This is a genomic window from Pseudomonas sp. UBA6276, assembly GCF_002438365.1.
GTDB classification, from domain to species: Bacteria; Pseudomonadota; Gammaproteobacteria; order Pseudomonadales; family Pseudomonadaceae; genus Aquipseudomonas; species Aquipseudomonas coleopterorum.
In genome coordinates, this window is sequence record NZ_DJUS01000129.1 from 54,098 (window position 1) to 109,216 (window position 55,119).

General features: G+C 62.9%; 55 protein-coding genes, 1 tRNA gene and 1 pseudogene (1 of these 57 running past the window's edge). 25 read left to right on the forward strand and 32 right to left on the reverse strand.

The window, feature by feature from the left end:
* Positions 1-171: 171 nt before the first annotated feature.
* Together B2V21_RS14940 and ppnN are read right to left on the reverse strand one after the other, a co-directional pair.
* Complete coding sequence (locus tag B2V21_RS14940; protein WP_286917260.1) at positions 172-930, reverse strand: enoyl-CoA hydratase/isomerase family protein; 759 nt, start codon at positions 928-930, stop codon at positions 172-174.
* Between the two features lie 255 nt (positions 931-1,185).
* The gene (ppnN, locus tag B2V21_RS14945; protein WP_286917261.1) at positions 1,186-2,559 is read right to left on the reverse strand and encodes a nucleotide 5'-monophosphate nucleosidase PpnN; all 1,374 of its coding nucleotides are present in this window, start codon (positions 2,557-2,559) and stop codon (positions 1,186-1,188) included.
* Positions 2,560-2,972: 413 nt separating this feature from the next.
* Here ppnN and pcsA point away from each other — a divergent pair, with 413 nt between their 5' ends.
* Entirely contained in the window at positions 2,973-3,692 is a 720-nt protein-coding gene (pcsA, locus tag B2V21_RS14950; RefSeq protein ID WP_286917262.1) for a phosphatidylcholine synthase, read from the forward strand.
* A 9-nt stretch (positions 3,693-3,701) separates the two neighbouring features.
* On the opposite strand, the gene B2V21_RS14955 is transcribed toward pcsA, so the two are convergent.
* The 3 genes from B2V21_RS14955 to B2V21_RS14965 form a co-directional block, all read right to left on the reverse strand.
* Positions 3,702-4,832 carry a lactonase family protein gene (locus B2V21_RS14955; protein ID WP_286917263.1) on the reverse strand — a complete coding sequence of 377 codons (1,131 nt, stop codon included), beginning with the start codon at positions 4,830-4,832 and terminating at the stop codon, positions 3,702-3,704.
* Between the two features lie 176 nt (positions 4,833-5,008).
* On the reverse strand, positions 5,009-5,314 hold the full coding sequence (locus tag B2V21_RS14960; RefSeq protein WP_049859509.1) for a DUF6482 family protein: 306 nt from the start codon (positions 5,312-5,314) through the stop codon (positions 5,009-5,011).
* Positions 5,315-5,429: 115 nt separating this feature from the next.
* The gene (locus B2V21_RS14965; protein ID WP_286917264.1) at positions 5,430-6,503 is read right to left on the reverse strand and encodes an FUSC family protein; all 1,074 of its coding nucleotides are present in this window, start codon (positions 6,501-6,503) and stop codon (positions 5,430-5,432) included.
* A 118-nt stretch (positions 6,504-6,621) separates the two neighbouring features.
* Here B2V21_RS14965 and B2V21_RS14970 point away from each other — a divergent pair, with 118 nt between their 5' ends.
* From B2V21_RS14970 to B2V21_RS14985, 4 genes and pseudogenes are all read left to right on the forward strand, one after another.
* Entirely contained in the window at positions 6,622-8,433 is a 1,812-nt protein-coding gene (locus B2V21_RS14970) for an ABC transporter ATP-binding protein (RefSeq protein WP_286917265.1), read from the forward strand.
* A gap of 99 nt (positions 8,434-8,532) precedes the next feature.
* A pseudogene (gene glsB / locus B2V21_RS14975) lies at positions 8,533-9,406 on the forward strand (glutaminase B).
* A gap of 162 nt (positions 9,407-9,568) precedes the next feature.
* Positions 9,569-10,174, forward strand: a complete 606-nt coding sequence (locus B2V21_RS14980; RefSeq protein WP_049859513.1) for an SCO family protein — start codon at positions 9,569-9,571, stop codon at positions 10,172-10,174.
* The gene (locus B2V21_RS14985) at positions 10,174-10,650 is read left to right on the forward strand and encodes a copper chaperone PCu(A)C (protein WP_286917266.1); all 477 of its coding nucleotides are present in this window, start codon (positions 10,174-10,176) and stop codon (positions 10,648-10,650) included. The genes B2V21_RS14980 and B2V21_RS14985 overlap by 1 nt, the downstream gene beginning before the upstream one ends.
* Before the next feature lie 47 nt (positions 10,651-10,697).
* On the opposite strand, the gene B2V21_RS14990 is transcribed toward B2V21_RS14985, so the two are convergent.
* The 3 genes from B2V21_RS14990 to B2V21_RS15000 all read right to left on the reverse strand — a co-directional run bounded on the left by B2V21_RS14990 (position 10,698) and on the right by B2V21_RS15000 (position 13,414).
* On the reverse strand, positions 10,698-11,228 hold the full coding sequence (locus B2V21_RS14990; RefSeq protein WP_122742326.1) for a Dps family protein: 531 nt from the start codon (positions 11,226-11,228) through the stop codon (positions 10,698-10,700).
* 94 nt (positions 11,229-11,322) lie between these two features.
* Positions 11,323-12,747, reverse strand: coding sequence for a heavy metal sensor histidine kinase (locus tag B2V21_RS14995; RefSeq protein ID WP_286917267.1), 1,425 nt, complete (start codon positions 12,745-12,747; stop codon positions 11,323-11,325).
* Positions 12,740-13,414, reverse strand: a complete 675-nt coding sequence (locus B2V21_RS15000) for a heavy metal response regulator transcription factor (protein WP_056842773.1) — start codon at positions 13,412-13,414, stop codon at positions 12,740-12,742. The genes B2V21_RS14995 and B2V21_RS15000 overlap by 8 nt, the downstream gene beginning before the upstream one ends.
* A gap of 134 nt (positions 13,415-13,548) precedes the next feature.
* On the opposite strand from B2V21_RS15000, the gene B2V21_RS15005 reads away from it, so the two are divergent.
* The 3 genes from B2V21_RS15005 to B2V21_RS15015 all read left to right on the forward strand — a co-directional run bounded on the left by B2V21_RS15005 (position 13,549) and on the right by B2V21_RS15015 (position 15,575).
* The gene (locus B2V21_RS15005; RefSeq protein WP_376787057.1) at positions 13,549-14,016 is read left to right on the forward strand and encodes a GlcG/HbpS family heme-binding protein; all 468 of its coding nucleotides are present in this window, start codon (positions 13,549-13,551) and stop codon (positions 14,014-14,016) included.
* Between the two features lie 14 nt (positions 14,017-14,030).
* A complete protein-coding gene (gene uraH / locus B2V21_RS15010) occupies positions 14,031-14,432 on the forward strand; it encodes a hydroxyisourate hydrolase (RefSeq protein ID WP_049859518.1) in 402 nt (133 codons plus the stop codon).
* A 174-nt stretch (positions 14,433-14,606) separates the two neighbouring features.
* Entirely contained in the window at positions 14,607-15,575 is a 969-nt protein-coding gene (locus B2V21_RS15015; protein ID WP_286917268.1) for an XdhC family protein, read from the forward strand.
* Here the strand turns inward: B2V21_RS15015 and B2V21_RS15020 are convergent.
* Positions 15,570-17,837 (reverse strand): heavy metal translocating P-type ATPase, encoded by a 2,268-nt coding sequence (locus B2V21_RS15020; RefSeq protein ID WP_286917269.1) that lies wholly within the window; start codon positions 17,835-17,837, stop codon positions 15,570-15,572. The two genes, B2V21_RS15015 and B2V21_RS15020, sit on opposite strands and share 6 nt — an antisense overlap.
* A gap of 225 nt (positions 17,838-18,062) precedes the next feature.
* Between B2V21_RS15020 and B2V21_RS15025 the strand changes: the two genes are divergently transcribed.
* On the forward strand, positions 18,063-19,196 hold the full coding sequence (locus tag B2V21_RS15025; protein WP_286917270.1) for a glycerate kinase: 1,134 nt from the start codon (positions 18,063-18,065) through the stop codon (positions 19,194-19,196).
* Between the two features lie 21 nt (positions 19,197-19,217).
* Here B2V21_RS15025 and B2V21_RS15030 read toward each other — a convergent pair whose 3' ends face one another.
* Positions 19,218-20,417, reverse strand: coding sequence for a hypothetical protein (locus B2V21_RS15030; protein ID WP_286917271.1), 1,200 nt, complete (start codon positions 20,415-20,417; stop codon positions 19,218-19,220).
* Positions 20,418-20,636: 219 nt separating this feature from the next.
* Between B2V21_RS15030 and B2V21_RS15035 the strand changes: the two genes are divergently transcribed.
* Together B2V21_RS15035 and B2V21_RS15040 are read left to right on the forward strand one after the other, a co-directional pair.
* Positions 20,637-21,044, forward strand: a complete 408-nt coding sequence (locus tag B2V21_RS15035) for an SRPBCC family protein (protein ID WP_286917272.1) — start codon at positions 20,637-20,639, stop codon at positions 21,042-21,044.
* A 53-nt stretch (positions 21,045-21,097) separates the two neighbouring features.
* Positions 21,098-22,051, forward strand: a complete 954-nt coding sequence (locus B2V21_RS15040; protein WP_376787058.1) for a site-specific integrase — start codon at positions 21,098-21,100, stop codon at positions 22,049-22,051.
* 11 nt (positions 22,052-22,062) lie between these two features.
* Here B2V21_RS15040 and B2V21_RS15045 read toward each other — a convergent pair whose 3' ends face one another.
* Together B2V21_RS15045 and B2V21_RS15050 are read right to left on the reverse strand one after the other, a co-directional pair.
* Complete coding sequence (locus tag B2V21_RS15045) at positions 22,063-23,427, reverse strand: nucleobase:cation symporter-2 family protein (RefSeq protein WP_090358376.1); 1,365 nt, start codon at positions 23,425-23,427, stop codon at positions 22,063-22,065.
* Positions 23,428-23,586: 159 nt separating this feature from the next.
* The gene (locus B2V21_RS15050; RefSeq protein ID WP_043189407.1) at positions 23,587-24,258 is read right to left on the reverse strand and encodes a Bax inhibitor-1/YccA family protein; all 672 of its coding nucleotides are present in this window, start codon (positions 24,256-24,258) and stop codon (positions 23,587-23,589) included.
* Positions 24,259-24,400: 142 nt separating this feature from the next.
* Between B2V21_RS15050 and B2V21_RS15055 the strand changes: the two genes are divergently transcribed.
* Positions 24,401-24,491, forward strand: a tRNA-Ser gene (locus B2V21_RS15055).
* A 91-nt stretch (positions 24,492-24,582) separates the two neighbouring features.
* Positions 24,583-24,750, forward strand: coding sequence for a hypothetical protein (locus tag B2V21_RS15060; protein WP_161804286.1), 168 nt, complete (start codon positions 24,583-24,585; stop codon positions 24,748-24,750).
* Positions 24,751-24,763: 13 nt separating this feature from the next.
* On the opposite strand, the gene B2V21_RS15065 is transcribed toward B2V21_RS15060, so the two are convergent.
* A complete protein-coding gene (locus tag B2V21_RS15065) occupies positions 24,764-25,414 on the reverse strand; it encodes a DUF2238 domain-containing protein (protein ID WP_286917273.1) in 651 nt (216 codons plus the stop codon).
* A 243-nt stretch (positions 25,415-25,657) separates the two neighbouring features.
* Here B2V21_RS15065 and B2V21_RS15070 point away from each other — a divergent pair, with 243 nt between their 5' ends.
* Positions 25,658-26,335, forward strand: a complete 678-nt coding sequence (locus tag B2V21_RS15070) for a glycosyltransferase (RefSeq protein ID WP_049859527.1) — start codon at positions 25,658-25,660, stop codon at positions 26,333-26,335.
* Between the two features lie 160 nt (positions 26,336-26,495).
* Positions 26,496-26,744, forward strand: a complete 249-nt coding sequence (locus B2V21_RS15075; protein ID WP_286917274.1) for a CsbD family protein — start codon at positions 26,496-26,498, stop codon at positions 26,742-26,744.
* Positions 26,745-26,844: 100 nt separating this feature from the next.
* Here the strand turns inward: B2V21_RS15075 and B2V21_RS15080 are convergent, their stop codons facing one another.
* Both B2V21_RS15080 and B2V21_RS15085 read right to left on the reverse strand, forming a co-directional pair.
* Complete coding sequence (locus B2V21_RS15080; protein WP_286917275.1) at positions 26,845-27,384, reverse strand: hypothetical protein; 540 nt, start codon at positions 27,382-27,384, stop codon at positions 26,845-26,847.
* Between the two features lie 121 nt (positions 27,385-27,505).
* A complete protein-coding gene (locus B2V21_RS15085; protein WP_286917276.1) occupies positions 27,506-28,792 on the reverse strand; it encodes a DUF2254 domain-containing protein in 1,287 nt (428 codons plus the stop codon).
* Between the two features lie 184 nt (positions 28,793-28,976).
* On the opposite strand from B2V21_RS15085, the gene B2V21_RS15090 reads away from it, so the two are divergent.
* The 3 genes from B2V21_RS15090 to B2V21_RS15100 all read left to right on the forward strand — a co-directional run bounded on the left by B2V21_RS15090 (position 28,977) and on the right by B2V21_RS15100 (position 29,731).
* Entirely contained in the window at positions 28,977-29,102 is a 126-nt protein-coding gene (locus B2V21_RS15090) for a hypothetical protein (RefSeq protein ID WP_286917277.1), read from the forward strand.
* Positions 29,103-29,152: 50 nt separating this feature from the next.
* A complete protein-coding gene (locus B2V21_RS15095; protein ID WP_167375933.1) occupies positions 29,153-29,320 on the forward strand; it encodes a DUF6021 family protein in 168 nt (55 codons plus the stop codon).
* Between the two features lie 141 nt (positions 29,321-29,461).
* The gene (locus B2V21_RS15100; protein ID WP_049859530.1) at positions 29,462-29,731 is read left to right on the forward strand and encodes a DUF1652 domain-containing protein; all 270 of its coding nucleotides are present in this window, start codon (positions 29,462-29,464) and stop codon (positions 29,729-29,731) included.
* Here B2V21_RS15100 and B2V21_RS15105 read toward each other — a convergent pair whose 3' ends face one another.
* Both B2V21_RS15105 and B2V21_RS15110 read right to left on the reverse strand, forming a co-directional pair.
* The gene (locus tag B2V21_RS15105) at positions 29,732-31,027 is read right to left on the reverse strand and encodes an MFS transporter (protein WP_286917278.1); all 1,296 of its coding nucleotides are present in this window, start codon (positions 31,025-31,027) and stop codon (positions 29,732-29,734) included. It lies immediately after the preceding gene.
* A gap of 322 nt (positions 31,028-31,349) precedes the next feature.
* Entirely contained in the window at positions 31,350-32,501 is a 1,152-nt protein-coding gene (locus B2V21_RS15110) for an aldose epimerase family protein (protein WP_286917279.1), read from the reverse strand.
* Positions 32,502-32,793: 292 nt separating this feature from the next.
* On the opposite strand from B2V21_RS15110, the gene B2V21_RS15115 reads away from it, so the two are divergent.
* The 3 genes from B2V21_RS15115 to araH all read left to right on the forward strand — a co-directional run bounded on the left by B2V21_RS15115 (position 32,794) and on the right by araH (position 36,358).
* Positions 32,794-33,795 carry a substrate-binding domain-containing protein gene (locus tag B2V21_RS15115; protein WP_049859533.1) on the forward strand — a complete coding sequence of 334 codons (1,002 nt, stop codon included), beginning with the start codon at positions 32,794-32,796 and terminating at the stop codon, positions 33,793-33,795.
* Between the two features lie 76 nt (positions 33,796-33,871).
* Entirely contained in the window at positions 33,872-35,371 is a 1,500-nt protein-coding gene (araG, locus tag B2V21_RS15120) for an L-arabinose ABC transporter ATP-binding protein AraG (RefSeq protein ID WP_286917280.1), read from the forward strand.
* Positions 35,372-35,392: 21 nt separating this feature from the next.
* Complete coding sequence (araH, locus tag B2V21_RS15125; RefSeq protein WP_043189427.1) at positions 35,393-36,358, forward strand: L-arabinose ABC transporter permease AraH; 966 nt, start codon at positions 35,393-35,395, stop codon at positions 36,356-36,358.
* An 80-nt stretch (positions 36,359-36,438) separates the two neighbouring features.
* Here araH and B2V21_RS15130 read toward each other — a convergent pair whose 3' ends face one another.
* Positions 36,439-37,791: a GntP family permease gene (locus tag B2V21_RS15130; protein WP_056842757.1), complete on the reverse strand. Its 1,353-nt coding sequence runs from the start codon at positions 37,789-37,791 to the stop codon at positions 36,439-36,441.
* Positions 37,792-37,896: 105 nt separating this feature from the next.
* Positions 37,897-38,427: a gluconokinase gene (locus tag B2V21_RS15135; protein WP_049859536.1), complete on the reverse strand. Its 531-nt coding sequence runs from the start codon at positions 38,425-38,427 to the stop codon at positions 37,897-37,899.
* A gap of 181 nt (positions 38,428-38,608) precedes the next feature.
* On the opposite strand from B2V21_RS15135, the gene B2V21_RS15140 reads away from it, so the two are divergent.
* Positions 38,609-39,625 (forward strand): LacI family DNA-binding transcriptional regulator, encoded by a 1,017-nt coding sequence (locus B2V21_RS15140; protein WP_049859537.1) that lies wholly within the window; start codon positions 38,609-38,611, stop codon positions 39,623-39,625.
* A 196-nt stretch (positions 39,626-39,821) separates the two neighbouring features.
* Here B2V21_RS15140 and B2V21_RS15145 read toward each other — a convergent pair whose 3' ends face one another.
* Positions 39,822-40,706: an AraC family transcriptional regulator gene (locus tag B2V21_RS15145; RefSeq protein ID WP_286917299.1), complete on the reverse strand. Its 885-nt coding sequence runs from the start codon at positions 40,704-40,706 to the stop codon at positions 39,822-39,824.
* A 170-nt stretch (positions 40,707-40,876) separates the two neighbouring features.
* Here B2V21_RS15145 and B2V21_RS15150 point away from each other — a divergent pair, with 170 nt between their 5' ends.
* The 3 genes from B2V21_RS15150 (at position 40,877) to B2V21_RS15160 (ending at position 44,245) form a co-directional block, all read left to right on the forward strand.
* Complete coding sequence (locus B2V21_RS15150; protein WP_286917281.1) at positions 40,877-41,929, forward strand: NAD(P)-dependent alcohol dehydrogenase; 1,053 nt, start codon at positions 40,877-40,879, stop codon at positions 41,927-41,929.
* Between the two features lie 188 nt (positions 41,930-42,117).
* On the forward strand, positions 42,118-43,188 hold the full coding sequence (locus B2V21_RS15155; RefSeq protein WP_236690464.1) for a glycosyltransferase family 4 protein: 1,071 nt from the start codon (positions 42,118-42,120) through the stop codon (positions 43,186-43,188).
* Entirely contained in the window at positions 43,181-44,245 is a 1,065-nt protein-coding gene (locus tag B2V21_RS15160) for a hypothetical protein (protein ID WP_286917282.1), read from the forward strand. Before B2V21_RS15155 ends, B2V21_RS15160 begins: the two co-directional genes overlap by 8 nt.
* Here B2V21_RS15160 and B2V21_RS15165 read toward each other — a convergent pair.
* The 12 genes from B2V21_RS15165 to B2V21_RS15220 all read right to left on the reverse strand — a co-directional run.
* Positions 44,232-44,507 carry a DUF1652 domain-containing protein gene (locus B2V21_RS15165; RefSeq protein ID WP_286917283.1) on the reverse strand — a complete coding sequence of 92 codons (276 nt, stop codon included), beginning with the start codon at positions 44,505-44,507 and terminating at the stop codon, positions 44,232-44,234. The genes B2V21_RS15160 and B2V21_RS15165 overlap by 14 nt on opposite strands.
* A 141-nt stretch (positions 44,508-44,648) precedes the next feature.
* Positions 44,649-45,953 carry an MFS transporter gene (locus B2V21_RS15170; protein ID WP_049859542.1) on the reverse strand — a complete coding sequence of 435 codons (1,305 nt, stop codon included), beginning with the start codon at positions 45,951-45,953 and terminating at the stop codon, positions 44,649-44,651.
* An 81-nt stretch (positions 45,954-46,034) separates the two neighbouring features.
* Entirely contained in the window at positions 46,035-46,976 is a 942-nt protein-coding gene (locus B2V21_RS15175; RefSeq protein ID WP_056842751.1) for a sugar kinase, read from the reverse strand.
* Positions 46,969-47,751 carry a sugar phosphate isomerase/epimerase family protein gene (locus tag B2V21_RS15180; protein WP_286917284.1) on the reverse strand — a complete coding sequence of 261 codons (783 nt, stop codon included), beginning with the start codon at positions 47,749-47,751 and terminating at the stop codon, positions 46,969-46,971. Before B2V21_RS15180 ends, B2V21_RS15175 begins: the two co-directional genes overlap by 8 nt.
* Positions 47,752-47,816: 65 nt before the next feature.
* Entirely contained in the window at positions 47,817-48,779 is a 963-nt protein-coding gene (locus tag B2V21_RS15185; protein ID WP_286917300.1) for a LacI family DNA-binding transcriptional regulator, read from the reverse strand.
* A 358-nt stretch (positions 48,780-49,137) separates the two neighbouring features.
* A complete protein-coding gene (locus B2V21_RS15190; RefSeq protein WP_049859546.1) occupies positions 49,138-49,491 on the reverse strand; it encodes a RidA family protein in 354 nt (117 codons plus the stop codon).
* Positions 49,492-49,502: 11 nt separating this feature from the next.
* Positions 49,503-50,672 carry an NAD(P)/FAD-dependent oxidoreductase gene (locus B2V21_RS15195; RefSeq protein ID WP_286917285.1) on the reverse strand — a complete coding sequence of 390 codons (1,170 nt, stop codon included), beginning with the start codon at positions 50,670-50,672 and terminating at the stop codon, positions 49,503-49,505.
* Positions 50,665-52,041, reverse strand: coding sequence for an NAD(P)/FAD-dependent oxidoreductase (locus tag B2V21_RS15200; RefSeq protein WP_286917286.1), 1,377 nt, complete (start codon positions 52,039-52,041; stop codon positions 50,665-50,667). Before B2V21_RS15200 ends, B2V21_RS15195 begins: the two co-directional genes overlap by 8 nt.
* Positions 52,038-52,406 (reverse strand): (2Fe-2S)-binding protein, encoded by a 369-nt coding sequence (locus B2V21_RS15205; RefSeq protein WP_286917287.1) that lies wholly within the window; start codon positions 52,404-52,406, stop codon positions 52,038-52,040. Before B2V21_RS15205 ends, B2V21_RS15200 begins: the two co-directional genes overlap by 4 nt.
* Entirely contained in the window at positions 52,396-53,535 is a 1,140-nt protein-coding gene (locus B2V21_RS15210; RefSeq protein WP_286917288.1) for an NAD(P)/FAD-dependent oxidoreductase, read from the reverse strand. The genes B2V21_RS15205 and B2V21_RS15210 overlap by 11 nt, the downstream gene beginning before the upstream one ends.
* Complete coding sequence (locus B2V21_RS15215; RefSeq protein ID WP_056842744.1) at positions 53,532-54,329, reverse strand: ABC transporter permease; 798 nt, start codon at positions 54,327-54,329, stop codon at positions 53,532-53,534. Before B2V21_RS15215 ends, B2V21_RS15210 begins: the two co-directional genes overlap by 4 nt.
* Before the next feature lie 6 nt (positions 54,330-54,335).
* On the reverse strand, positions 54,336-55,119 hold the 3' portion of the coding sequence (locus tag B2V21_RS15220) for an ABC transporter permease (protein ID WP_286917289.1). The gene runs 89 nt beyond the window's last position; only the last 784 of its 873 coding nucleotides appear in the window; the start codon falls outside the window, past its right edge; the stop codon is at positions 54,336-54,338.

The window sequence follows — 55,119 nt, forward strand, 5'->3', positions numbered from 1 at the left end:
CAGAGCCCGCTCCCACAGTGTGGGGGCGAACCCTGTGGGAGCGGGTCTCTGCCCGCGAGCGGGCCTCCACGGTGTATCAGTGCCTCCGCATCGCCGCCTTCGCGGGCAGAGCCCGCTCCCACAATTGGCGCGCTCCCACTGTTAATCTGCTTTCAGAAGGTAGGCCAGGTTTTACTTGGCCCGCGCCTTGAAGAAGGCTTCCATCATGCGTGCCGGCTCGCCGGAGTCGTACGCTTCCTTTTGCAGGCGTCGGCCGGCTTCGATGCAGTCCTTGAAGCCCGGCTCACTCATTTCGCGGAATCGCTGCTTGTCCAGGCGCATGGCGATAGGTGGCTTGGCGGCCAGTTCTTCGGCGATTTCGAGCGCCTTGCTCATCACCTGATCGGCCGGCACCAGATGGTGAATCAAGCCGATCTGCTTGCACTCGTCGGCATTCATCAAGCGGCCGGTCAGTGTCAGCTCGATGGTGCGCGACATGCCCAGCATGCTGTTCATGATCCAGGGACCTGTGGTGCTGGGAATGCCCGAGTTGATCTCTGGCTGGCCCATGCGCACGCCGGGGTGGCCGATGCGGATGTCGCCCAGTAGCGCGACCTGGAACGCCGAACCTGCGGCCGTGCCGTTGAGCGCGATGATCAAAGGCTTGGAGAGTCCGCGCAACGTGGCGTAGTAGCGCTCCCATTCACCCACCCATTCCACGGCCCGATCGCCGTCGAAATCATGGGCTTCGGAAAGGTCCTGGCCCGCGGAAAACGCCCGGTCGCCAGCGCCGGTCATGATCACGGCTTTGATGGCAGGGTCGGTGTTGTAGCCGTTCAGGGCTTCGCTGATTTCGTTACGCATCGGCGTGGTCCATGCATTGAGCACCGCCGGACGATTGAGGGTGATGACAGCGACGGGGCCTTTGATTTCTAGCACGATGTCTGACATATTTATCTCAATGCGATAGTTGATGTGGAATAACGATAGAATTATCCCGCCGGATGCGCAACAGGTTTGTGTGGATTATTGGCAAAGCGCGCACGACCGAAGAGACCACCGCACTCAGATCGACGCGCACACGGTGGCAGCGGTCAGTGCCGAGAAGAGGGCGGTGCGGTGTGTCAGGTGTTATGCGGTGCGAGTTTCGCGGCCGATGACCGCTCCCACGCAGGGGTATGGGAGCGGATCATGGAGAGGGAAGGATCAGGTCACAACGCGGTAGCAGGGCACATAGGCTGCGCCACCCGGCAGTTTCATGCGGTGCTGCTCGACGAACGCCTGCAGCAACTTGTCCAGCGGCTCCATCACTGCGGCATCGCCACGGATCTGGTACGGCCCGTGTTCTTCGATCAGGCGAATGCCCTTGTCCTTGACGTTGCCCGCCACGATGCCGGAAAACGCCCGGCGCAGGTTGGCCGCCAGCTGATGCGGGGGCAGGGCGCGGCTCAGTTCCAGATTGGCCATGTTAGCGTGGGTCGGGTCGAATGGACGCTGGAAGCTTTCCTCGATCTTTAGCAGCCAGTTGAAGTGGAACGCGTCGTTACGCTCGCGGCGGAACGATTTGACCTTCTTCAACGACTCGGTCATCTCCCGTGCCACGTCGGCCGGGTTGTCGATGATGATCTGGTAGTGATCCCGCGCCGCCTCGCCCAACGTCGCCACGACGAAATGATCCAGTTGCTGCAGATACGCCTCGGCGCTCCTGGGCCCGGTGAGGATTACCGGGAACGGCAGCCCCTGGTTGTCCGGGTGCATCAGGATACCCAGCAGGTACAGGAATTCCTCGGCCGTGCCCGCGCCGCCGGGGAAGATGATGATCCCGTGACCCACGCGCACGAACGCTTCCAGACGCTTCTCGATGTCCGGGAGAATGACCAGCTCGTTGACGATCGGGTTCGGCGCTTCCGCCGCGATGATGCCCGGCTCGGTCAGCCCCAGGTAGCGTCCGCCGCTCATGCGCTGCTTGGCATGGGCGATGGTGGCGCCTTTCATCGGGCCTTTCATCACGCCAGGGCCGCAGCCGGTGCAGATGTCCAATTTCCGCAGGCCCAGTTCGTGGCCGACTTTCTTGGTGTACTTGTATTCGTCCGAATTGATCGAGTGGCCGCCCCAGCACACCACCATCTTGGGCTCGAGACCGGCTCGCAGGGTGCGGGCGTTGCGCAATAGATGAAAGACGTAGTCGGTGATGCCCTGGGAGTCGCTCAGGTCGATGCGCTGGCTGTGCAGCTCGCTTTCGGTATAGACGATGTCGCGCAATGCGCTGAACAGCATTTCGCGAGTGCTGGCGATCATTTCACCGTCGACGAAGGCGTCGGCCGGAGCGTTCAGCAGTTCCAGGCGAACACCGCGGTCCTGCTGGTGGATGCGCACCTCGAAATCCTGATAGGCATCGAGGATGGTCTTGGCGTTGTCGACATGGGCGCCGGTGTTGAGGATGGCCAGGGCACACTGGCGAAAGAGGGTGTAGGTGCTGCCGGAACCGGCGGCGCTGAGTTGCTGGACTTCACGCTGGGAGAGGGTTTCAAGGCTGCCCTTGGGGCTGACCGAGGCATTGATCACATTTCTTGGGGCCATTCTATATTCCCTTAACGCACTGTAGCGCGGCCACACGGGCCGCCCCATCTGGATAATGAGCGACTTCACCGGCCCCAGGCTGTCTGTCTTTCGAGCCTGGGCGCCGGGTCTGCTTGTCCTGTTGATGAAAAACCGTTTCCTCCTGGGCATGGGGCTGATCGACACTGGTCTCATCTTACTCCGCGCCGCTGCGCGTCGGTCAACGTCCGTCGCCAGAAAAACTCCAATGCAGTGAATCGCTTGGCAGCGCACCGCGTTACCTGTGACACTTACGGGGACCGAGTCGTGAACCTTACCCCCACACGCCCGGTCGATAGCTGCGGCCCACCCTTTTACAGAGGCCGCTTTCGGGTCAATGCTGTGGATACCTGCCAGCGATTGTCTTGGCCCGTCTACTTCCTGGAGAACACCCCGTGATATTGATCAGACCCTCGGCCACGCTCAAAGCATGGGGCGCCCACGGCTTCACCGCCACCGGCGTGGTGCTGGCCTTTCTTGCCACACTGGCGCTTTTCGATGGCCAGCCGAAGATCTGCCTGCTATGGCTGGGCCTGGCGCTGGTGGTGGACGGCGTCGACGGCTCGCTGGCGCGCAAGCTCAACACCCAGTCGGTACTGCCGCACTTCGACGGCTCCACGTTGGATCTGGTGATCGACTACCTGACCTACGTGTTCATTCCGGCGCTGTTCATCTACCGCTACATCCCCTTGCCCGAATTCACCATGCTGATCACCGTCAGCATCATCCTGGTGTCGTCGCTGTTCTGTTTCTGCAACGTCAACATGAAGAGCAAAGACAACTACTTCGTTGGATTCCCGGCGGCGTGGAACGTGGTCGCGCTGTGCATGTACATCATTTCGCCGTCGCCGTGGGTGGCGCTGCTCAGCGTGATCGGTCTGGCCCTGCTGACCGTCACCAAGATGAAGTTCCTGCACCCGTTCCGGGTTCGTCGCTGCATGGCGATCAACATCGCCGTGACCTCGATATGGCTGCTGTGCACCTTCGTGCTGATCCTCAATCATCCGGCCAGCAACCCGGTGGCGATGGGGCTGTGGAGCTTGATGTCGGCTTATTTCCTGGGCATCTGCGTCTGGCGCACAGTGGTCGAATGGCTCGGCCGCCTGCGCGCCTGATGCCTGGATTCAAGCGCCGGGCAAGTTGAGCATCTCGATCCACAGGGCGCCTTTGCCTGAAGGCGCCTCCCCGGTACGGGTCAGCGCGCCTTGCGCACCCACTGCGTAACTTCCCACCTTGTCGGCTTTCTCGCCGGTCACCAGCAACCAACGTCCACTGGGTGAGAAGGCGATGTTGCGCGGTTGTTTTTCCTGCAACGGATAATTGCCCTGGAAGCTCAAGGTACCGCTGTTCGGATCAGCCTTGAATGCCGAGACGGAGCTGGTTGTGCGCTCGGTGATGTAGATCAACTGACCATCCGGCGACACGCGAATGTCCGCCGCCCAGATCCGCGGGGTAGGGTCGTCCTTGAGGTCGTTGTTGGCCGCATTGCGGATTTCGCCCTGTACCAGATTCAGAGATTTGGGCACGCCTTCGGCATGGGCCACTTTGGTCAGAGCGCCCGTCTGTGAGTCGATGGAAAAACTGTCGACCGTACCGCTCAGCTCACCCACTACGTAGAGGAACTTGCCTCCTGGCGCGAATGCGATGTGCCGCGGGCCGCTACCGGCTGTCACCGACACATGGGCAGGGCCGATGGGCTCCAGTGCGCCGCTCTTCTGGTCGAAGGAGAACTGCATCACCTTCTCATCCCCAAGCGAGGTGGCGTAGACGAAATGGTTGCTGGGGTCGCTGCGCACCGAGTGGGCATAAGGGCCGGTAGGGTAGACCTTGCTCTCCTTGGCCGGGCGATGCTCCGCATCGATGGCTTGTACGGTGAGCACGTTGCCCCCGTAAGAGGCGCCCATCAGGTAACGGCCGCTGCGATCGGTGCTCAGGTACGCCAGGCTGGCAGCGAGCGGTGCCTCGGCGGCGGCGGTTAGTTGGCCAGTGCCGGGGTCGATACGGTAAGCGATCACTCGAAAGGGCTCGACCCGCAGCGCGGCATACAGAGTCGTGTTATCGGGGCTGAGGGCCATGGGGTTGACCTTGTCGCCAGCAGGGGTCTGGTGCAGCAGAGTCAGGGAGCCGGTGGTTTCGTCCAGGCGGTATTGAGAGATCATGCCGTCGTCGGGGCTTGAGATATAGGCAAAGGTGTTGGCCTGAGCCATACCGCCCGCGCAACCAATGGCAGCCGCAAGAAGCAAATGTTTACGCATGAATGATCCTCGGTTTTGTTGTTGTGATCAGTCATCCTATGAGTGCACTGCACCGAAGTAAAGAATTCCACCTTCCCCTGTAGCAGCGGCGCAAGCCGCGTCGGCCGCCTCCGCAACAGGTCACTGTGAACGCGGTGTGGCCTACGCGGCTTGCGCCGCTGCTACAGGGGTGATGATTACAGGCTGGAACGCAGGGGAATTTCTTCGCGCATGATGTGGTTGCCTTCCTCGGGGTTGCCAATCATCTCGTCATGGGCGTTGCCCTGCACAAGGAACAACTTGATGTCGGCGACACCGGCCAGCACCTTGCGTGCTTCCTCGACCGAGGCGACGTGAATGGTCGCGCCATTGTCACTGGCCACCGGCTGCGACACACCCTCCAGGATAGCGTGCAGCACGTAGGAGCCACCCTCCATGGAGACCAGGTTCACTTCGTGGATTTCGCCATTGTTGACGTGGCTACTCAATTTATCGATGTTCATGCGCGACCTCGAAATGGCGGGATGGACCGGAGTGGCCATCGCTCTTGCCCCATGCAAGGTTTGAGGCCGGCCACGCTGAGGGAGTTCCATCGCGCGGCACCTCGCGCGCGCCGCGTCAGATCTTCCAGCGGCTCGCGGTCTTGGCCAATCGTTGCTGCAGCCCGTCGAGGTTATTGACCAATTGCAGCGTCAGCAGGCGATACCCTATCAGCTCACCGGGTACCACGTTGGGCGCGTCCGCATCAGCGCTGGCGTAGTTGCGCTCCAGCCGTTCGGTGGCACCATCGCGCAAGGCGCGGGCCATGCCCACCAGTTGCCGACGAATGTGCCGGTGCTCACCGCTCAGGCACTGCTGCAATTGCGCCATGGCGTTGCGGTCGGTCCCGCTGGGGCGCAGGTTGGCGAGGATTTCAAGAGTGCTCAGGCACATGCGGAGATGACCCTGGATCGCGTCCAGCTCGGTCATGGAGATCTTCACTTCCTTGGACACCGACGGCAGCAGCGAGCGCAGCTGGACCATGTTCGCGTTGAGCTTGGCCATCAGCTTGAGGTGTTCATCGGCTGACACCGGCTGGCCACTGACGATCCGACTATGAATGGTCGCGCAGCCGCGCAACCCGGTGGCCAGGTTGTAGCGCCAGGAATACACGGCGTAAAGCGGCAGGGCGAACGAAAACGCCAGGGCCAGGGCGATGCCGATGAGGATGTCGACGGTGCGCCACAGGCCGTCGGTGATCGGATTGTCGCCATGACCGGCGACGATGAACAACGTGATGGCCGACAACAGCGCCGTGTAGCCACCCTTGCCGATCGCATGGTAGGCGAAGAAGCCGCAGGCCACCGACATCAGCAGGTAAGTGACGATGGGCAGTTCAAAGTAGTTCTGCTGGGCTACCACGGCCAGCCCGAGCGCGGCGCCGATGAGGGTGCCGTAGGCACGTTCCACCGATTTCTTGCCGATATTGCCATGGTGCTGGAGCCCGCCGATGACGATCAGCAGGGTGACCGATGCCCACTCGCCGTGGGGCAGGTTGAAGCCACTGGTCAGCAGAATGGACACCAGCAAGGCGGCGACAATGCGTGCGGCGTGGATCAGGCGCGCGTGCCGGTAACGACGGTAGGGATCGAGCAACGGCCGCAGCACGCGGCGCAACCAGAAGGGTAGAGCAATGGATTTGAATGCATTCATCCGTTAAATGACCATGGGTACCTGGAATAAGTCCGCCACACAGCTGTCGACTCTGGGCTGGAAGGTAAATTGTGTCATGGCTGCGGCCATATATCTTGTTCAAGGAACGCTTTTGTCGATGCTCGACTTCTCTCGTCTGAAGAATTTTCTGGGCCAGGCCCGACGTGCCTTGCAACTGGTTTGGGCAACTTCACCCGGCCTGCTGCTGGGACTGGTACTGGCCACGCTGGCCGCAGGGATCCTGCCAGCATTGGCAGCCTGGCTGGGCCAGCGCATCGTCGATGCAGTGGTGGCTGCCATGCAGCTGCATCAGCAGACCGGCGCTGCGCCACTGTGGCCGGTGCTGCGCTATGTCTTGCTGGAAGCCGGTGTGCTGGCACTGCTGGCCGCAGCGCAGCGCGGCCTCTCGGTGCAACAGGCGCTGCTGCGTGTCCAGCTGGGACAGAAGGTCAATACACTGATTCTGGAGAAAGCCCAGACGCTTTCGTTGATGCAGTTCGAGGACTCGGAGTTCTACGACAAGCTGGTGCGCGTGCGCCGGGAAGCGTCCACGCGACCGCTGGCGCTGGTGAGCAAGTCGCTGGGGTTGGTGCAGAACCTGATTTCCCTGGTCAGCTTCGGTGTGTTGCTGGTGCATTTCTCGCCTTGGGCATTGGTGATCCTGGTGATTGGCGCATTGCCGGTGTTCTTTGCCGAAGCGCATTTTTCCGGCGATGCCTTCCGCCTGTTCAGCCGCCGCGCACCGGAAACCCGTCGACAGAATTACATCGAAACACTGCTTTCCCACGAGGGCTACATCAAGGAGGTGAAGCTGTTCGGTTTCGCGCCGCTCTTGCTGCAGCGCTATCGCGACACCTTTACCAAGCTGTATGCCGAGGATCGCCGCCTGACCTTGCGTCGGGACGGCTGGGGTTTCGTGCTGGGTCTATTGGGCACGACGGCGTTCTACCTGGCGTATGGCTGGATCGTCATCGACACAGTGAACGGACACATCACCCTGGGGCAGATGACCATGTACCTGGTGTTGTTCAAGCAGGGGCAGAGCGCGGTCAGCAGCAGCCTTACGGCGATCGGCGGCCTGTACGAAGACGGCTTGTACCTGGCGGACCTGTACGACTATCTGGCCTACCCGGTGCAGGCCACTCAGGGCGATCTCACTCAGGGCGTGAAGCCAGGCGACGGCCTGCGCTGTGAAGGGCTGGGCTTCCGCTATCCAGGCGCCAACCGCGCCACCTTGCAGGGTATCGACCTGCACCTGATGCCGGGCAAGAGCCTGGCGCTGGTGGGCGAGAACGGTTCAGGCAAGACCACCTTGATCAAGCTGCTGACGCGTTTGTACCGGCCGGACGAGGGACGCATCCTGCTCGATGGCAGCGATCTGCAGGACTGGCAGGAAGAGGCGCTGCGTCAGCGTATCGGGGTGATCTTCCAGGATTTCATCCGCTATCAGTTCAGCGTCGGGGAAAACCTCGGGGTGGGTGACACCCGTGCGTTCGATGACACCCAGCGCTGGCGCGAGGCGGCGGTGCAGGGCACGGCCGAGCCGTTTATCGAGCGTCTGGAGCACGGCTATGCCACTCAGTTGGGGCGCTGGTTTGCAGGTGGGCAGGAGCTGTCCGGTGGGCAATGGCAGAAGCTGGCGCTGTCCCGGGCGTACATGCGGCGCGATGCCGACATTCTGATTCTCGATGAGCCCACCGCAGCACTGGACGCCAGTGCCGAAGCGGCGGTGTTCGAGCATTTTCGCGAGTACGCCAAGGGCCGCATGACCCTGTTGATTTCGCACCGCTTCTCGAGTGTGCGCAATGCCGACCATATTGTGGTCCTGGAACAGGGCCGGGTGCTGGAGCGCGGCAACCATGAACAACTGATGGCCCAGGCGGGGCGTTACGCCGAACTGTTCGACCTGCAGGCGCGGGGTTATCGCTGAGAGGTCTAGCAGATGCACCGCCACCCCCGACAGAGCGGATCTGTGATGCGTTTGCAAGTGCCGCCGTCTACGGCTTGATCCCTTGATGCGAGTAGCCCGATGCAAGCGCTTTTGGTTGAAATACTGGATGCCGTCCGCCCTCTGATCGGACAAGGCAAGGTGGCCGATTACATTCCGGCGTTGGCCGATGTGCCCGCCGCGCAACTGGGCATTGCCGTGTACGGCAACGATGGTGAAGTGTTCAGCGCCGGCGATGCCCACACGCCGTTTTCCATTCAGAGTATTTCCAAGGTGTTCAGCCTGGTCCAGGCGATCGGCCACTCGGGTGAAGACATCTGGCAGCGACTGGGTCACGAGCCGTCCGGGCAGCCGTTCAATTCCCTGGTGCAGCTGGAGTTCGAACGNNGCAACCCGTTCATCAACGCCGGTGCGCTGGTGATCTGCGACATCAACCAGTCGCGCTTCGCCGCTCCTGCGCTGTCGATGCGCGACCTGGCGCGGCGGTTGTCGGGCAACCCTCAGGTGATCGTCGATGGCCGGGTGGCGGAATCGGAATACCAGCACCGGGCGCGCAATGCGGCCATGGCTTACCTGATGAAGTCGTTCGACAACTTCCACAACGACGTCGAAGCGGTGCTGCGCAGCTATTTCAGCCACTGCGCGTTGCGTATGGACTGCGTCGATCTGGCCCGCGCCTTCTGCTTCCTGGCCAACGACGGCTACTGCAAACACAGTGGCGAGCAGGTACTGACCCGGCGCCAGACCCAGCAGGTCAACTCGATCATGGCCACCAGCGGGCTGTACGACGAGGCGGGCAACTTCGCCTACCGNNGGCGGCGGCATCGTCGCGGTGGTGCCAGGGCAGTTCACGGTGTGCGTCTGGTCCCCGGAACTCAACCCTGCAGGCAACTCGCTGGCCGGCATGGCTGCACTGGAGCTACTCAGCGAGCGGATCGGCTGGTCGGTTTTTTAGGTAGAGGCCTGATCGACCGAGGTGCTTTTTCGCGGCCACGGACCGCGAAGGGCATGGCAGGGTAGGCCTGACCGTCCGCGATTAAACAAAATGTGACAGGTTGCAGTGCCCAAGCGCCGCTGTGGACCTTAAACTGCGGCCCTCTTCAGAGGGCGATATGGCATGAACGATTTCCCGACCCGCCGCCGAGTACTCGCCGGTATGGGCATTCTCGGTCTCGGTGCACTGGCCGGATGTGGCGACAGCAATACGCTGTCGTTCAAGTACGGCAAGGACCTGAGCAACGAGATCCTTGGCCGCACCTTCCGGCTCAAGGACCCGCAGGGCAACGAAAAGACCCTGTCCAGTTTTCGCGGCATGATGCCCATGGTGTTCTTCGGTTTCACCCAGTGCCCGGCCGTCTGCCCGACCACCTTGGCGCGTGCGGTCCAGGCCAAGAAACTCATGGGCCGCGACGGTGACCGCCTGCAGGTGATCTTCATCACCCTGGACCCCGAACGCGACACGCCGGAAGTCCTCGACGCCTACGTCAAACTCTTCGACCCCACCTTCGTGGCCCTGCGCGGTACGCTTGAACAAACCGCCGAGGTGGCGAAGGAGTTCAAGGTGTTCTACGAAAAGGTCCCGGTAGGGGATACCTACACCATCTCCCATACCTCGACCAGTTACGTCTACGACTCCCGAGGCGTGCTGCGCCTGGGTCTGTCCCATTCCCTCACCGCACAAGAGTGCGCCGAGGACCTGCTCACCGTAATGGAAGTCTGCTGATGAAACCCGTTGCCACATTGAAAGCCCTGCGCCAATCCACCTTCCTGGCAGTCGCCCTGAGCCTCTCCGGCTATGCCATGGCCCAAACCACCGTGGAAGATGCCTGGGCGCGTGCCACGGTTCCAGGCCAGCCGGCTACCGGCGCATTCATGACGCTGACGGCGGATTCGGACAGCATCTTGCTCAGCGTGCAGTCACCGGCTGCCAAGGACACGCAGATCCACCAGTCGACCATGAAAGGCGACGTGATGAGCATGTTGCCGGTGGATGAAGTCAGTCTGCCCGCAGGCGAACCGGTCATGTTCGATGCCAACGGCTATCACGTGATGTTGATGGGCTTGGTCAAGCAGGTGAAAGAGGGTGATGCGGTGCCGCTGACCCTGAAGATCAAGAATGCACAGGGAGAGGAAGAAACGCTGGAAGTGAATGCCGTGGCCAGGGCGCTGAATGCACCTGACCACGCTCACGCACACTGAATGACCGGCAACAGGGCGCTGCCGGCATCACAGTTGTACCGTCGCAATCACTTGCCGACGGTCTGACCCAGGAACCAGGCACGCTCTTCGGCCTGGTCGATCCACTCTTCCAGCAGGCTGGTGGTGGACAGGTCGTTGGCTTCGTCGGTGACGCCGTGGGTAGTGCGCATGTAGGCAGCCAGGGACTGGTTGTCGTCATGCAGCTCGGTCAGCATGTCTTCCGGCGACAGGTCGGCAACTTCGCTGCTGGCCAGACGCTTGAGTTGCACCATCTGTTCCATCGAGCGAACGGTCGGCTCGCCAATCTTGCGAGCGCGCTCGGCAATCAGGTCAGTGATGGCGTAGATCTGAGTGGCTTGCTCTTCCAGCAGCAGATGATAGTCGCGGAAATGCGAGCCTTTCATGTGCCAGTGGTAGTTCTTGGTTTTGAAGTACAGCGCAAAGACGTCAGACAGCAGCACTGCCAGTTCCTGACCAACTTCGGCTTGGTTCTGCAAGCGGGCGCCTTCGCCTTTCTCGGCCTTGGCCTTGACGGACGATACGGTCTTGAGTTCCTGTTTCACATTGGCAACGGCCATTTGAAATCTCCTGGTACAGGTTTTCGGGATAGGGTTTGTAACCACTAATTGAATCGACCGCGCTGTGAACCGGAATGCTCAGAGATTTTTTCAATCACGCCGATGAAGGGTCGCTATCAGGGTGGGAATCAAGCTGCACAGTGCCTGAATTCGGGAAGCTCAAGGTCAAGGTCGTCACGCCGTTGCCACTGGACGCACTCACCTTGCCGTTCACCAACGTCATGATCGACTGCACGATTGCCAGCCCCAGGCCACCGGAGTCGCCAGGCTCCGTGCGTGCCGGGTCGATGCGGAAGAAGCGATCGAACAACCTCGGCAGATGCTCGGGCGCAATGGTGTCACCTTCGTTGCGTACGCACAGGCGCACGAACGCCGCGTCATCGTGTCGGCTCAACCGCACAGTCGTACCGGGGCGGGCGTGGCGCACCGCGTTGGCGAGCAGATTGCCCAAGGCCCGTTGCAACAATTGCAGGTCGGTGTTCAACGTCCCATGCAACGAATGCTCAAGACATGCACCGCGCTCGTCGGCCAGCAGCTGGAAGTAGTCGCACAGCTCTTCGCCCAGATGAGCAAGGTCGATGGCCTGCAGGTGCACCGGGCGCTGCCCGTGGTCGGCACGGGCCAGGAACAGCAGGTTTTCCACCATACGGTTCAGACGCTCGTACTCCTCGATGTTGGAACCCAGCAATTCACGGTATTCATCCGCACTACGAGGCTGGTTGAGGGCCTGGCCCGTGCTGGCCAGCAGCGTGTGCAGCGGGGTACGAATTTCGTGGGCCAGATCGGCCGAGAATTGTGAGAGACGTTCGAAACCCTGTTCGAGCCGCGCCAGCATGCCATTGAGCGCCTGGATGGGCGCCTGCAATTCCAGGGGCCCGGCGGTATCGGCCAGCCGTCGATGCAGATTGCGCAGGTCGATGAGGGCCAGCGCGTCGGCCATATCGCGCAGGGGCGTCAGGGCCCGCCGTACCAGCAGCAGACCGATGATCCAGGCCAGCAATGCGCCCGCCGCAACGGCCAGGTACAGACGCAGCCGATAGCTGGCCAGGATCGCTTCGCGCTCGTGCAGGCGTTTGCCGACCATCACCGTCAGCGCTTCGCCCGCCGGACCGACCGCGTCACCGGCCAGCAACAAGGCGTTACGGTCCTGACGGATGTCGGTCCGGCTCGGCTGCTGACTCACACCGATGCGTGGCGGATCGCCCAATGTCTCGTCATGGGGGTTGATCTCGAACACCAGACTGCCATCGGCGCGGCGCACGCGCAGCACGCTCTCCTGATTGCCAAGCATGTTCTGGTACAACTGAGGGCGCTGCTGCAGGGCGCCCAGGCTGTCGCTGTCGTGGAGCAGGGTGCGGACCTGCTCGAGCCGACCCAGCAGGGCGAGGTCGTCGCGGTAGGCAATCTCGGCCGCCAGCGAGCGATACAGAAACACCGCGACCGCACTCATCGCCAGCGTGCAGACCACCGCCACGGCCAGCGCCAGCCGCCAGGCCAGAGAATGGCGGCGTTCACTCATCCTGGTGCTCCAGCCGATAGCCGACGCCGCGCACGGTATGGATCAGCTTGGGGATGAACGGGTCGTCGACCTTGGCCCGCAGGCGTCGTATCGCTACCTCGACCATGTTGGTATCGCTGTCGAAATTCAGGTTCCACACCTGGGACGCGATCAATGTGCGCGAGAGCGCCTCGCCGGGCCGGCTGATCAGCATGTGCAGCAAGGCGAACTCCTTGTTGGTCAGGCTGATGCGCTGTCCACCGCGGCTGACTCGACGGCGCAGCACGTCCACTTCCAGATCGGCCACCTGGTAGTGCTCGACCTCGCGCACCGCGCCCCGACGCAGCAGCGTACGCACCCGCGCCAACAGCTCGGCGAAGGCGAACGGTTTCACCAGGTAGTCGTCGGCGCCCAGCTCCAGCCCGCGCACGCGGTCTTCGATGGCGTCCTTGGCGGTCAGGAACAGCACCGGTGTCGCGCCTCGCTGGCGGATCAGCTTGAGCAGTTGCCAGCCGTTCAGGCCGGGCAGCATGACATCGAGAATCACCAGGTCATACGCCTGTTGTTCGATCAGATAGCGTCCATCCAGCCCGTTGAGCGCCACGTCTACCGAAAAGCCGGATTCACCCAGCCCCTTGGCGAGAAAATTCGCCGTCTTCGCTTCATCTTCAACCAGCAACACACGCATCGTTCAGCTCCTGTATCCGCGCATAGGCTAGGCCTCCGCCGCCCGATTGCCTATTACAAAGTTGTAATCCCTGCGACGGGGTTCTGTCGGGACGGGCTTGTTAACGTGGTTGCCACTGATCACGGAGAAGCCCGATGAAAGCCCTTTGCATGACATTCACCCTGAGCTGCCTGCTGGCCACGCAGGCCCATGCTGCGCTGGCCCAGCATCCGGACCTGGACCTGGCGACCGCCCAGCGACTGGCCAACGGCAGTGGCTGCGTGGCCGCGGTGGCGGTCCTGGACCGTGGCGGCAATGTCATCGTCCAGCAACGCGGCGACGCGGTGGGCCCGCACAACACCGAAGCGGCGCGGTTGAAAGCCTACACCGCACTTTCGACCAAGACCCCGACCCGGGCCTTTGCCGAACGCGCCCGCAACAACCCCGAAGCCGCCAACCTGACTTCCCTGGGGCAGTTGCTGCTGCTCGGCGGCGGCGTGCCGGTCTACGAGGGCACGCAGTTGGTTGGCGCCATTGGCATTGCCGGCGCCGGCGGCGCCGAGCAGGACGAAGCCTGTGCAATCAAGGCCACCGAATCCGTCGGTCTGGCCATTCACCCTTGAAGGAGCGCTGCACCATGTTGAAAAAGACTCTACTGGCCATCAGCCTGGCCTCGCTGTCCGGCCTGGCGATGGCTGCCAATCCCCTGAGCGTCCACGTACTGAATCTGGAAACCGGCGTGCCATCGGCCGGTATCGAAGTGACCCTGGAGCAGCATCAGGGCAACCAGTGGCAAGCACTGGGCAAGGGCGTTACCAACGAGCAAGGGCGCATCGCCGAGCTGTTCCCAGAGCAGCGCCCGTTCGCTGCGGGCGAATACCGCGTGGTGTTCAAGACTGGCGACTACTACCGCAAGGTTGGCCATGACACGTTCTTCCCGGAAATTCCGGTGATCTTCGAGGTCAAGAACACCGAGCAGCACTACCACATCCCGTTGCTGCTCAGCCCCTACGGCTTCAGCACCTATCGCGGTTCCTAGTCGTACGGGCAGTGATGCGAGTGCCCGGCTGCGGTCGGGTGCCTGCAAGGATGGCCGCCATGCTTTCGCCATACCCGGAAAACTATTGCCCCCTGCCTGCGGTCTGTTGCACCAGAGCAGCGCCGCAGGGCAGGGCGCCGGGGAATTGCGCAGGATCATGACGGGTGTCCATCGATGAAGCAGCTTGATCTGCAAGTCATACAACAGGCCCAGGCCTGGCTTGGCCAGGGCCGGGGCGTATGGCTGTGCACGGTATTGTCGACCTTCGGTTCGGCGCCACGCGGGCCGGGGGCGATGCTGGTCGCTCTGGATAATGGCGAACATTGCGGCTCGTTGTCGGGTGGCTGTGTGGAAGACGATTTTCTGGAGCGCGTCGCCGCCGGATTTTTCACACCGGTCAATCAGGTGGTGCGCTACGGCGACGGCGGCCTGGCGCCGACCATGGCGCTGCCCTGCGGCGGCGTTCTGGATGTGCTGGTGGAATACCTCTCGCCCGGCGACGCGACGCGGGAGCACCTGCAGCAGGTGGAACACGCCTTCGCCGGCGGCCAGCTGGTGGCTCGCCAGGTCGTACCCGGAAGCGATCAACGCAGCATTAGCCCCGGGAGCATGGGCGATACGCGTGTGCTGGTGAACGACGAAGAAATCCGCATCCGCATCGGCGCCGTACAGCGCCTGATCCTGGCCGGCCTGTCGCCGGTGGCCGAGTTCTGTGCCGGGTTCGCCTTGAGCCTGGGCTACGAAGTGATCCTCTGCGAACCACGCCCCGAAGTCCTGGCCCGTCTCGATCTGCCGGGGGTGCAGGTCCATGAGGTCTTGCCTGCAGTGTTCATCGCCGAAGGCGGCTGCCATTCGGCGACAGCCGTGGTGGCGTTGACCCACGACCCTCGACTCGACGACCTGACCCTGCTCGAAGCGGTGCGCACGCCAGCCTTCTACATCGGTGCCATGGGCTCGATGCGCACCAGTGAAAAGCGTTTCGAGCGGCTTCAGCGCATCGGCGGTCTGGACGCCGATGCACAGCAGCGTATCCATGCACCCATCGGTCTGAACCTGGGCAGCAAGACACCCGCCGAGATCGCCCTTGCGGTCATGGCGGATATCCTGCGTGCCGCCAACGGCATCGACCGGCAGCGCCTATGAGCGTGCGGCGGGCGGCTGAAAGCCTTTGAGCCGCAGCGCATTGACCACCACGAAAACCGACGACAATGCCATGGCCCCCGCCGCGAATTGCGGCGACAGGGTCAGCTCGTTGATCGGGTAGAGCAGCCCCGCAGCCACGGGGATCAGGGCAGCGTTGTAGACGAAGGCCCAGAACAGGTTCTGACGAATGTTGTTCAGGGTCGCCGTCGACAGCGCGATGGCGCTGGCCACCGAGCCCAGATTATCCGACATCAGCACCACATCCGCTGCCTCGATGGCGATGTCCGTGCCACTGCCCACGGCCATGCCCACATCGGCCTGGGCCAGCGCCGGCGCATCGTTGATGCCGTCGCCTACATAGACCGTCAGGCCATACTCGCGCTGCAAGGCCTGAACGGCGTCCACCTTGCCCTTGGGCAGCACCTCGGCCACCACATGATCGATGCCCAACTGGGCGGCGATGGCCTGTGCGGTGCGGCGGTCATCCCCTGAGATCATCGCCACTTTCAGGCCCAGGGCATGCAGCGTCTGAATCGCAGCCTGGGTAGAGGGCTTGAGGGTGTCTGCTACGGCGATGACCGCAGCCAGTTGGCCATTCACTGCGGCATACAATGGAGTCTTGCCGTGTTCGGCCAGCGCGTGCGCGGCGCTGGCGAACGGCGCGGTATCCACACCCAGTTGCGCCATGTAGCGCTCGGCACCGATTGCCACGTTTTGCTCATCCACCGTGGCGCTGACGCCGTAGCCGGTGTGCGCCTGGAAGTCCTGCGCTTGAGGCCAGGTCAGCTGTTCCTCCTGTGCCGCCGCCACGATGGCCAGGGCCAGCGGATGCTCGGAAAGTACCTCGACCGCTGCCAGCAGGGGCAGCAGCCCTTCGCGGGTGAAGCCAGGTGCAAGCTGCAGGTCGGTCAGGCGCGGCTGGCCTTCGGTGAGCGTGCCGGTCTTGTCCAGTGCGACCACACGTGCCTCTTTGAGCCGCTGCAGCGCCTCGCCCTTGCGAAACAGAATGCCCAGCTCGGCGCCACGACCGGTGCCGACCATGATCGAGGTGGGCGTCGCCAGGCCCATCGCACAGGGGCAGGCGATGATCAGCACTGCCAAGGCGTGCACCAGCGCCATGCCCAGCGCGGGCTGAGGGCCCAGCCAGTACCAACCGACGAAAGTGGCCAGCGCCAGAGCCATGACCACCGGCACGAACCACAGCGTCACCCGGTCAACCAGCGCCTGGATCGGCAACTTGCTGCCCTGAGCCTGTTCGACCATGGCGACGATACGGGCGAGCAGGCTGGCGCTGCCCAACGCGGTCGCCTGTATCTGCAGCGTGCCGTTCTGGTTCAGCGTGCCACCGACGACGTTGTCGTTGCGCAGCTTGCGGACCGGCATGGGTTCGCCCGTCAGCATCGATTCGTCGACGAAGCTGTCGCCTGCTACGACGGTGCCGTCCACCGCGATCCGCTCGCCGGGGCGTACCTGCACCACGTCACCCTGCACCAATTGCGCCAGCGGGATTTCCATCAGCCCGCTTTGGCGTTGCACCCAGGCGGTCTGTGGCTGAAGGTTCAACAGGCGCTTGATCGCCTGGGAAGTACGGCCACGGGCGCGGGCTTCCAAGGTGCGACCCAGCAGGATCAGGCAAATGATCACGCACACCGCTTCGTAATAGACCGTTGCCGTGCCAGGGGGCAGCACGTGGGCGGCGAAGGTCGATACCAGGGAAAAGCCGTAGGCGGCGAGGGTGCCCACCGCGACCAGCGAGTTCATGTCCGGCGCACCGCGCAGCAACGCCTGGACGCCTTTGACGTAGAAGCGTTTGGCACAGAGGAGCAGCACCAAGGTGGTCAGGGCGAACTGCAGCAGCCAGTTACTCTGCTGAGCGAGGTGCTGGTCGAGCCAGGCGTGAAAACCGGGTATCACGTGCGTGCCCATTTCCAGGATCACCACGGGCAGCGACAGTGCCACCGACCCGCGCAGGTCCCGCCGTAGGCGGGTGGCGTCGTCCAGGTGTTCCTGGCTGGCTCGATCAAGCTCCTCGCGGGTATGTTCGATCAGTCTGGCGCTGTAGCCAGCCTTGTCGATGGCGGCGATGAGTGCCTGCACGTCCAGCGCGCTATCGCCTTCCACCCGGCCGCGCTCGGTGGCGAGATTGACCGCCACCGCCGTTACCCCGGGCACCTTGCTCAGTGTCCGCTCGACCCGACCCACGCAGGACGCACAGGTCATCCCCTGAATGCCCAGCTCGATCGCCCCTTCATTCGCCGCCATGCTCACATCCTCCTTCCATTCCAAGCCTCGACTTTGACCCTTCCCATCATGGGAAGGTCAAGCCCGACAACACTCTGCGTAGGAGCGGTCCGTGGCCGCGAAAAGGGCACCGCGGTGTACCAGCCACACCGCATCGCGCCTTTCGCGGCCGATGACCGCTCCTGCGGGAGTCGCGCCGGCGCGGTGAAACTGGCAGCATGGACGTACAAGAACTGGAGAACGGCCATGAAGATCGTTATCGCACCTGACTCATTCAAGGACAGCCTCAGCGCCGCCGATGTGGCTTCGGCCATTGCCCGCGGAATGCGCCAGGCGCTCCCCGATGCGCAACTCGTCGAACGGCCCATGGCCGATGGCGGCGAAGGCACCATGCAGGCCATCATGGCCGCCTGTCAGGGCGAGCTGCGTAGCCTCACCGTGGAAGGCCCCCTGGGCCAGCCCACCGAAGCGCATTGGGGCTGGCTGGCGACCGAACGTACCGCAATCATCGAGATGGCCGAAGCCAGCGGATTGCAGTTGCTCGAACGGCAGCAGCGCGATGCCTGCACCAGCAGCACCTACGGCACCGGGCAGCTGATTGCTGCCGCGCTGGAAGCCGGCGCGCGGCGCGTCATTCTCGCCATTGGCGGCAGCGCCACCAATGACGCGGGTACCGGCATGCTCTGCGCGCTGGGCCTGCGCCTGACCGACGCCCAAGGCGCTGACTTGCCCCGTGGTGGGCTGGCATTGGCGAACCTGAGCGCGCTCGATATCAGCGGTCTCGATCCGCGCCTGGCCGAGGTGCAGTTCGAAGTCGCGGCCGATGTCGACAACCCCTTGTGCGGCCCGCATGGCGCCTCGCATATCTTCGGTCCGCAGAAAGGCGCCACGCCCGAACAGGTCTTGGCCCTGGATAAAGCCCTGAACCACTTTGCCGATCACTGCGCACCGCTACTGGGCCACGATCACCGCAACCTGCCGGGGTGCGGAGCGGCCGGCGGCATGGGTTTCGCGGCCAAGGCGTTTCTCGATGCCTCGTTCCGCCCAGGCGTGGAAGTCGTGGCGCAATTGGTGGGCCTCGCCCAGGCTGTGGAAGGTGCCAATCTGGTGATCACGGGGGAAGGGCGCTTCGATGCGCAGACCCTGCGCGGAAAAACACCCTTCGGTGTCGCGCGCATCGCACGCGACGCAGGCGTCCCTGTGGTGGTGTTGGCCGGCACGCTGGGCGAGGGTTATCAAGAGCTTTACAACCACGGGATCGACGCCGCCTTTTCCCTGGCATCCGGGCCGATGACCCTGGAGCAGGCCTGCAGCGATGCAGGTGAGCTGCTCAGCGCTCGCGCCCGGGATATCGCCTTGCTCTGGCAACTGCGCCGCTAGCAGCAAATCCGCCGCCGACGGTCAATCCCGCTCGCGCATGAAGAAACCGGCCACGTACTTGCGGAAGGTGTCCAGGCTCTTGAAGTCGGCCAAGCGCTTGAAGGTCTCGGAGCTGGGCTCCGGACCCAGCGGCTCCTTCATCAGCGAGACCGAGAGCACCCGGTCCAGGTCCGAACTGAGCACCAGCTCATCCATCACCATGGCGCCGATCACCGGTCGGCGCATCACCACCTTGACGCCCTTGCCAGCCATCCAGTCGATCAGCGACACCAGCATCTTCAATGGCTCCCGCTCCTCGTCGCGGAACACCGGGAACAGATGCCCGCGGGTCAGCACCGGCACCGTGGCCACATGGACCATCTCGTAGAACTGACTGCCAGCGGTGGCCGGCGAGTACAGCGCCAGTGCCAGCAACGGCCCGTTGCTGCGCGCCCCGCCCCACAGAAGATGATGACCCTGAAAGTCGAACCCGGCGCTGCTGCGGTCGGTGATCACCTTGCGGCCCACCACATCTGCCACGCAATCGAGCAACAGCCCGTAGCGACGCTGGCCGATGAACGCGGTGGAATCCTTCAGGCGCGACTTGAGCATCATCATGTGCTTCATGTCGATACGGGTTTCCAGATAGTTGCTCGCCGGCACCCGATCGATCAGCGGGTAACGCGTGGCCACGGCGCGCAGATCGGAGAACTGGCGGCTCAGGTCCTTCTTCAAGTGCGTGGCATACACGTTGAGCCCGGAGGCTTCGATGAAGGTCAGCAGCAACGACAGCAACCGATGCTGTTCCCGACGCTGGCTCGCTGCCAGCGCGTTCGCCGGAGCGCCCGGTGTAGCAGGTGCGCGAAAGTCACCTATCAGCTTGAGCGGCACGTCAGGAGGGAGCCAGGCGGCAGGCAGTGGCGCGTCGTCCCCACGCACCGACGGGTTTTCGCGCTCGTCATGGATGAACGGGCAGCCTGGTGCGTGCTCGGCCGTACCAGGGTTGTTCTTCAGGAACAGGGTGCCTGTACTGCTATTGAGCGTCACGTTCATCACCGGCAGCGTGCCGGGCCGGCAATCGCACGCCAGCCACTGGCCCTGGGTACGAACTTTCATCAGCCACTGGTTGGCCTGCAGCAGCTTCGGACCTTCGCTGCGGCCTTCGGCGAACTCGGTCACCAACTGCTGCTCCGCAGGGGTGAGGGTGCGCACTTGGGCGCCGGTCTTTTCGATGATTCTCATGACGCTGCAAACGCCCCTTCGACGAACGGGTTCAGGCCGGGTTGGCTTGCATGGGACAACGCTTCGACGCCATGTTTCCGTTGCTCGCGCCCCAGCCCGGTGCGCTGCCCCGGCCGCGCTGGCGGCACCATCGAAGGCAAGAACGAAGGCACTAACGGCTTGCTGCGCACTCGAACCCTCGCTACCGTTGTACCCCACCTCATCGACAGGAGCCATGACATGGCAAGCACGCAAGCGAGCATCGACATTCCGGCATCGGCCGATCAGGTCTGGAACCTGGTGGCCGGGTTCAATTCCCTGGCCCAGTGGCTGCCGATGATCCAGCACAGCGAGGCCCAGGAACACGGCCGGTTGCGTCACCTGACCACAGTGGATGGCACGGTCATCGTCGAGCGCCTGGAAAGCTACGACAATGCCGCGCGTACCTACAGTTATTCGATCATCGAAGGTCCGTTCCCGGTGACCGACTACCTCGCCACCCTCAAGGTGATCGAAGTGGACGCTGGCAACAGCCGCGTGGAGTGGGGCGGTCAATTCACCCCGGCAGGTATTTCCGACGCCGAGGCCGTGGAAATCTTCGACGGCGTCTATCAAGGCGGCCTGCAGGCACTGCGCGACAACTTCTGATCAAACCCGACCGGGTGACGGCGTGCAGGTCAGGCAGGGATGCGGGTGTTAGAATGTTCGGTGTTCACCACGACGCTCTAAAGGATCCCCACGGTTTGTCTGATCTGCAAAACCCTCTGTTGCAATACCTCGCCCGGCTGATGCCGTCCAGCCGTACGACCATGCAATATGTATTGCAGGACGCAGCCGACCGCCTCGGCTTCGAGGACGCCGATATCCGCGAGGTCCCCTGGCATCTGCTGGAGCCGGGGCATGTCACCTCGCTGGTGGCCGCGCTGCGCGAAGACGGTTATGCGCCCAACACCACCTCGCTCTACGTCAACGCTGTGCGCGGCGTCATGAACGAAGCCTGGCGGCTGAGCCTGATCGACCAGGATCACCTGCTCAAGATCCGCTCGGTCAAGCCCATGCAGGGCACGCGCCTGGGCAATGGTCGCAACCTCAAGCGCAGTCTGATCCGCGACCTGATGGAAGTCTGCGCCAGCGATCCGCGGCCCCAGGGCCTGCGCGACGCAGCCGTGATCGCGATTCTGTATGGCTCAGGCATGCGCAAGTCGGAGTCGGTCAATCTGGACCTGACCCAGGTCGACTTCGCCGAGCGCAGCCTGCGGGTTGTAGGCAAGGGCAACAGGGAACTGATCAAGTACGCGCCAAGTTGGGCCTTTGCTCACTTGCAGAGCTGGTTGACGTTCCGCCGCAGCCAACTGCCGGCCGGTCAGGCGGACGACGACTTCCTTTTCAACCGAATCCGCCGCGGCGCGCACATCACGCGCGAGCGCATCACCAAGCACGCCATCTATTACATCGCCCGGCAGCGCGGTGCTCAGGTCGGCGTGAAGATCATGCCCCACGATTTCCGCCGTTCGTTCATCACTCGGGTGATCGAAGAGCACGACCTGTCGATCGCCCAGAAACTGGCGCACCACACCAACATCCAGACCACGGCGGCCTACGACATGCGCGACGACAACGAACGTCGGCGTGCCGTGGACCGCTTCGACCTCTAAGCGGGCACGACTTACTGGCGAGCCGCAGGCGCGGCCGGCAGGAACCAGTTCAGCACCAGGGCGCAGATGCCTCCGGTGGCCACGCCGGATTCCAGCACGTTGCGCAGCGCGCCCGGCATGTGCGCCAGGAATTCCGGCACCTGGGCCACACCCAGGCCCAGCGCCAGCGACACCGCGATGATCAACAGCGCCCGGCGATCGAGGTCGACGCTGGCGAGGATATTGATACCCGACGCAGCTACCGCCCCGAACATCACCATGGCCGCACCGCCGAGCACCGGCTCGGGCACCGCCTGGATCACTCCGGCGACGGTGGGGAACAGGCCAAGCAGAATCAGCATCGCGGCGATCCACACGCCGATGTGTCGGCTGGCGATGCCGGTGAGCTGAATCACGCCGTTGTTCTGGGCGAAGATGGAGCTGGGGAAGGTATTGAACAACCCGGCCAGCATCGAGTTGACGCCGTTGACCAGGACGCCGCCCTTGATGCGCTGCATCCACAGCGGACCTTCGACAGGTTGGCGCGACACTTTGCTGGTAGCCGTCACGTCACCGATGGCTTCCAAAGACGTCACCAGGTAGATCACCAGCATCGGAATGAACAATGCCCATGAGAAGCCCAGCCCGAAATGCAGAGGCATCGGCACCTGGAACAGCGCGGCCTGATGCATGCCGGTGAAGTCCAATCGACCCAGGTAGCCGGCGAGGGCGTAACCCATGGCCAATGCGATAACGATGGCCGCACTGCGCATCCAGGTCACCGGAATCCGATTGAGCACTACGATGATCGCCAGTACCAGGCCAGACAGCATCAGGTTTTCACCGTTGGCGAAGGTGCCGTTGGCCATGGCGCCGAAACCGCCGCCCATGCTGATCAGCCCGACCTTGATCAAGGTCAGGCCGATCATCAACACCACGATGCCGGTGACCAGGGGGGTGATCAGTCGTTTGACGAAGGGCAGAATCCGCGAAATCCCGATCTCCACGAACGAGCCGGCAATGACCACGCCGAAGATGGCCGCCATCACCGCCTCTACGGGTGTGCCCTGTTGAACCATCAATGCACCACCGGCAATCAGCGGCCCGACGAAGTTGAAGCTGGTGCCTTGCACGATCAGCAGGCCCGCGCCGAACGGGCCGATGCGACGGCACTGCACGAACGTGGCGATACCCGAGATGACCAGCGACATCGACACGATCATGTTGGTGTCACGGGCACTGACGCCGAGCGCCTGGCAGATCAACAGACCCGGCGTGACGATCGGCACGATGATCGCCAGCAGATGCTGCAGGGCGGCAAGCAGGCCCAGCAATGGCCGGGGACGGTCTTCCAGGCCCAGGATCAATTCGTCGCTGGGCGGCAATGGGGCGGTCATGGCAAGGGCTCCGGAAAACGAGCGCGCGATGGCTCTTGGAAAAAGAGCGCGATTCTACGGCGCGTCGTCGACGCGGCAAAACGGTTTTTTGCGCAGACTCTGTGAGCTGCAGACAAGAAAAAGCCCGCACGAGGCGGGCTTCGACTTCACAGCGGTGGATCAGTCGTCGCGACCCATGATGCCGAACAGCTGCAGCAGGCTCACGAAGAGGTTGTAGATCGACACGTACAGGCTGATGGTGGCCATGATGTAGTTGCGCTCGCCACCATGGATGATCGCGCTGGTCTGGAACAGGATGCACACCGACGAGAACAGCACGAAGCCGGCGCTGATCGCCAGTTGCAGGCCGGCGATCTGGAAGAAGAAGCTCGCAAGCACCGCACCCAGCAGCACGAAGAAGCCTGCGGTGATGAAGCCGCCCAGGAAGCTCATGTCCTTGCGGGTGATCAGCACGTAGGCCGACAGGCCGCCGAACACCAGCGCCGTCATGGCGAATGCCGAGCTGACCACTTCGGCGCCGCCCTGCATGCCCAGGTAACGGTTGAGGATCGGGCCGAGCAGGAAGCCCATGAAGCCGGTAAGGGCGAAGGTGGACACCAGGCCCCAGGCCGAATCACGCAGCTTGTTGGTCAGGAAGAACAGGCCGTAGAAGCCGATCAGCACGACGAAGATGTTCGGGTAGCCGACGCGCATCTGCTGCGCGACGTAGGCCATCACACCACTGAAAGCCAGGGTGAGGGCCAGCAAGCCGTAGGTGTTGCGCAGGACGCGGCTAACTTCTAGCTGCTGCACCTGCGAGCCTTGATTAACTGCATAATCCTGTTCGCGCATGGCGAGACTCCTTTGATTGAACACGTCTGAAACGTTCAGATGCAAAGATCATATCAGACCCCTGTGCAGCCGCTCTATCCAGAGTTTGACAGCGTGTTTCATTACGGTATTATGGCGCCCGCAAAGCAACCAGCAAGACATCGGGAAATTGGCAGAGTGGTTGAATGCACCGGTCTTGAAAACCGGCGGACGTTAATAGCGTCTCCAGGGTTCGAATCCCTGGTTTCCCGCCAAACATCGTGAAGCCCCGCATTGGCGGGGCTTTTTCGTTTCTGCTCCTGCAGAAATGCCACGTTGTGAACCCCACTTGTGCAGGTGTCCTGATTGTTGCGCTACAGCAAGAAGAAGCTATCGAGATTGATCAGGAAGGGCGTCGTCTACGTGACCGTCATGGGTGTGATGGGCAACTCCGGCAGGATCTTCGACCACCTCTCGGCCTGGCAGCCGTGGCGTCTGGCCAAGCAGATGCTGGGTTACGTCCTGATGCACTGACCGTTGCGCCGGATCAGTTCGGCGTCAGGCGGCCGCGCAGTGCCGAAACCTTGTCGCGCAAGGCGTGGCCGCGACAGATCAACACCACCAGCGAACCCGCAGCGGCCACCGCCATGTCCTTCTGAGCATCCCAGACATCGCCCTGAGCGCCGACGAAGGCCGAGTCGCCACCGCCTGCGTACGTAGCCCCAGCCCACTCCATCAGTTCGTAGAGCATCGAGGTCGAGAGCACCAGCGACCAGGCGATCAGCGACGCCCATGCACCCTTCAAATGACATTTTTCGCTGACGATTTCCCGCAGCGGCAAGCTCAGCAGCAGTCCATAGGCCAGGTGGACGAAGCGATCGTATTGATTGCGCTCCCAGCCGAACGCGGCATTCACGTCCATACCGCTGATCAGATAGACCGCCGAGTTGTAGGGCACCTCGGGATAGGTGAAGTGCGTGCCCACCTCATGCAGGCACAAGAACCCGATCACCATGATCCACGATCGACGGCTCCAGTAAAACTGCTTTCGAGTGGTCCACACGGCCATGGCCCCCACCAGTACCAGGATGTTTTCGATCAGCCAGGTCTGCCGGTCCACTGGCTGCCAGCCCGAGACGATCAGGGCCAGCAGCACAATGCAGTGCAGGTAGCCCACGCCGGTCGTTCGAGTGTTCATCGCTGCTTGCCTCATCAAGGTGACTGATTCGGTTGATCCCCTGGCCTCCCATTAATTCGCTCGGTCTTGTGACTGCCTGTGACCGGCAATCAACGGAAATAGGCTGGAAGCGTTCGAGTGATAAAAAAGAATGAACATTTAGCGTACTACCACCCGTCGTATCTATCTGCAACGAACGCGCGATAGATAGGTCAAGAGACTTACAGCCGCCGGATGCCGGCCTCCCCACGACAGGTATTGTCCATGATCGGAATCATTGTCCCAGCCCATAATGAAGAAGCAGTGGTTGCCCAATGCATCGAGTCGTTGCTGATTGCGGGTGAGCATCCGGCTTTGGCAGGTGAAGAGGTCTGCGTAGTCATCGTGCTGGATCAATGCACCGACGGGACTCAACGGGTGGTCAGCCGCTATCCGGTGCAAAGCCTGGACGTATCCCACTGCAATGTCGGTCGCACCCGTGCTGCGGGCGCCGAGCTGATGCTGGGGCAGGGCGCGCGCTGGCTCGCGTTCACCGACGCGGATACCGTGGTACCCGCCACTTGGTTGGTGGATCAGCTGCGCTTTCGGACCGACGCGGTGTGCGGCACGGTCCGGATCGATGACTGGTCGCTGCACGCCGAAGAAGTTCGCACCCGCTACGACGCGCTCTATACCCCCGTCGAAGGCCACAAGCACGTGCACGGCGCCAACATGGGTGTCAGCGCTCGGGCGTACCGTCAGGTGGGCGGTTTCAAACCTTTGAAAGCCCACGAAGACGTCCATCTGGTAGCGGACCTGAACGAGGCAGGTGCTTCGATCACCTGGACTTCCATGAATTGCGTGACCACCAGCGCACGTCTGGATTGCCGTTGCCGCGAAGGATTCGGCGATTACCTGCGATCGCTGTCGATCAGTGCGCCACTCGAAGCCGTGAGTCCCTGACACGAGGATTGTCCGCAAGAATCTTTCAATGATGAAAGTAGAAAATAGCGTTGGAACTATTTGCAGGACGCAACGCCCTAAGATGATGCAATAAGTACGTAGCTTTTCCGCTTACATACTTTAAATACTGTCACTCAATATTGATCAAGGTGGGACTAACATGAAAAGCGAACAGATCGAAGGCGTAGCAGAGAAGATTGCTGGCAAGGCTCAAGGTGCCGTCGGCAAACTGGTCGGTGACCATTCCCTGCAAGCCGAAGGCGCAGGTCGCGAAGCGGCTGGCCAACTGACCAAGACCTATGGCGACGCTTTGAACAATGTGTCCGCTTTCGTCAAGGAAAAGCCAGGCGCTTCGTTGGCCATCGGCGCCGCCGTGTTCGTACTGGTTAGCCGCTTCCTGCGTCGCTGATCTGTCGTGTAGCACTGCTTCTTCCAGATCGTTCGACGCCAGGCTCGGTGCCGGTCGAACGGTCGGGAAGTGCCGCAATAATGCGGCTATGTTCTTCCTCTTATATCTGTCTTTTCCAGCCCAGCGAGTTCTCGATTGCTTCTCGATAAGGCGTATTGATTTGTTGCGGCAGTCGTTCTATGTATTCTCTTGCGTGTTCCCTGACTTCCCCTGTCAATCCCGTTAGATAGCCGATCACGTTATCCACGGTGGGCGCCCGTGCCTCGATTCCAGCGAAGCGGGGAGGAAGGGCGGTCCAGATCACTGCGTCCACTTCTTTTACTTGAGCCCATCTGGCAATCACACCCATATCCGTTTTGCTGCGGAGGAAAGTGCCAATTCCGTCGTCGCGGGTGCGCGGGATCTGTTCACGTTCACGCAGCGCCTCGCAGGCGTGCTCGAGGCTGGCGCTGTCCAGCAGGGCCCAAAGCGCGGGACGTGCGGGTGCATTCAGGCAGATTGCCGTGGCCAGCTCACCGCCATCTCCCACTCTGCAAAGCTCGATGGGAAAAGACGGACCATCTTCATGCCACGGACTGCAGACCGGTAATACCCCGGGCTTCCAGACGAGTGATCCCCACGCCAGGCAAGCTATCTTCATCATCGATTCCTGTTTGAACAGCCGTTGTCTGCAGGTGCAGTGTCAACTAAGGCCCCTGATGTGCGGGACAAGTTCAGGGGCATGGGTCTAGCGGATTGCACGGGGCATGAGAACGGCGTGTTCAGTCAAGCAACGGCTTGGCCAGGGTATGCAATCGTTGTTTTTCTTCATCCAGCGTGAGGGCGAGTTCTGCTCGTTTCAGCAGCCACTGAGCGTGCAGGCGGCATTGCGCGCCGAACACGTCGGGGCTGATGTCGTTCAGGCTGATCAGCGCCTTGATCATGCGAATGTCGACTTCCAGAAGCCCGGCGCCGTCGCGTGCTACCAAGGTGAAAAAGTCATCGAACAGGTCGGCCATCAGCAAGCCGTGTACATAGACGCGTTGGCAACTGGCGTTGATCTCGGATGGTTGGTGCTCAACTGCGCCGTGAACGTGCCAGGCGGTCAGGCACCTGACTCCGCGGCCGATCACGTCGATCACCGTGCCCGAGTCGTTGGTGGCCGGCGACAATGCGCGTGACGCGATTTCTGCCAACACCGAAATGCCGAAGCGCGGGTCCTGCTCGAAACTGCGGCGCAGGCCGACGGTCACGGCGTCGCGGATGGCCGGTGCGAGCGCTTCGGTGGTCCCGGTTTGAGCACCCTCGTCGCTCACGAGTCGGGCGATTGGCGCACCCAGATGCAGGAATGCGCCGGGCAGCACTTCCACATAGATGCGCAGCCCGTGCTTCTCGGCCAGGACGCCGAGCGCGGCGACGTCGATGTGCTGGACGTAGCCGGTCTGATCACTGCGCACGCTATGACCGGCCGTTGTCAGGGCCTGGTCGACAGGGTAGGGCGCAGCGCCCATGTATGGCCATTGCGCGCGGTTCTTCAGTGATTGCAGCGCCGCGGCTTCGACACGGTCGATGGTCTCGCCGACGCGGCCGAGCTTCGACAGGTGATCGATCCAGCGCAGCAGGGTGTAGACGATCAGGATGATCATGACGATGGTGACGGCGAACAGCACCACCCGCCCTTGCGCGCCATAGGCTCCGGTGCTCAAGGCGATGATGCCGACCAGGCTGAACAGGAAGGAGCCGATGAAGGTCGCCAAGGCGTTCTGGGTGGTTGTGTCCTCCATGACCAGTGAGGTCGCCCGAGGCGTCACGCCGCTGCTGGCGGCACTGTAGGCACTGACCATGGTGCTGAGCGAAAAGGTGGTCACCGCGAGCATGCTGGAGGCGATGATTGCCAGGATCTTGTCGACCGAGTCGGCGCCGATCCGCGTCGGCAGGTCGGCGGGAACGAAATCCTTGAAGACGATGGCGATCAGCGCCGTGGCAATGCCCGCGAGGGAAAACAGGCTCGCGCGAAACCACAAGCGTTTGGTCATCTGACCCAGGGCCCAGCGCCAGCGAGCGATCATCGTGTATTCCTCGGGTAGTCATATGCCTGCAGCGCTCGTAGAGGCGCGGCTGCACATTGAGTCCCTGACCTCGGTGAAAGTTTCATGCTGCCGATGCGTCAGTCACACCGCTGTGACATTGGACGGAACCCACGATCGGTCCGCAGGCTCACAGTCTTGAACCCCTCACCGACAGGAACCGATCATGGCCGATGACAAGCAACCGCCCGCCGATGACACCGAGGACCAGACGCCTGCCCATTCCACACCGGAAGAAAAGGAGCGGCTCAAGGACTTCAACAAGGACGGGATTCCACCAGGGGTGGCCTGAGGCTGCACCGAGGCATCCCACCGATTGGCACACCCACGACCGGAGCATTTATGAGCAACGACACCAAGCCCGACGACGACCTGGGTTTCGACCCGGACTCACCCGATCTGGCCGATCCGCAGATCGATCCGCCCAAGCCTGCTAAGAAGCCTGAAAGCGAGCAATCCGACGAGACGGGTGACACAGACGCGTATCCGCCCTATGGCACCAAGGACTGACTCTGTTAGCCTGTGCAGGCAGCGCTCGCCGTGTGCCTGCCGTGACCACGCGTGAAGCGTGTCTGCGCCTTCCAAGTCCCGTGACGGCGCACACCCGCTGCGACAAGTCTCCAGTCATGACATTGCCAGGAGAACCGCGACATGATTCCCACCAACGAAATGCGCCGCATTGTCGAAGCCAGCTTTGCCCCGCTGTGCTGTCATTGCACGTTGAATCCCGGCGGCACCATGACGGTCGAGGTATCGGACCCGGCCAGTGGGCAGGTCGACCTGCTGATGGTAGGCGTGAATACCCAGCCGCTGTCCAACAGCCGCGCCATCGCGGAACTCGTCGCCCAACTGCGTGCCGAGCTCAAAGCCAATCAAGAGTGGTTCCGCAGCAACGCCCCGCGCGGTGCCGCCAGGCCTTGATCAGCCTGGCTGCTTCTGACGTTCCGGCAGGGCCTGCTCGTTGTTCTCGATGGTCCAGAGCGGCCTGAACAAGCGGGTCCACAGCCCCACGATCACTAATGTGCTGATGGCGCCGAACAACGCCGCTGGAACGGTGCCCAGCGCGGTAGCACTGACGCCGGCGCGAAACTCGCCCAACTCGTTCGAAGAGCCGATGAACAGCATGTTGACCGCGCTGACCCGTCCGCGCATGTCATCGGGGGTGGCGAACTGGATCAACGAAGAGCGGATGTACACACTGATCATGTCCGCTGCACCCGCGACGAACAGTGCCGCGCAGGACACCCAGAACCAGGTCGACAAGGCGAACACCAGGTTGGCCACACCGAACACCGCCACTGCCAGGAACATGCGCTGGCCCATGCGCGCATTGAGCGGCCGGATGCTCAAATAGAAGCCCATGCCCAACTCGCCCAGTGCGATGGCGCTGCGCAACAGACCAAGCCCGGCCGGGCCCACATGCAGGATTTCGGCGGCATAGATCGGCAGCAAGGCGACGACGCCACCCAGCAGCACTGCGAACAGGTCCAGAGAGATGGCACCGAGAATGATGGGGCGTGAGGTGATGAAGCGGATACCGGCGGTGAAGCGACTTACTGCAGTGGTCTGATCGTCGACCGGGCGAACGATGCACACGCTGGGTACCCACTGCAACAGCAGGACACCGATCGCGAAACCCAGCAGGCAGACGCCGAACGTCCAGCCGCCGATAGCGGCATACAACAGCCCGCCCAGCAATGGGCCGGCGATCACCGCCACTTTCATGATCATGCTGTTGGTGGCGATGGCCTGGGCCAGGTGTTCGCGGGCAACGATCTGCGGCAGCAAGCTTTGCACCGCCGGCCCGGTGAAGGCACGGGTGCAGCCGAACACGAACAGCGCGACATAGTACGGCCAGGTGTCGACGGTTTCAGTCAGGGCCAGCCACAGCAAGGCGGCCGAGGAGAGCACGGACACCCCCCAACTGATCTGCAGAATCCGGCGTCGATCGAAGCGGTCCAGCAGATCGCCCGCTGGCAACAGCAACAGCACCATGGGGATGAACTGAGCCAGGCCGACATAGGCCAGGGTCAACGGGTGGCGGGTCATGTCGTACATGTGCCAGGCGACGACGATCGCCTGGATCTGCATGGCGAACATGGCCGCAAGGCGCACCATGAGGAAAGCGCGGAAACCGGGCTGGGAAAAGATAGCGGTAGAGGTGCGTTTCAAAGTCGACGTTCTTGTGCCAGTCAATGGGTCACGCGATGAGCGCATACGTTTCAAGATGTTAACGCAATCGAGTGTACGTGATGATGTCGGGGGTGTGCAGATGCAGTCGCGATGGTGATTACAAAAGGTGCGCTCGATATGTCGATAATGACTATTGACGAACGCAATAGTGGCGGGTTGTTTCGGCTGGTATCTTTGCTGTCGAAGATGAATACAGGGCCAGGCGCTGATTCTTCCCCCCGCATGGCGACTGGCCAAGTGCTCTGCTTCGACTCTCTTTGGTTAATTTTCAGCCACCTCACGTCAGTGCGGTGGTTTTTTTTGCCCAGCGAAAATGCGGCCACGATCCGCGGCCGCGAACGGGCAATCACTCCGCTGAAAACGCAAACACCGTGGTCGGGGTGTAGGTCTGGCCGGGATTCAGGCGGGTGCTGGCAAAGTTGGGCTGGTTGGGCGCATCGGGGAAGTGTTGCGTTTCCAGAGTGAAAGCGCCCCAGTGCGGGTACAGCTTGCCGCCTTTGCCGCGAACCGTGCCGTCGAGGAAGTTGCTGGTGTAGAACTGCACACCCGGTTCAGTGGTGTACAGGGTCAGGGTACGACCCGATGCCGGGTCGGTCACCTTCGCCGCTTCGCGCTTCAGGTCGCCTTCGGTGTCCAGTACCCAGTTGAAATCGAAGCCACCCTGTTTGGGCTCGGCGAACGTCAATTGCTCATGCTTGGCCTGGATGTTCTTGCCAATGGCAGTAGGCGCCAGGAAATCCATCGGCGTGCCTTTCACCGGCGCCAGCTCGCCGGTGGGGATCAACTTCGCCGTGACCGGTGTGTAGCGGCTCGCATGCAGGGTTGCAACCTGCTTGAGCACATCGCCGCTGCCGGCGCCGGCCAGGTTGAAATAGCTGTGGTTGGTCAGGTTGAGCACGGTCGGCTTGTCGGTCGTGGCCTTGTACTCCACGCGCAGCTCGTTGCGCTCGTTCAGGCTGTAGGTGACTTCGGTCGCCAGTGTGCCGGGGAAGCCCATGTCGCCGTCGGGCGAGCGATAGGTGAAGGTCGCAGCGACACGGTCGCCATCCTGTTTGGCTTCGACGGCCCAGACGTGCTTGTCGAATCCGCGTGTGCCGCCGTGCAGTGCATTGCTCTTGTCATTGAGCGGCACCGAATAGGTCTGCCCATCCAGGCTGAACTTGCCGTCGGCCAGCCGGTTGCCGAAGCGGCCGATGGTGGCGCCGAAATACACGGTGGGGTTGGCCTGGTAGCCCTTGATGTCATCGAAGCCCAGTACCACATCCGCAACCTCGCCCTTTTTGTCAGGCACATGCAGCGCCTGCAAGGTCGCGCCGTAGGTGATGATGCTGGCTTTCATACCATGGCTGTTGCTCAGGGTGATCTTTTCCAGCGGCGTGCCGTCGGGCAGCGCGCCGAAGCTTTCGCGGGTCGAAGTCAAGCCTGCCGCGTGGGCAGAAATGGAAGCAGTCATGAGGGTCAATCCAATGGCGCTGAGCAGTTTTTGATGAATAGGCATGTAAGGCGTTCCGTAGTTTTTTATAGGAAATGGCTGGATCCCGGGCTTGGACAACCGGGCTCCGGCGATGGCTGCACTGGCAGGTATAGCTGAAATTCGACGTCCGTAAAAATAAATGGTAATACTATTTGGCAGATCGATCGTGGTGTCATTTCTGACAGGATCGACGACACGCCGCCGTCGACGGCATAAACGTGACGTTACGTTACAAATGGACATCCTGATATATGGTATGACTATTCGCTGATGTTGCTGGACGCTGTAGCTATTCAATAAAAATAAGGAGTTAGCTATGTTGAGTCGTCACGGGATCCGTTCCCTGTGCTGTGCCGCCCTGACCGCCGCGATGTTCGCAGGCCCAGCGGCTTCCTGGGCCGAAGAGGTCAAGATCGGCTTCCTGGTCAAGCAGGCTGAAGAGCCCTGGTTCCAGACCGAGTGGGCCTTCGCCGAAAAAGCCGGCAAGGACAAAGGCTTCAAGGTCATCAAGATCGCCGTGCCCGACGGCGAGAAAACCCTTTCCGCTATCGACAGCCTGGCCGCCAACGGCGTCAAGGGCTTCGTCATCTGCCCGCCGGATGTGGCGCTGGGCCCTGCCATCGTCGCCAAGGCCAAGCTCAACGACATGAAGGTAATGGCCGTCGACGATCGCTTCGTCGATGCCAAGGGTCAGTTCATGGAAGATGTGCCTTACCTGGGTATGGCGGCCTTCGAGGTGGGTGAGAAACAAGGCATGGCCATGGCCGGCGAAGCCAAGAAGCGCGGCTGGGACTGGAAAGACACCTACGCGATCATCAACACCTACAACGAATTGGACACCGGCAAGAAGCGCACCGACGGTTCCGTGAAGGCCTTGCAGGCTGCTGGTCTGCCGACTGACCATATTCTTTTCGCCCCGCAGAAGACCCTCGACGTGCCGGGCAGCATGGACGCCACCAATTCGACCCTGGTCAAGCTGCCGGCTGGCGCCAAGAACCTGATCATCGGCGGCATGAACGACAACACCGTGCTGGGCGGCGTGCGCGCCACCGAAAGCGCCGGGTTCGCCGCTGCCAACGTGATCGGTATCGGCATCAATGGCACCGATGCCATCGGTGAACTGAAGAAGGCCAATAGCGGCTTCTTCGGCTCGATGCTGCCCAGCCCCCATACCGAGGGCTACAACACGGCGAGCATGATGTTCGAGTGGGTCACCACCGGCAAAGAACCGCCCAAATACACCGCCATGGATGACGTGACCTTGATCACGCGCGAGAACTTCAAGCAGGAACTGGAAAAGATCGGTTTGTGGAACTGATCTGACCCATGGCCTCTGCCCCGGCAGAGGCCGCTTCTTCACGGCCTGCCGTGATGCCTGCTCTGGAGTGGTATCCATGCGTGTAGAGTCATTGCGTTTCAACGGTATCGGCAAGAATTTTCCAGGCGTGCGCGCCCTGTCGGACATCAGCTTCGAAGTTCGCCCCGGCAGTGTGCATGCCCTGATGGGCGAGAACGGTGCCGGCAAGTCCACTTTGCTGAAGATTCTTGGCGGCGCCTATCAGCCCAGTGTTGGTAGCCTGCAGATCGGCAGCCAGACCATGGCCTTCAAATCGGCAGCAGAAAGCATCGGCAGTGGCGTGGCGGTGATCCACCAGGAACTGCATCTGGTGCCGGAAATGAGCGTTGCCGAGAACCTGTTGCTTGGGCACATGCCGTCGCGGTTCGGCTTGATCGATCGCGGCGCCATGCTGCGCAGGGCGAGCGAATTGCTGGCCGGGCTGGCCGACGAGATCGATCCGCGCCAGCGGCTGGGCAGTCTGTCGCTGGGGCAGCGGCAGTTGGTGGAGATCGCCAAGGCCATGTCGCGCAATGCCCATGTGATTGCCTTCGACGAACCGACCAGTAGCCTTTCGGCGCGAGAGATCGATCGGCTGATGGCGATCATTGCCAAGCTGCGCGACGAGGGCAGGGTGGTGCTGTACGTGTCCCATCGCATGGAAGAGATATTCCGCATCTGCGACGCGGTGACGGTGTTCAAGGACGGGCGCTACGTGCGCACCTTCGACGACATGGCCCAGCTGACCCATGACCAGTTGGTGACCTGCATGGTCGGCCGCGATATCCAGGACATCTACAACTATCGTGCCCGTCCTCACCAGGGCGAGGCACTGCGTGTCGAGGGTTTGCTGGGCCCAGGGTTGCAGGAGCCGATCAGCTTCAATGTTGCCAAAGGCGAGGTACTGGGTTTCTTCGGTCTGGTGGGTGCAGGCCGCACCGAGCTTCTGCGGCTGCTGTCCGGATTGGCGACGAGCAAGGCCGGCAGCCTGACCCTGGACGGCCGCGCGCTGACCCTGGCCAACCCACGGGACGCCATCGCCGCGGGCATTCTGCTGTGTCCCGAAGACCGCAAGAAGGAAGGCATCGTGCCGCTGGCCAGCGTTGCCGAGAACATCAACATCGGTGCCCGCGACCGCCATCTCACACTGGGCTGCCTGGTGCAGGGCCCGTGGGAGAAGGAAAACGCCGCGCGCCAGATCAAGGCGCTGAACATCAAGACCCCGTCTGCCGAGCAGCCGATCATGTACCTCTCAGGCGGCAATCAGCAGAAGGCCATTCTCGGCCGATGGCTGTCGATGCCAATGAAAGTGTTGCTGCTCGACGAGCCCACGCGCGGCATCGACATCGGCGCCAAGGCCGAGATCTACCAGATCATTCATGGGCTGGCCGCCGACGGCATCGCGGTGATCGTGGTGTCCAGCGACCTGATGGAGGTGATCGGCATCAGCGATCGCATCCTGGTGATGAGCGAAGGTGCGCTGACCGGCGAAGTCCTGCGCGAAGAGGCGCAGGAATCCAGGTTGCTGCAATTGGCACTGCCGCGCACTCGCGGCTGAACAATAACAATAGAGGTGCATATGTCTACGCAAAACACGCTGCCGGCGCCCCGCCAAGGCCTCAACCTGCGTCGCTTTCTGGACGAGTGGGTCATGCTGCTCGCGGCGCTGGCGATTTTCGTGCTGTGCACGATGTTCATCGACAATTTTCTCTCGCCGCTGAACATGCGCGGGCTCGGGCTGGCCATTTCCACCACCGGCATCGCCGCCTGCACCATGCTCTACTGCCTGGCGTCGGGGCACTTCGACCTGTCCGTGGGTTCGGTGATCGCCTGCGCAGGGGTCATTGCGGCGGTGGTCATGCGTGACACCGACAGCGTGCTGCTGGGCGTTGGCGCGGCCCTGTTGATGGGGCTGATCGTCGGTCTGATCAACGGCATCGTCATTGCCAAGCTGCGCATCAATGCACTGATCGCGACCCTGGCCACCATGCAGATCGTGCGCGGGCTGGCCTATATCTTTTCCAACGGCAAAGCGGTCGGCGTGATGCAGGAGGACTTCTTCGTCTTCGGCAACGGCCAGTTGCTGGGCGTGCCGGTGCCGATTCTGATCACCATCGTCTGCTTCATCTTCTTCGGCTGGCTGCTCAACTACACCACCTATGGCCGCAACACCATGGCCATCGGCGGCAACCAGGAAGCTGCCTTGCTGGCCGGCGTGCATGTGGACCGCACCAAAATCATCATCTTCGCCGTACATGGCGTGATCGGTGCGTTGGCAGGGGTGGTACTGGCGTCGCGCATGACCTCGGGCCAGCCGATGATCGGCCAGGGCTTCGAATTGACGGTGATATCAGCGTGTGTGCTGGGCGGGGTGTCGCTGGCAGGGGGGATCGGCATGATCCGCCATGTGATCGCCGGGGTGCTGATTCTGGCGATCATCGAGAACGCGATGAACCTGAAGAACATCGACACGTTCTATCAGTACGTGATTCGCGGGACGATCCTGTTGATCGCGGTGATCATCGATCGTTTGAAGCGGCGTTGATTTGCGGGGCGGCTTTCGCGGGCAGAGACCCGCTCCCACAGAGTGAAATGAACTGTACTCGTGTGGGAGCGGGCTGGGGATCAGACCACCAGCGACAGCAGCAGGATGAAGATCAGGCCCACCACCGACAGGATGGTTTCCATCACGGTCCAGGTCTTCAGGGTTTCGGTGACGGTCATGTTGAAGTACTGCTTGACCAGCCAGAAACCGGCATCGTTCACGTGGGACAGGATCACCGAGCCGGCGCCGGTAGCCAGCACCAGCAGTTCACGATTGACGCCCGGCATCATGCCGATGACCGGGGCGACGATGCCCGCGCCGGTAATGGTCGCCACCGTCGCCGAACCGGTCGCGACGCGAATCACCGCAGCCACCAGCCAGGCCAGCAGGATCGGGTTGACCTCGGCCTGCACGGCCATCTGCCCGATGATGTTGCCCACACCGGTGTCCACCAGCATCTGCTTGAAGCCACCGCCGGCACCGACGATCAGCACGATGGCCGCAGTGGGCGCCAGGCTCTGGTCCAGCAGCTTCATGATCTTCGCCCGGTCGAAACCGCGCGCCACGCCGAAGGTGTAGAAGGCCAGCAGCAGGGCAGCGAGCAGGGCGGTGATCGGGTGACCGATGAAGTCCATCCACTGGCGGAACAGGTTTTCCGCCGGCAGCGCCACGTCGGCGAAGGTCTTGAGCATCATCAGGAACACGGGCAGCAGGATGGTGATCAGGGTCACTGCGAAGCTGGGCAGGTTCTGGTTGTCCGACTCCTTGGCGATCTGGTCCATCAACTCCTTGGAAGGGTTGCCCGGAATGTATTTGGAGATGAACGATCCGAAGATCGGGCCGGCGATCATCGCGGTGGGCAGGCCGACGATCAGGCCGTAGAGAATGGTCTTGCCGATATCAGCGTTGAAGATGCCGATGGCCAGCAGCGGGCCCGGATGTGGCGGGACCAGGCCGTGCACCACCGAAAGGCCAGCGAGCAGCGGGATGCCGATCTTCACCAGCGACACGCCGGAACGGCGGGCCACGATGAACACCAGCGGGATCAGCAGTACGAAGCCGATCTCGAAGAACAGCGGGATGCCGACCAGAAAGGCGGAGAACATCATCGCCCAGTGGATGCGCTTGACCCCGAACTTGCGGATCAAGGTCTGCGCGATCTGGTCGGCGCCGCCCGAGTCGGCCATCAGTTTGCCGAGCATGGTGCCCAGCGCGAGGATGATGCCGACGAAGCCAAGGACCCCACCGAAGCCATCCTGGAACGACTTCATGACCTTGACCACCGGCAGACCGGATGTCAGGCCCAGGAAGATCGCCGCGATGGTCAGGGCGACGAAGGGGTGAACCTTGAACTGGGTGATGAGCACGATCAGACCAATGATGGTGACCAGTGCATCAAGCAGCAAGTAGGTGTCGTGAGCTAAGCCAAACATAAAGGTCTGCCTCGTGTTGTCGTTGTTGTGGGCGCAACGGTTGTGGTTGGGAACATCGGGCGCTGCCGGGCGGAAAGCTCAGACAGCGCTGTCTTCAAAAGCCGTTCAAGCCAGCGTGGAAGCGCCATGCTCGACCAGCCAGTTTTCCACCTGCTGCGCCAGCTCCACGATGGGGACTGTGGCATCCAGGGGCAGGGTCAATGCTTCACCGGTGGGCGGTTCCAGGGTAGCGAACTGGCTGTCGATGAGGCTGGCCGGCATGAAGTGACCGGGCCGGTGAGCAACGCGATTGGCGGCTTCTTCGCGGGTCAGTTCGAGAAACACGAAGCCCAGGCCGGGCACGGCATTGCGCAGGGTTTCGCGATACTTGAGCTTGAGGGCGGAGCAGGTCAGTACCGGGCGCTGTCCCGATTCGATACAGGCGCGCATTTCTTCGCCCAGACGCAGCAGCCAGCCGGCGCGGTCTTGGTCGTCGAGGGGAGTGCCGGCGCTCATCTTGGCGATGTTGGCTTCGGGATGAAAGCTGTCGCCTTCGATCAGGCGGCCGCCGCTGCGACCGACGATGGCGGCACCGACGCTGCTCTTGCCGCAGCCGGATACTCCCATCACCACCAAAGCGTTCAGAGGGGCATTCATCAAGTCACTCCTGCTGGGGCGCACCGGGTATGGATACGGCGCCCTCATCTTATTGATCTTGTCAAAGCAGTCTGGTGCAGCCTGCAGTAATAGCAAGGCACAAATCATTATTGCTCTGGATTCGAGACAGCGCTACCTTACCTCAACTCTTTTTCATTGCAAGTAGATAACAACAAGAATCATGGCGCGAATCGGCTCACGCGCAACCGGCCTGCCGACCCTGGCCGAAGTTGCCAAACTTTCAGGTGTTTCCCCCATTACCGCTTCGCGCGCATTGCGCGGGGTGTCCACGGTTGCTCCACAACTGGCCAGCAAAGTGCTGGAAGCCGCGCAGGCACTGGGTTACGTGGTTAATCCGGCGGCACGGGCGCTGGCGTCGGCGCAGAGTCAGTCGGTGGTGGTGCTCATTCCTTCTCTCTCCAACCAATTGTTCATCGACACACTGGAAGCCATCCATGAAGTGATGCGTCCGCGTGGGCTGGAAGTGCTGATCGGCAACTACCACTACGATGTCGACGAAGAAGAAAACCTCATTCGCAACTACCTCGCCTACAAGCCGGGTGGGATGCTGCTGACCGGCATGAGCCGCAGCGAACGCTCCCAGGTCATGTTGCACAATAGCGGTGTGCCGTGCGTGCACATGATGGAGCTGGGTGCTGAGGGCCAAGGCGCCTGCGTTGGCTTTTCCCAGGAGCAGGCCGGAAGTGTGGCGGCGCGGCATCTGCTGGACGCCGGGCGTCGGCGCCTGGGGTACGTGGCAGCGCAGCTCGATCCACGCGTGATGCAGCGGGCCGAGGGGTTCAGGGCGGCGCTCGAGACGGCAGGGGTGCATGATCCGCAACTTGAAGTGCTGTGCCCGCAGCCTTCGTCGATCGGCCTGGGTGGCGAGTTGTTCGCCGACCTGATGCGTCGGCATCCGGATGTGGACGGCGTGTTCTTCTGCAACGACGATCTGGCCCAGGGCGCGATTTACGAAGCGCAGCGCCAGGGCATTGCCGTTCCTGATCGGGTCGGCATGGTGGGGTTCAATGATCTGCCGGGGTCGGCCCACCTGGTACCGCGCTTGACCTCGATCCGCACCCCGCGTGCGCAAATCGGCCGCAAGGCGGCGCAGATGCTGCTCGACAGCATGGATGGCAAGCGTCATTGCGCCCAGGCGATCGATCTGGGCTTCGAATTGGTCGTCCGCGAAACCTGACGGCGGAACGCCTGATGCCACGTGGTGAAGCCGGACGCGGCTTGCGCCGCTGCTACAGGGGATCGCGGCGCTTGTGTAGCAGTGGCGCGAGCCGCGTCGGCGGTGGGTGCGGTGGGTCTGATGCCACGCGGTGAGGCCGGACGCGGCTTGCACCGCTGCTACAGGGGCGGTGCTGTACCTGACGTTGCGCTGGGATTCAGCGCAGGTCGCGTTCCTGGCCTGGGCTGTGGTTGAAGAGGCGCTTGTACTCGCGGCTGAACTGCGAACTGCTCTGGTAGCCCACCCTCAACGCGACCTGGCTGACGTTCATGCCGTCGGCCACCAGCAGCGCGCGGGCTTTGAGCAGGCGCAGGCGTTTGATGTACTGCACCGGCGAGGCCAGGGTGTTGCGCTTGAAATGCTCATGGAAGGTCGAGGCACTCATGTTCGCGCGACGGGCCAGGTCATCGACCTGCAACGGCTCTTCGTAATGCGCATGCAGCCAGGACAACGCGCCAGCGATGCGGGCGAATTGGCCCTGTTGCTCCACCAAGGCACGCAGCACATGGCCATTGGGCCCGCGCAAAGCGGTATAGAGGACTTCGCGCAGGCGAGCCTGGCCCATGGCCAAGCGGTCCTGAGGATCGTGCAGACACTGCAGCAGCCGCTCCACGGCCCCGCGCATGGAATCGTCCAGCGGCACGGCGGTCATCGACTCGGTGGTCTGCGCCTGGCTCGGCCCGGGCTCCATGGCCAGGACCAATTCGCCGAGCAACGTGCGATCGATCGGTATCGACACACCAAGCAGAGGCAGCTGTTCACTGGCGAAGGTCTCGCACTCGAACGGCACCGGAAGGGCCTGGATCAGGTAATGCCCGGCGCCATACTCCAGGGTGCGCTCACCCAGGTACGCCAGCTTGCTGCCCTGGGCGATCACCATCAGGCTGGGTTCGTAGATCTGCGCGGTGCGCGCGATATGGCTGCGGCACGAAACCACCCGCAAGCCGTCGATGGAGGTGGGGATCCAGTCATCGGCAACCGCCAGCGGACGGATCAGATCCACCAGGCGGGCGTTGGCGTCTAGGTGTTTGGTCAGGCTCATGGGATACCACGGATCAGGCATGAAATCAGTCTTCCATGATCGCACGTTCGGGCCCCGTTTGCGGGGTGCTCGGAGGAATGGGCATGCATCGCGCAGGATCGGACATGGCCGCGAGCGCGCGTGAGGGCCACAATCGGCGCCTGATCATCTTCGTTTCGAGAGGTTTCAACATGTCCAAGGCACTCGGCTACGCCGCGCTTTCGCCCACCACGCCACTGGCTCCCCTGAGCTTCGAACGTCGTGCCCTGCGCCCCGACGACGTCAGCATCGCCATCGAATTCTGCGGCGTCTGCCACTCCGACCTGCACCAGGCTCGCAACGACTGGGGCATCGCCGTGTATCCGCTGGTACCGGGCCACGAGATCGTTGGCCGCGTGGTCGCCGTCGGAGACCAAGTGCAGAAGTACGCCGTCGGTGACCGCGTGGGCGTGGGCTGCATGGTCGACTCGTGCCAGCACTGCGATGCCTGTCACGCCGACCTCGAGCAATACTGCCTGGAAGGTCCGACCATGACCTACGCCACGCCCGACCGCGTCGATGGCACCAACACCATGGGCGGCTACTCGGACAGCATCGTGGTCAGCGAGAACTTCGTGGTGCGTATTCCCGACGGCCTCGATGCGGCCAACGCTGCGCCAATCCTCTGTGCAGGCATCACCACCTATTCGCCGCTCAAGCACTACGGCGTCAAGCCGGGTGACAAGGTCGGCATCCTGGGCATGGGTGGCCTGGGCCACATGGGTATCAAGTTCGCCAAGGCGCTGGGCGCCGAAGTCACGCTGTTCACCCGTTCGGCGAGCAAGGCTGCCGAAGGCCGCCGCCAGGGCGCCGACCATGTCATCGTGTCGACCGATGCCGAGCAGATGAAAGCCGCTGCCGAAACCTTCGACTTCTTGCTCGACACCATTCCGGTGCCTCACGACCTGAACCCCTACCTGGAAACCCTGCGTTTCGACGGCGTGCACATTCTCGTCGGGCTGATCCAGCCGGTGGACCCTGCGCTGCACGCAGCCAACCTGGTGCTCAAGCGCCGTGTGCTGGCCGGTTCGTTGATCGGTGGCATAAAGGAAACCCAGGAAGTACTGGATTTCTGCGCCGAACACAACATCACCTGTGATATCGAAATGCTGGACATCAAGAACATCAACGAAGCCTTCGAGCGCATGCACGCCGGTGATGTTAAGTACCGCTTCGTGATCGACATGGCCAGCCTCAAGGCCTGACACGGTCTCGTCGACCTTGCCCTATAGCAGCGGCGCAAGCCGCGTCGACGGCCAATGCGGTGTGTCTAGGTGACCGCATTTACCGGGACGCGGCTTGCGCCGCTGCTACAGGGGCCGAGGGGCGCTTTAGATGCAACCATTCCTGTGCCGCAGCCTCAAAGCTGCAATCCGTGCCAGGAACGTCCTCGATGTCTTCATCTTCCGCTCGCCCGTTGCGCATCGGTGTGCTGACGCACATCAAACATCCCATTCGCCAGCCGTTCGCCGGCGGCCTGGAAGCGTTCACCCACGATGTGACGTCCGGGCTGATGCAACGTGGTCACGACGTCACCCTGTTTGCCAGCTCATCCAGTGACCCAGCCCTCAATATCGTGCCGGTGTGGGACGACGCCACCTATAAAGATGGTCGCCGTGCGTGCCTGAGTTCCGAGTACATCGAGGAGCATCACGCCTACCTCAAGGCCATGCAGAACATCGACGACCGTCGCTTCGATGTCATCTTCAACAACAGCCTGCACTATGTGCCTGCGACCATGGCATCGATGATTCGTACGCCGATGCTGACGGTATTGCACACACCACCGTTCTTCGAGCTGATCAATGCCTACAGTGGCGAACGCCGTGCGGGGCATTTCGCGACCATTTCCGAGGCTAATGCACGGCAGTGGAAGGACGTCATACCCGAGTGCCACATCATTCCCAACGGTATCGACCTGCAGACCTGGTCACCGCGCGCTGCACCGCTGGAACACGCCATCTGGTTCGGAAGACTGGTACCTGACAAGGGCGCCCACTTGGCCATGGACGCCGCGAAGCTGGCGGGTGTGCCGTTGCGCTTGGCCGGTCAGGCGGTCGATCCTCGCTACTTCAAGGAGCAGATTCAGCCGCGCTTGAGTGACCAGTGCCAGTACCTTGGCCATCTGGGGCGCGAAGAACTGGCCATTGAATTGGCCAGTGCCTCCGCGGCGCTGGTCACACCTTGCTGGGAAGAACCCTTCGGTCTGGTAGTGGCAGAAGCCCTGGCCTGCGGCACGCCGGTAGCCGCCTTTGCCCGTGGTGCTGTTGGCGATCTGCTGACCGATGCCACCGGTGCGCTGGCTGCGGGCGGCGATGTCGAGGGCCTGGCCCAGGCGCTGCGCCTGGCTCGGCGCAAGTCGCGCCTGGCTTGCCGCCTGCATGCCGAAACGCAGTGGAGCCACGAGGTCATGCTCGATCGCTACGATGCGCTGCTGCGGCAGGTGGCCCAAGCCGGTGCCTGAACGTCCGCAAGTCGGCTATTACGTCCATCACCACGGCTCAGGCCATGGCATGCGCGCGTTGGCCATCGCCCGCCATCTGGACTGCGATGTCACCTTGATCGGTTCGCGTTTGCCTGACGGTCCGTATACGTCCAACGTCAGAAGCCTGCTCTTGCCCGGCGACACGGCGCCGGGCATGCACGTCGAAAGCTTCCCCGCGCTGCATTACGCACCTCTTGCCGTGGACGGTCTGCGGGAGCGCATGGGGATTCTGGCCGACTGGATGCGTAACGCGTGGCCGTGCCTGCTGGTGGTGGACGTATCGGTCGAGGTGGCGATGCTGGCGCGCCTGTTCGGTGTGCCGTGCGTGTACATGCGTCAGCACGGTGAACGCACCGACACCGCCCACTTGCAGGCCTACGCTTCGGCATCGCGTCTGTTGGCGCCTTATCCGGCGGCCATGGAGTGCAGCCAGATGCCCGACTGGGTGTCGAGCAAGACCGATCACTGCGGCTGGGTGTCCCGTTACAGTGGGCAGGGCCGCGGACACGTGGAGGCCGAGCAGGGCAGCGTGCTGGTGATCACGGGGCAGGGCGGCACTGCGTTTACCGTGGATTCGCTGGTGGCCATTGCTGATTGCTGTCCGCAGTATCGATTCCGCGTGGCCGGGCCGCTGCCAAGCAGTGACCTGTCATTACCCGTCAACCTGACGCTGCTGGGGCAGTTGGCCGATCCATTGCCCGAGTTGCTGCGCGCCGAGATCGTGGTGGGCAGTGCGGGCGATAACGTCGTTGCCGAAGTGGCCCACCTGGGTGGCCGCCTGATCGCGATTGCCGAGCAGCGTCCGTTCGACGAGCAACGTCTGCAGGCCATGCAACTGGAGCGGTTGCGAGTGGCACTGGGAGTGGACGGCGTGCCGCCTGCGCAGGAGTGGCCGGCCCTGCTGGAGCGAGCCCGGCATCTGCCCGGGCCCAGCGCCTGGCAGGCGCTGCTCAATGATCAGGCCGCGCAGGACGCCGCCGGGATCATTCAGGCCACTGTGCAGAGTCATTTCGGCGCAGCCCTCAGCCCGCCTTGAGCGTCTGGGGCGGAATGAAGGCCTCGAGCTCGGCTTCCACCGCCTCGATGATGCGCTCCACGTCGGCGGCGTTCATGACGGCCGCGCAGGGCAGACCGGCGATGGTCAGCAGCGTTTCGCCGCTGCTGCGATCGAACAGCCGGGCGACCATGCTGCTGGGCGCATCCATGCTGCCCTCGAAACCCATGGGATGAAAGTGCCAGCGCATCACCTGGCACGCATTGGGAAATGTCATCTTGTTCATCGCGCCCACCTGTCGCATGTCGCCTGCCGTGGGACAGGCCATCCGGACCGATGGCCTGTCGAGTGCTGCGTTTGGAGTATTAAACGTAGCACCCCTTGGATGACAGCTGTGTGGTTTGCCGCGATTCCAGAATGATTTCATCGAGTTTCATGATCTGGGTCAGTGTTTGCAGGGTTTCAGGCCTGCCGTCGTTGATTGTTTTACCTCCAGATCACAGCCACTGGGCTTGAGCAGCAGGGTCAACAGGGCCGAAAGCAGCAAGGCGCCGCTCATCAACAGGTACGACGCGCCGGGGTTGCCCGTGCTGGCATTCAGATAGCCGACCAGGTAGGAACCGGCGAACGAGCCCAGGGCGCCCATGCTGTTGATCAGCGCCATGGCACCGCCAGCCACATTGGCCGGGAGGATTTCCGGCACGATGGCGAAGAAAGGCCCGTAGGGCGCGTACATGCAGGCCCCGGCGATCACCAGCAGCGCATAGGACCACCAGAAGTGTTCGCTGCCCAACGCGTAAGAACCATAGAAGGCCAGCGCGGCCAGTAGCAGTGGTGGCCAGACGAAGCGTTTGCGCTTTTGCAGACGGTCGGAAAACCAGCTCACCACCAACATGCCGATCACCGCTGCCAGGTAGGGCAGGGACGACAGCCAGCCGGCTTCGATCATGTCCATCTGCGCGCCCTGCTTGAGAATCGAGGGCAGCCACAGCACGAAGCCGTAGACGCCCACGCTCCACAGAAAAAACTGCAGCGACAGCGTGATCACCTTGCCCGAGCGGAAGGCTTCGGCATAGTTCTTCACCGGCTTGAGGCCCACCTGTTCGGCGGCCAGGGCGGCTTGCAGGTCATCTTTTTCTTGTTGGCTGAGCCATTTGGCCTGCGCCGGGCGGTCGTCGGCCAGGCGCCACCAGATGAACGCCCAGATCACCGCTGGCAGCCCTTCGATGATGAACATCCAGCGCCAGCTGTAATGCTGGATCAGATAGCCTGACACCACCGACATCCATAGCATCGTCACCGGGTTGCCGAGGATCAGGAAGGTGTTGGCCCGTGAGCGTTCCGCACGGGTGAACCAGTGGCACAGGTAGACCAGCATCGCTGGCATGACCACGGCTTCGACCACCCCGAGCATGAAGCGGATCACGATCAGCCAGTAGGCGCTGGACACCACGCCGGTCAGGGTCGCCAGGCTGCCCCAGAGGATCAGGCTGACGAAGATCAGTTGCTTGACGCTGTGTCGTTGCGCGTAGATGGCGCCGGGAACCTGGAAGAAGAAGTAACCCAGGAAGAACAGGGCACCGAGCAGCGAGGACAGCCCCGGCGTGATGTTCAGGTCGGCGGCCATGCCCGAGGCGGCGGCGAAACCATAGTTGGCCCGGTCCAGATAGGCCAGGCTGTAGGTGATGAAAACGATCGGCATGATGTACCACCAGCGACGGCTGGCGAGTTTCGCGGTCTGGCTCTGCATGGTCTGACTCCTGAGCATTTTGTAATTGTCGCAACAGGTAGAGGGTGCTGAATCAACGGTCTGGGGTGGCGTGTGTTCAGATCATCGGTGTTCGTCCGCCGTCAGCGCGGCGCGTGTCGGCAGGCCTTCCATGTCGCCGGGGCTCTGCACCGCCAGGCTGCCGATCCAGTTGCCGCGGGCGGCGGCCCGAGGCAGGTCGCGGCCTTCGAGCAAGGCACTGATGACACCGACGGCGAAACCGTCACCGGCACCGACCGTGTCGACGACCTTGTTCACTGGGCGCCCGGCTACATAGCCTTGCTGCTGGGCGCTGCAATAAAAGGCACCGTCCGCGCCCAGCTTGATCACCACGGCTTGCACGCCCAGGTCCAGGTAGAAGCGGGCGATGTCTTCGCAGCGTTCTTGCCCAGTCAGCAGCTGCCCTTCGGCCAGCCCCGGCAGCACCCAGTCGGCAAGGGCAGCGAGGCTGTTGATCTGCTCGATCATTTTGGCCTGGCTGGGCCACAGTGACGGACGCAGGTTGGGGTCGAACGAGACGCTGCGGCCTGCCGAACGCATCGCGGTCATCAAGCCTCGGGTCAAGGCGTTCATGCTCGGCGACAGTGCCGGGGGGATGCCGGTGGCATGCAGGTGCCGGGCATCGAGCAAGCGTGGGGGCACGTCGGCGATGCCCATGTGGCTGGCGGCCGATCCGCGGCGGAAATATTCCACGCAGGGGTCGCGGCCATCGTCCTGCAGCGACTTGAACTGGAAGCCGGTGGGGTGTTGCGGATCCACGGCGACATGGCTGCAATCCAGGCCTTCGCGCTGCAGGGCCGCAACGATGAAACGACCGAGGGAGTCATCGCCCACGCGGCTGAGCCACGCGACGTTGAAGCCCAGGCGCGACAGGCCGATGGCAACGTTGTTGTCGGCGCCGGCAATGCGCTTGTGAAAGCGGGTGACATCGGCCAGGTCGCCGGTCTGTTCGGCGACGAACATGGCCATGGTTTCGCCGAAGCTCAGCACGTCGAACTCAGCCATGGGCCACCTCCTGGGCGGCCTGACCGAGCGCAGCCAGGGTTGCCACTTGTACCTGGCTTACGGCCAGCAGATCGGCGCCCTGCAGTGGGTATTCTATGGCCCGTACCAGGCCCGGCGCCATGTGGCGCAGCAGGCGCGACCACTGGTGCAGGTCGGTCAGCTCGGGCGGTGTGGCGACCAGTTTGCCGGTCGCCGTGCGCTGTACTGCCTTGCAATGGATGTACTCGACGAAACGGCCCAATTGCAGCGCCGCACTCGACACCGATTGTTGCTGCCACTGCCAGTTGCCGATGTCGAAGGTCATGCCCACGGGCAGCCCCTGTTCGGCGATCGCGGTGAAGAACTTGACCAAGGGATCGATTCGCCCGCCCTGGGCGGTCTGGTCGTTTTCGATCAGCAGGCGCACGGGCTGGTCGCGCAGTTGCTGGTGCAGCAGATTCAGGTCGCTGATGGATGAATAGAAGCCCAGCGACACCTTGAGCCACACTGCATCGCAGGCAACGGCTCGGGCGAGCGCCTCTTGCAGCTGTGGATTGGGTGCGGCCTGGCCGGGCTGCCACAGCTCGAGCGGCGAGGAATAGACGCAGGTCAGTCCCTGGTCGGCGATTGCGCTGCGCAGGGCAGGTGCATCGAAGTGGTCGAACAACTCTTCGCGCAGTTCCAGGTGGCTGGCGCCGCTCTGGGCAACCAACGGCGCCAGGCTGGGCTGACCCTGCGCATGGACATAGTCCGCACCGAAGCTGGAAAGGCTGATGGAGACGGGATAGAGATGCATTGTTATTGTCCTCTGAAACCGGTTTCAATTTTAGGTATACGTAAGCAGTACGCAGCCGAATCGGCTCAGCGCGGCGGTGTCGAACCTCGGATGATCAGCTCTGGGGTGAAATGAAACGTCTGGGCCGGGGCTTGGGAGCCGTCCAGTCGCTCCAGCAGGCACTCCAGGGCTTGCACGCCGATGGCGTGAGTGGGTTGGGCGAGGGCGGTGATGCCATCCCCGACCAGGGGGTACCAGTCGAGGTCGTCGAGGGCGATGAGCCCGACGTCTTCGCAGCGGTGGGTGTCCAGCGCGCGCAGCGCCAGGGTGCAGGCCAGGGCCGCGACACCGTTGGCGCAGAACAGCGCCTTGGGTCCGGAATGGGCGTCGGCTAGAAAGTCCCGCAGGCGCTCGCCGAGGTCGGGCTCGGTGAAGAACACCGGGCCATCGGCGCGCCGCTTGAACGCATCGATGCGCTCGACCCGGGAACTGGTGCCGTCCGCTGGCTCGCTGACCAGCGCAATGTGGCGATAGCCGCGCGCGTGGAGGTGGTCCAGGGCCATGTCGACGGCCAACTGGTTGTCCAGACCTACCAGATCGCTGGGCAGGTGCGCGACCTTACGGTCGACCAGCACCATCGGCAGTTCCTGTTGCAGTTCGCGCAACTCCTCCTGATGGTGGCCCAGGGTGTTCACGATCAAGCCTTCGATGTTGTAGGCTCGCAGCGCCTGCAGCTGCTGATGTTCCTGTTCCGGATCGCGATCGGTGTTGCACACCACCAGGCTGTAGCCATGGCGGCGGCAGGCGGTTTGCACACCGTGCATGACGGCCACCGAGTAGGGATTGCGGATGTCGGCCATGAGCATGCCGATCAGACGCGTGCGACCACGCTTGAGGCCGCGGGCCATCTGGTTGGGACGGTAGCCCAGCTCATCGATGGCGTGAGCGATGCGTCCGGCGATGGCATCGGACAGCAGGCCACGGTCTTCACCGATGAAGCGCGAGACGCTGGCTTTGGACACACCGGCGCGCTCGGCAACGTCGAGCATGGTCACGCGGGGGCGCGCAGTGAGGGAGAGACGTGTCACGGGCCTGGGTCCTTTTATGGATGTTATGGGCAGGCGATCGATAGTTTGAAACCGGTTTCAGGAAACACCAAATCGACGTGGCCGTCAACTGCGGAAGAGGGATATTTGCGCAGGCGATTGGGGTGTGCGGGCTGTGCCCTGTAGCAGCGGTGCAAGCCGCGTCGGCGGCGCATGCGGTCTGTCTGATGTACCGCAGCGCAGCCTTCGCGGGCAGAGCCCGCTCCCACAGGGGGAGTGCGGTACCCCTGTAGCAGCGGTGCATGCGGTCTGTCTGATTCACCGCAGCGCAGCCCTCTGCCCGCGAATCAGGCGGCGCGGTTCAGCCGGCTGCGACGACGGTGATTTCCACCAGCAGGTCCGGGGCGGCCAGGCGCGATTCCACGGTGGCGCGGGCTGGGGCGTGGCCTTCGGGAGCCCAGGCGTCCCACACTTCGTTCATGCCGGCGAAATTGGCCTGAATATCCGACAGCCACACCTGCGCGGTGACGATACGCGTCTTGTCCAGACCTGCCTGTTCCAGAAAGCTATCGATCTTGGCCAGCACCTGCGCGGTTTGCCCCTTGATGTCCAGGCTGCGGTCGGTGGCGGTCTGACCGCCCAAAAAGGTGAAGCCGTTGCACTGCACGACACGGCTCATGCGCTGATTGGTCTCGATGCGTTTGATGTCCAGCATGGTGTATTTCCTCACGAGTGGATAAGGGCTGCTGCAGGTTGTTCGAGCGTCATCGCCTGCTGGGCGAAGCGTCCGATGGAAAAGGGGTCGAGGCTGATCGGCGAGTGCTCGCCAAGAATCTGCTGGGCCAGGCGTTGGCCGGTACCAGGGCCCATCTGGAAACCACTGCCGCAGAAGCCGAAGGAATAGCTCAACCGGTCGGCCTTGCCGCTGGCGCCGATCACCGGAATATCATCGGCGGTGAACGCCTCCACGCCGGCCCAGACGCGGTTGACGCCCAGATGACGCAGGTGCGGAAACAGGTCGGTCACGGTGCGTGCGCTGGTGCTCAGGCGGTCCATCTGCACCTCGCCATGACGGGCGGCAAATTCCACCGACCCCACCAGCTTGCCGCCGATCACCACCGTGCCATTGGCGAACTGTTTGAACGACAGCGCTCGGCCCGTGGCTCCCAGCACAGGTGCGCAGAACGGTGCCACGCGGTGGGTGACCATGAGCATGAGGCCCTCGGGGTGCACCGGCACCGGCTCGCCGACCTGCGCCGCCAGTTGCCCGGCCCAGGCACCAGCCGTAACCACCAGATGCTCGGATTGATATCCACCCGTAGGCGTGTCCACGCGCCAGTGGTTGGCGGAACGCTCGACGCGCTGCGCCGGCGTCTGCTCGAAGATCTGCACACCCAGCCTTTGCGCTGCCAAACGGAAGGCGGTAACAGTGCGGTAGGGCACCGCGTAGCCGTCGCCGCTGACCCAGATACCGCCCACCACATGGGGCGCCACCGTAGGTACCAGCTCCAGTACCTGTTGCCGATCGATCAACACCTCATGGGTAAAACCCAAGGCCCGTAACTGCTCCACGCGCCGTTGGCACTCCTGCAACTCCGCTTCGTTCTCGGCGAGTTTCAGCTGGCCGCTGGCGACGAAGCCGCCGTCTTCGCCGAGCACGTCCTGCAGGCCGTGCCAAAGCGTGCGCGAAGCCAGTGCCAAGGGAATTTCCTCCACGTGGCGACCCAGGGTGCGCACGCCACCGGCGTTGACCCCGGAGGCATGCCGCCCGCAGTATTCGGCCTCAAGCACAGTCACCCGAACGCCGGCGCGAGCCAGGTGCAGGGCGGTGCTCAGACCGTGAATACCACCGCCTATGACCAGTACGTCAGCGCCTTTGCGCAGAGACTCAGTCACCGGCCAGCTCTCCCAACGTGATGGGCTTGATCGGCGGCCGAATCCGGTAGTAGCCCACCTCGCCGGCCGGTACCGCGCGGGCATCGGCGATCACTTCGGTCACCGTCAGGCCACACAGCCGTCCCTGGCACGGCCCCATGCCGCAACGTCCGAACGACTTGGCCTGGTTCGGCCCGGCGCAGCCCAGGGCGACGAATTCGCGCAATTGGCCGGCAGTGACTTCCTCGCAGCGGCAGACGATGACCTCGTCCGCCGGGATGCGATGCTCGTCGCGGGGGCGGTAAAGCACGTCGAGAAACGGCCTGATGCGCAGGTTGTCGTTCAATTCCTGGCGCAGACCCACCCCGCGCCGGTCGCGTTGCGGCGCCCCGAGGGTGCCCAGTCGCGCGGCAATGCCCAAGGCTGCCAGCCGACCCTGCAGCGCCGCCGCCTGGGCCCCGCCGATGCCGCCGCCATCACCGGCGACGAAGACCCCCGGCACGTCCAGTTCACCCCAACTGTCCTGCAGCGGGCTGAAGCACAACTGTTGCGGATCCCAGGCATGGGTGGCCCGCAAGGACTGGCTGAACTGGATGTTGGGCACCACACCTTGATGCAGTAGCACGCACCGGGTAGCGATGCGCTCGGTCTTGCCCTGAACGCTGAAGCTCAGCGCCTGGGCTGAATCATTGCCTTCGACCGCCAGGGCCGTGGCACCCGTGAAATGGGGGATGCGCGCCTGGCGCAGGCTGCGCATCAGTTGCAGACCCTTGCGCAGGTAGGGCCACGCGCGCAGTGCCGAGACCAGGTGCCGCCGCGCGCGCCAATAGTCGTCGCGGTGGGTGGTGTCGACCAAGGCCTTGATAGGCACGCCTGCGCGCAGGTACTGCCAGCCCAGCAGGTACAGCAACGGTCCGCAGCCGGCCAGCACCACCGGTTCGGTTGGCGCGGCGCCCGCGCTCTTGAGCAGGATCTGTGCAGCGCCCGCAGTCATCACGCCTGGCAATGTCCAGCCGGGGATGGGGAAGGGCCGCTCCATGGCGCCGGTGGCCAACAACACCGCGCGGGCTTGCAAGGTGTGCATGCGCCCGCCATGCAGATAGCTCACCTGATGATCGCGACTCACCTGCCATACTGCGGCTTCCTTGACGTGCCGCACCGACGTGTCCGCCAGCGCCCTGGCCAGCACGTTGCCATGGGCGTAGTCCGGTCCCAGCAGGTCGCGGCGGCTCAGCGGGGCCAGCGTGATGCCGCGGTAGATCTGCCCGCCAGGGCTGCCTTGCTCGTCCAGCAGCACCACGCTCAGGCCCAGTCCGGCCAGTTCGCTGGCTCCGGCCATGCCCGCTGGGCCCGCACCCACGACGACGACGTCGACCGATTCCACTGTCATGGCTGCACCTCCAGAGCGGGGACCACTGGCATGTCGAAGGGCAGATCGCGAGCGCCCTCTTGGGAGCGCACCTGCATGCCCTCGGCCACATCGATCAGGCAGCTCTGCCGGTTGGGCACACCATCGATGGTGACCAGACACTCGAAACACACGCCCATCATGCAGTAGGGCGCGCGCGGCGATTCGCTCACCGGCGTGGCGCGAAAGCGCTCGATGCCGGACAGCAACAGGGCCGCAGCGACACTGATGCCGGCCGGGACACTGAGGGGCTCGCCATTGAAGCTCAAGGTCACGCGGCGGCAACTGCGGGTTTCGCTGGCCAGCGCCTGGAACAGCGGGGCGCGGAGGGGGGCTTCAGTGGGCATGGGCAAGCACCTTGTCGCTGAGGAAACGGTCACCGTTGAACACGGCCAATTCGTCGGGTTGCGCGCCGCCCATCACCCACGGCGCGATGCGCAGGGCATGGGCGGCGGCCAGGGTCACGCCGCTGTGGCAGGTGATCACGTAAGCGCCGGGATGAGTTGTCGACTGCTGATAGATCGGGAAACCGTCCGGGCTCATCACCCGCAGTGCTCCCCAGGCGCGGATCAGGCGCACATCGCGCAGCAGCGGAAAAGTCGCCACACCGCGCTGGGCAATCGCCGAGAGCACGCCGGTGGAAGTGCTGTCGTCGAAGCCGACCTCTTCCATGGAATCGCCCAGTTGCACCGTGCCTTCGTCGGTCTGGCGAACATTGATGGTGGGGTAGTCGAGAAACGGCTGGACCCGCTCGCTGACCAGGACCTGCCCACGGTTGGGCGCAACTGGCGCATGCAGCCCGACCTGCGCGGCGAGCCCTGGGTTGCCCAGCCCGGCGGCCAAGACCAAGCGGGGCGCGCAGTAGGCCTGCTCGCCAGCCCAGACGCGGAAGTCGCCGGCGCTGCCTTCGATGCGCCCGATGTGCTGGCCACCGACGAAACGCGCGCCGTGGCGCTGCGCCGAAGCATGTAGGGCGCGCAGCAGTTTCAGCGGGTTCACGTGGCCGTCCTGGGGCGTATAGCTGGCGCCGACCACGGACTTGCCGATCAGCGGCAGGCGCGCCTTGAGCTCGGCGGCGTCGAGCATCTCGAAGGGATAGTCACCGACTGCGACCTGCAACTGCCGTAGCCGGGCCTCGCGTTCCAGCAAGTCTTCATCGCTGAAACACATGTGAAAACCGCCTGGCTGCTTGAGGCTGACGTCCACGCCGCTGTCGGCCAGCAGCGCATCGCGCAGGCCGGCCCAGCGCTGAGCTGAAGACCGGGTCCAGCGCGCATAGTCGGGCAGGTTGTAGCCCTTGCCCTGTACCCAGACCAGGCCGAAATTGCCGCGCGAGGCACGAAACGCATCGTCACCCTGATCGAGCACCACTGTGTCGGCCCCTTCGCGTGCCAGGCCGTAGGCCACGGCGGTGCCCACCAGCCCGCCACCGACGACGATGACGTCGGCATTGATCGCTGCCGTCGAGCGGTTCATTTGCCTTCTCCTATGAGCACACGGTCCAGGCCCACCAGGCGATCGAGCACCAGCATCAGGATCAACGTGCCGACGATCAACACGGTCGATACCGCTGTGATCAAAGGATCGATGGTTTGGGAAATCTGGTTGTACATCGCTACCGGCAAGGTGGTGGTGCCGGGGGTGGCGACGAATACGGTCATGGTCAGCTCATCGAAGCTCTGGATGAACGCCAGCATCCAGCCGCCCACCACACCGGTGCGGATGCGCGGCAAAATGACTCGGCGAAATGCAGTCCAGCGTTTGGCCCCCAGCGACAGCGCGGCCTGCTCGATGTCTTTCTCCAGGCCGATGGTGGACGCCAGAGTCAGGCGCAGGGCATAGGGCAGCACGACGATGACGTGGGTCAGGCACAGCGCCCAGAACGAACCGCCGATCTGGGCGAGGGAGAAGAAGCGCAGGAAGGCGATCCCCAACACCACCGAGGGAATCATCAGGGGCGACAGCAGAAAGCCCGTGAGCGTGCCCCGGCCGGGAAAGTCGTAGCGGCTGATGGCCAGGGCCGCCGGGATGGCCAGCAACGTAGCGATGGTGGCCGAGGCCAGACCCAGCTTGATCGACAGCACGAACGCGTCGAGCATTTCCTGGTTGTCCAGCAAGGCTCTGAACCAGCGCAGCGACAGGCCATCGGTGGGCAGGGACAGGTACCCCTTGTCGGTGAACGCCATGGCCATCACGACCAGCAACGGGGCGACGATGAAGGCGATGAACAGGATATGGAACAGCAGCGAGAAAAAACCGTTCTTGTGCATGGCGGCCTACTCGAAGACTTGCTTGAAGCGGCGCTCGGCCAGCTTGCTGCAACCCAGGATGATGATCAGATTGGCCACCAGCAGCAGCACGGCGATCGCCGCGCCCAGGGGCCAGTTGAGGGTGCCGAGGAACTCGTCGTAGGCGGCGGTGGCGACGACCTTGAGCCGGCGTCCGCCGATGATCGCCGGGGTGGCGAAGGCCGAGGCGGCCAGGGCGAAGACAATGATCGAGCCGGAGAGAATGCCCGGCATGATCTGCGGCACGATGATGCGCCGGAACACGGTCAGGCGCGATGCGCCCAGGGACAGACCGGCCCATTCGACTTGCAGGTCCAGACGCTGCAAGGTGGCCCATACCGCGATCACCATGAACGGCACCAGCACGTGGGTCAGGGCGATGATCACGCCCACCTGGGTGAACAGGATCTTCACCGGTTGGTCGGTGATGCCCAGGGCTTGCAAGGCGTCATTGATCAAACCGTTGTTGCCCAGCAGAATCGCCCAGCCCAAGGTCCGTACCACCACTGAAATCAGCAACGGACCCAGCACCACCAGCAGGAAGGTCGAACGCCAGCGCGGCGCCATGCGCGCGATGATGATGGTTTCCGGGACGCCAAGCACGACGCACAGCAGTGTGACCGCCAAGGCCATGGCCCCGGTGCGCAGGAAGATCTCGTGGAAATAGTCGTCCTTGAACACCTCGATGTAGTTGGCCAGGCTGTACGCCGGAAGCACGCCCTCGGTGTCGCTGAACAGGTTCAACGAAAGCAGTGCGGTCAGCAGCAACGGC

Bases quoted from the DNA above. Each gene is read 5' to 3' on its own strand.
- B2V21_RS14940 (WP_286917260.1), bottom strand. From the start codon at position 930: ATGTCAGACATCGTGCTAGAAATCAAAGGCCCCGTCGCTGTCATCACC.
- ppnN (WP_286917261.1), bottom strand. From the start codon at position 2,559: ATGGCCCCAAGAAATGTGATCAATGCCTCGGTCAGCCCCAAGGGCAGC.
- B2V21_RS14955 (WP_286917263.1), bottom strand. From the start codon at position 4,832: ATGCGTAAACATTTGCTTCTTGCGGCTGCCATTGGTTGCGCGGGCGGT.
- B2V21_RS14960 (WP_049859509.1), bottom strand. From the start codon at position 5,314: ATGAACATCGATAAATTGAGTAGCCACGTCAACAATGGCGAAATCCAC.
- B2V21_RS14965 (WP_286917264.1), bottom strand. From the start codon at position 6,503: ATGAATGCATTCAAATCCATTGCTCTACCCTTCTGGTTGCGCCGCGTG.
- B2V21_RS14970 (WP_286917265.1), top strand. From the start codon at position 6,622: ATGCTCGACTTCTCTCGTCTGAAGAATTTTCTGGGCCAGGCCCGACGT.
- B2V21_RS14980 (WP_049859513.1), top strand. From the start codon at position 9,569: ATGAACGATTTCCCGACCCGCCGCCGAGTACTCGCCGGTATGGGCATT.
- B2V21_RS14985 (WP_286917266.1), top strand. From the start codon at position 10,174: ATGAAACCCGTTGCCACATTGAAAGCCCTGCGCCAATCCACCTTCCTG.
- B2V21_RS14990 (WP_122742326.1), bottom strand. From the start codon at position 11,228: ATGGCCGTTGCCAATGTGAAACAGGAACTCAAGACCGTATCGTCCGTC.
- B2V21_RS14995 (WP_286917267.1), bottom strand. From the start codon at position 12,747: ATGAGTGAACGCCGCCATTCTCTGGCCTGGCGGCTGGCGCTGGCCGTG.
- B2V21_RS15000 (WP_056842773.1), bottom strand. From the start codon at position 13,414: ATGCGTGTGTTGCTGGTTGAAGATGAAGCGAAGACGGCGAATTTTCTC.
- B2V21_RS15005 (WP_376787057.1), top strand. From the start codon at position 13,549: ATGAAAGCCCTTTGCATGACATTCACCCTGAGCTGCCTGCTGGCCACG.
- uraH (WP_049859518.1), top strand. From the start codon at position 14,031: ATGTTGAAAAAGACTCTACTGGCCATCAGCCTGGCCTCGCTGTCCGGC.
- B2V21_RS15015 (WP_286917268.1), top strand. From the start codon at position 14,607: ATGAAGCAGCTTGATCTGCAAGTCATACAACAGGCCCAGGCCTGGCTT.
- B2V21_RS15020 (WP_286917269.1), bottom strand. From the start codon at position 17,837: ATGGCGGCGAATGAAGGGGCGATCGAGCTGGGCATTCAGGGGATGACC.
- B2V21_RS15025 (WP_286917270.1), top strand. From the start codon at position 18,063: ATGAAGATCGTTATCGCACCTGACTCATTCAAGGACAGCCTCAGCGCC.
- B2V21_RS15030 (WP_286917271.1), bottom strand. From the start codon at position 20,417: ATGAGAATCATCGAAAAGACCGGCGCCCAAGTGCGCACCCTCACCCCT.
- B2V21_RS15035 (WP_286917272.1), top strand. From the start codon at position 20,637: ATGGCAAGCACGCAAGCGAGCATCGACATTCCGGCATCGGCCGATCAG.
- B2V21_RS15040 (WP_376787058.1), top strand. From the start codon at position 21,098: ATGTTCGGTGTTCACCACGACGCTCTAAAGGATCCCCACGGTTTGTCT.
- B2V21_RS15045 (WP_090358376.1), bottom strand. From the start codon at position 23,427: ATGACCGCCCCATTGCCGCCCAGCGACGAATTGATCCTGGGCCTGGAA.
- B2V21_RS15050 (WP_043189407.1), bottom strand. From the start codon at position 24,258: ATGCGCGAACAGGATTATGCAGTTAATCAAGGCTCGCAGGTGCAGCAG.
- B2V21_RS15065 (WP_286917273.1), bottom strand. From the start codon at position 25,414: ATGAACACTCGAACGACCGGCGTGGGCTACCTGCACTGCATTGTGCTG.
- B2V21_RS15070 (WP_049859527.1), top strand. From the start codon at position 25,658: ATGATCGGAATCATTGTCCCAGCCCATAATGAAGAAGCAGTGGTTGCC.
- B2V21_RS15075 (WP_286917274.1), top strand. From the start codon at position 26,496: ATGAAAAGCGAACAGATCGAAGGCGTAGCAGAGAAGATTGCTGGCAAG.
- B2V21_RS15080 (WP_286917275.1), bottom strand. From the start codon at position 27,384: ATGAAGATAGCTTGCCTGGCGTGGGGATCACTCGTCTGGAAGCCCGGG.
- B2V21_RS15085 (WP_286917276.1), bottom strand. From the start codon at position 28,792: ATGATCGCTCGCTGGCGCTGGGCCCTGGGTCAGATGACCAAACGCTTG.
- B2V21_RS15090 (WP_286917277.1), top strand. From the start codon at position 28,977: ATGGCCGATGACAAGCAACCGCCCGCCGATGACACCGAGGACCAGACG.
- B2V21_RS15095 (WP_167375933.1), top strand. From the start codon at position 29,153: ATGAGCAACGACACCAAGCCCGACGACGACCTGGGTTTCGACCCGGAC.
- B2V21_RS15100 (WP_049859530.1), top strand. From the start codon at position 29,462: ATGATTCCCACCAACGAAATGCGCCGCATTGTCGAAGCCAGCTTTGCC.
- B2V21_RS15105 (WP_286917278.1), bottom strand. From the start codon at position 31,027: ATGCGCTCATCGCGTGACCCATTGACTGGCACAAGAACGTCGACTTTG.
- B2V21_RS15110 (WP_286917279.1), bottom strand. From the start codon at position 32,501: ATGCCTATTCATCAAAAACTGCTCAGCGCCATTGGATTGACCCTCATG.
- B2V21_RS15115 (WP_049859533.1), top strand. From the start codon at position 32,794: ATGTTGAGTCGTCACGGGATCCGTTCCCTGTGCTGTGCCGCCCTGACC.
- araG (WP_286917280.1), top strand. From the start codon at position 33,872: ATGCGTGTAGAGTCATTGCGTTTCAACGGTATCGGCAAGAATTTTCCA.
- araH (WP_043189427.1), top strand. From the start codon at position 35,393: ATGTCTACGCAAAACACGCTGCCGGCGCCCCGCCAAGGCCTCAACCTG.
- B2V21_RS15130 (WP_056842757.1), bottom strand. From the start codon at position 37,791: ATGTTTGGCTTAGCTCACGACACCTACTTGCTGCTTGATGCACTGGTC.
- B2V21_RS15135 (WP_049859536.1), bottom strand. From the start codon at position 38,427: ATGAATGCCCCTCTGAACGCTTTGGTGGTGATGGGAGTATCCGGCTGC.
- B2V21_RS15140 (WP_049859537.1), top strand. From the start codon at position 38,609: ATGGCGCGAATCGGCTCACGCGCAACCGGCCTGCCGACCCTGGCCGAA.
- B2V21_RS15145 (WP_286917299.1), bottom strand. From the start codon at position 40,706: ATGAGCCTGACCAAACACCTAGACGCCAACGCCCGCCTGGTGGATCTG.
- B2V21_RS15150 (WP_286917281.1), top strand. From the start codon at position 40,877: ATGTCCAAGGCACTCGGCTACGCCGCGCTTTCGCCCACCACGCCACTG.
- B2V21_RS15155 (WP_236690464.1), top strand. From the start codon at position 42,118: ATGTCTTCATCTTCCGCTCGCCCGTTGCGCATCGGTGTGCTGACGCAC.
- B2V21_RS15165 (WP_286917283.1), bottom strand. From the start codon at position 44,507: ATGCGACAGGTGGGCGCGATGAACAAGATGACATTTCCCAATGCGTGC.
- B2V21_RS15170 (WP_049859542.1), bottom strand. From the start codon at position 45,953: ATGCAGAGCCAGACCGCGAAACTCGCCAGCCGTCGCTGGTGGTACATC.
- B2V21_RS15175 (WP_056842751.1), bottom strand. From the start codon at position 46,976: ATGGCTGAGTTCGACGTGCTGAGCTTCGGCGAAACCATGGCCATGTTC.
- B2V21_RS15180 (WP_286917284.1), bottom strand. From the start codon at position 47,751: ATGCATCTCTATCCCGTCTCCATCAGCCTTTCCAGCTTCGGTGCGGAC.
- B2V21_RS15185 (WP_286917300.1), bottom strand. From the start codon at position 48,779: ATGCTCGACGTTGCCGAGCGCGCCGGTGTGTCCAAAGCCAGCGTCTCG.
- B2V21_RS15190 (WP_049859546.1), bottom strand. From the start codon at position 49,491: ATGCTGGACATCAAACGCATCGAGACCAATCAGCGCATGAGCCGTGTC.
- B2V21_RS15200 (WP_286917286.1), bottom strand. From the start codon at position 52,041: ATGACAGTGGAATCGGTCGACGTCGTCGTCGTGGGTGCGGGCCCAGCG.
- B2V21_RS15205 (WP_286917287.1), bottom strand. From the start codon at position 52,406: ATGCCCACTGAAGCCCCCCTCCGCGCCCCGCTGTTCCAGGCGCTGGCC.
- B2V21_RS15210 (WP_286917288.1), bottom strand. From the start codon at position 53,535: ATGAACCGCTCGACGGCAGCGATCAATGCCGACGTCATCGTCGTCGGT.
- B2V21_RS15215 (WP_056842744.1), bottom strand. From the start codon at position 54,329: ATGCACAAGAACGGTTTTTTCTCGCTGCTGTTCCATATCCTGTTCATC.